We start from the raw sequence: 53528 nt of genomic DNA, 5'->3' as shown, positions 1-53528 counted from the left end.
GGAGACGCGGTAGAAGCGCTCGGTGATGCGCGGCAAGTGGGCGGCGGGGATGCCGTAGCCGGAATCGCGCACGCTCAGGGTGGCGCCGCCGCCGGCGTCGACGGCGAAGCGCACCGCGATCTCGCCGCCGGCCGGGGTGTAGCGCACCGCGTTGGCGACCAGGTTGGAGAACGCGCTGTGCAATTCCTTGTTGGAGCCCCACAGGTCGACGCCGGCCTCGTCGCCCACGGTGATGCGGTGCTTGCCCTGGCTGAGCGCCTCCGCCTCGCGGCGCAGGGTGGACAGCATCGGCGCCATCGCCACGTGTTCTTCCGGCAGGGTCTCGCGCGCTTCCAGCCGCGACAGGGTCAGCAGGTCCTCGACCAGCTGGGTCATGCGCTGCGACTGCCGCTGCATCTCGGCCAGCATCGGCGCCCAGTCGGGGTTGTCGGCCGGATCGAGCATCTCCAGGTAGCCGTGGACCACGGTCAGCGGCGTGCGCAGTTCGTGCGAGACGTTGGCGACGAAGTCGCGGCGCATGTGCTCCAGGCGCATGGTGCGGGTCACGTCGCGCGCGACCAGCAGCCACAGTTCGTCGGAATACGGGATCAGCCGCAGGTTGAGGCGCAGGTCGGGGTTGACCGGCGAGGCGACGTCGGTCATCGGTTCGGCGTTGCGCCCGGCGGCCAGCCACGAGGCCATCGGCAGCGGCTGCAGGGTGGTGACGATGGAAGCGTCCTGGTGCTGCGGAAAGTGCAGGCCCAGCAACGGGGTCGCGGCTTCGTTGAACCACAGCACGCGCTGGTTGTTGCGTTCGACCACCACCACCGCGTCCGGCAATGCGGCGGCGGCGGCGCGATAGGCGCGCAGCATCGACAGCAGGCGGCGCTTGCGCGCGCGCATTTCCGACTGGCTGCGGAACAGCAGGCGGTCGAGTTCGTTCCACACGCCGACGCCCTGCGGCGGCTGCAGGCGCTGGCGCGCGGTCAGGCGCAGCAGGACGTGGCGCAGTTTCCAGTAATGCCAGGCGACCACGCCCAGCGCGGCCACCGTCAACGCCGGCCACGGCTGGCCGATCAGCAGGCCGATGCCGAGCCCGGCCACCAGCACCAGCGCGAGCTGGCCGAGCGTGCGGAACCAGGCGTTGCGGGCGTCAGGCGACATGCGGCAAGTCTAGGCCCTGCATGCGACCGCCGGATCGCGCGCGGGTGCCGCGCATCATGCCGCTGCCGAGAAGCGATAGCCGGCGCCGCGCACGGTCTGCACCATCGGGTCCAGCCGGTGCGGTTCCAGGGTCTTGCGCAGGCGGCGGATGTGCACGTCGACCGTGCGTTCCTCCACGTACACGCTGCCGCCCCAGACGTGGTCGAGCAGCTGCGAGCGGGTGTAGACGCGCTCCGGATGGGTCATGAAGAAATGCAGCAGGCGGTACTCGGTGGGGCCGATCTGCACCGGCGTGGCGGCGCCATCGACCTCGGCGAACACCCGGTGCGCGGCGCCGTCGATGCGCAGCCCGCCGACCTGCACGCTGCCGTCCTCGTCGTCCTCGCGCGAACGGCGCATCACCGCGCGCATCCGCGCCAGCAGCTCGCGCGCGGAGAACGGCTTGACCACGTAGTCGTCGACGCCGGCCTCGAGCCCGCCGACGCGGTCGTTCTCCTCGCCGCGGGCGGTGAGCATGATGATCGGGACGTCGCGGGTCAGCGCCTCGCGGCGCCAGCGCCGCGCCAGTTCCAGCCCGCTGGTGCCGGGCAGCATCCAGTCCAGCAGGATCAGGTCGGGCACGCGCTCGGCGATCTGCGCCTGCGCCTCGCGCGCGTCGCCGGCCGGCACCGGGTCGAAATCGCCCTTGCGCAGGGCGTAGGCGACCATGTCGCGGATCGCGGGTTCGTCGTCGACGATGAGGATGCGCTTCTGCATGGCATGGGGGCTTGTGCGCCGCACGAGCGGCTATCCTGCCATTACACGACGGTTTTATGACGCCTTCGTGACGCTGTCACCCGGCGGGTTCACCATCCGTCCGCACGCTCGCCGGCGCGCACGCCCAAGCGCCAGCGTCCGGTCGCATCCTCGTCGCGCACGCCCTGCCGGCGCAGTTCCAGCACGGTCGGGGTGATCGCGGCGATCCGCGCCTCGATCCGGCTGCGCGCGTAGTAATCCAGGTTCCCGCGCTTCTTCAGGTTGTTGAGCTGGACCAGCGCCTGTTCCGGGCGGCCGCCGAGGTAGGCGGCTTCGGCCCAGGCTTCGCCGGCGCGGACATCGTCGCCGGCGATTTCGTTGGCGCGGGCATAGGTCTGCTGGAACAGGGCGTCGTTGGCGGTGGTCGCCAGCAACGGCCGCAGCACCGCCACCGCGCGCGCGCCGCTGGCCTTGCTGTTGCGCTCGGCCAGCACCTGCGCATAGCTGAGCGCCAACGCGCGATGGGTCGGCATCCGCGCCAGCAGGGTTTCGAAGCGCTTGTCGGCTTCGGCGATGCGGCCGGCCTTGGCCTCGGCCTCGCCGAGGCTGATCTGCAGCCACAGGCTGTCCGGGTGCGCGGCCTGCACCGGGGCGAGTTCCTGCAGCGCGGCGGCCTCGTCGCCGGCGCGCAGGTGGGCATAGGCCAGGCCGTAGCGCTGGGCATCGTCCAGCGGTTTCTTCGCCGCCATCTGCTGGTATTCGCGCACCGCCTGCGCCGGGGTGTTGGCGCTGAGCACGCGCAGGCGCTCGCGCGCCCAGCCGTAATCGCCGGTCGCGCCGCGGCCGCGCGGGCCCTGGGTCTGGATCCGCAACCCGGCCGGCAGCAGCGGATTGCTGGCGATGCTGCTGCCGGCGGTCGGCGCGGCGTTTTTCTCCAGCTTGGCGGCGCGTTCGCGCGCCTCGCTGATGCGGGTCAGGGTGATCGGGTGGGTCTGCAGGTAACCGGGCGTGCGGCTGCGCTCGTCGCCCTGGTTGATCCGCACCACCGACTGCAGGGTCTCGAAGAAATCCGCCATCGCTTCCGGGTCGAAGCCGGCATTGGCCAGGGTGCGGATGCCGATCCGGTCGGCCTCGGCTTCGTTGTCGCGGGTGTAGTCGATCTGCCGCTGCTGCAGCAGGCCGAGGCCACCGAGCACCGCGGCCTGGGTGGCGTCGCCGCCGGAGGTGCCGCCGGCCTGCTGGGCGGCGACGATCGCGCCCAGCGTGGCCAGCAGGATCGGCAGGCTGTCGCGCTGCGCCCGCTCCGCGCCGCGCAGCACGTGCTGCTGGGTGACGTGGGAGATTTCATGGGCCAGCACGCCGGCCACTTCGTCCTCGCGGTCCGCGGCCAGCACCAGCCCGGCATTCATGCCGACATAGCCGCCCAGGGTGGCGAAGGCGTTGATCTGGCGGTCGCGCAGCATGAAGAAGGTGAAGCTCTGCTGCGGCTTGTCGCTGGCCGCGGCCAGGCGCAGGCCGACGTCGCGCAGCCAGCCGTCCAGCAGGGGGTCGTCGAGGATGTAGCCCTCGTGGCGCAGCTGGGCCAGGGTCATCGCGCCGTATTCGGCCTGCTTGGCCGGCGACAGCACGCTGCCGGCGGAGGAGCCGATGTCGGGCAACCGCGATTCCTGCGCCGGAGCCGCCGCCGCGCAGCACAGGGCGAAGGCGAGGGCGGCGGGTCGCAGGCGACGGAAGCGGGATGGGATCATGCGGGCAGGATGCTGTGTTGTCGCGGGATTGGTGTGAATGGCGGTTGAGCGGGTGGAAAATCGCCATCGCCGACCGCATATTCGACCCGCACCATCCTCGCATGTTCCCGGAGACCACCTTGAGCGACGCCAGCACCCCCGAAATCACCCTCTACAGCACCGCGATCTGCCCGTATTGCGTGATGGCCAAGAACTTCCTGAAGAGCAAGGGCCTGGGTTGGACCGAGGTGCGCATCGACACCGACCCCGCCGCGCGCGAGGCGATGGTGGCGAAGACCCGCCGCACCAGCGTGCCGCAGATCTTCATCGGGCAGACCCATGTCGGCGGCTACGACGACCTGATGGCGCTGCACCGCGCCGGCAAGCTGGAGCCGTTGCTGGCGGGGGAAGGCGTATGAGCGGCGAGCATCCCGACACGAGCGGCGACCGCGTTGCCGAGTTCACCGCGTTCCGCCAGCGCATGAACGAACGCATCCTGGCCGAGCCGAACCAGGTGATCCGTCGCTTCTTCGCGCTGGACACCCAGACCTACGCGGCCGGTGCGCTGGACGTGAAGACCAAGGAACTGTGCGGGCTCACGGCCTCGATGGTGCTGCGCTGCGACGACTGCATCAGCTACCACGTGGCGCAGTGCAAGGAGGCCGGCGTCAACCGTGAGGAGATGTTCGAGGCGTTCTCGGTCGGCCTCGTCGTCGGTGGTTCGATCGTCATCCCGCACCTGCGGCGCGCGGTGGATTTCCTCGACAAGCTGGAGCAGGGCGAAGCCGCAACGCCCGCTGTACACGACCATGGTTGAATGCCCGCCGGCATACGCCGGCGCACGGCATCTGTCATAATCGCAGGCTGCCTATCACCCTGAAACCGCGTGTCTGCGCGGTTTCCGCCTGTCTGGAAACACAAGAATGACGACGACAATCACAGTCATCCGCGGCGACGGCATCGGCCCGGAAATCATGGACGCCACCCTGCACGTGCTCGATGCCATGCAGCTGGGCCTTTCCTACGAGTTCGCCGACGCCGGCATGGTCGCACTGGAGAAGCACGGCGAGCTGCTGCCGCAGGCGACCATGGATTCGATCCGCAAGAACCGCATCGCGCTGAAGTCGCCGCTGACCACGCCGGTCGGCGAGGGCTTCTCCTCGATCAACGTCGAGCTGCGCAAGCGCTTCGACCTGTACGCCAACGTGCGCCCGGCGAAGTCGTTCCCGAACACCAAGTCGCGCTTCCCCAGCGGCGTCGACCTGATCACCGTGCGCGAGAACACCGAAGGCGCGTACTCCGGCGAAGGCCAGCAGGTCAGCGCTGACGGCGAGACCGCGACCCTGGTGCAGAAGATCACCCACCGCGGCTCCGAGCGCATCGTCCGCTACGCCTTCGACCTGGCCCGCAAGACCGGCCGCAAGAAGGTCACCGTGGTGCACAAGGCCAACATCCTGAAGTCGACCTCGGGCCTGTTCCTGAAGACCGCGCGCGAAGTGGCCGCGCAGTACCCGGACATCCAGTGCAACGAGATGATCGTCGACAACACCTGCATGCAGCTGGTGATGAAGCCGGAACAGTTCGACATCATCGTCACCACCAACCTGTTCGGCGACATCATCTCCGACCTCTGCGCCGGCCTGGTCGGCGGCCTGGGCCTGGCCCCGGGCGCCAACATCGGCACCGAGGCGGCGATCTTCGAGGCGGTGCACGGCTCCGCGCCGGACATCGCCGGCAAGGGCATCGCCAATCCGTGCGCGCTGCTGCTGGGCGCGGCGCAGATGCTCGACCATCTGGCGCAGCCGCAGCAGGCCGAGCGCCTGCGCGCGGCGATCGTCGGCACCCTCGAGGCCAAGGATGCGCTGACCCCGGACCTGGGCGGCGAGGGCAACACCATGTCGTTCGCGCAGGCGATCGCTTCGCGCCTGTAAGGCCGGCTTCGCGGCACCAAGAAAAAGGGCGCCATCGGCGCCCTTTTTCGTTGCATCGGATAGGAATTATTAGTTGCGCGATTGCAACTTGCTCAGCAGGCGCAGGATCTCGAGGTACAGCCACACCAGGGTGACCAGCAAGCCGAACGCGGCGTACCACTCCATGTACTTCGGCGCGCCCTGCTCGACGCCGTGCTCGATGAAGTCGAAATCCAGCACCAGGTTCAGCGCGGCGATCACCACCACGAAGCCGGAGAAGGCGATGCCGAGCAGGCTGCTGTCGTGGATGAAGCCCATGCCCTTGAAGCCGAACAGTTGCAGGCCGATCTGCACCAGGTACAGCAGGGCGATGCCGCCGGTGGCGGCGACCACGCCGAGCTTGAAGTTCTCGGTGGCCTTGATCAGGCCGCTGCGGTAGGCCAGCAGCAACGCCGCCAGGGTGCCGAAGGTCAGGCCCACGGCCTGGATCACGATGCCCGGGAAGCGCAGTTCGAACATCGCCGACACCGCGCCCAGGAACAGGCCTTCCAGCACGGCGTACAACGGCGCGGTGAACGGCGACCACTGTTTCTTGAATACCGTGACCAGGGCGACGATGAAGCCGCCGATCGCGCCGCCCCAGACATAGGGCATCACCGCGCCCGGGTTGCCGGCGGCCAGCGCGGCGGAGAACTGCGACCAGGTGAACAGCGCGCCAGCCAGGGTCAGCACCAGCAGCATCGCAGTCTTGTTGACGGTGCCGTTCAGGGTCATCGCCCCGGCATCGCCCTGCACTAGGGTGCCGGAGCCGAGGTCGAGGAAGGTGCTTTCCTTCAGTGCGGGATTGCCGCTGCGCATCATGGCGAGAGTCCTGTGGAATGCGGCGGTTGCCGCTTGCGGGGGAGCATACCGTGAGATGGCGACGCCCGCGCCGGCTTCAAGGCCGGTCTCCGGCATGCCGCCGGCGCTTCCGAAGCTGGTGCGAAAGAGGGGACTCGAACCCCTACGCCTTGCGGCACTGGAACCTAAATCCAGGGCGTCTACCAATTCCGCCACTTTCGCGCGCCGGCATTGTAGCCGCCTGCTGGCGCGGACTCGCGTTGACATGCGGGCCGCGCGGCCGGACAATGCGCGGCCTTTCGTGACGCTGGCGCGTCGCGGAGGCCTGCAAACGCAGAATGCGGTATCGGTTCCGTCGGCGGGGTATAGCGCAGTCTGGTAGCGCGCCTGCTTTGGGAGCAGGATGTCGGGGGTTCGAATCCCTCTACCCCGACCACTCCGATGCGGGTTCGCGCAAGCGGACATGCGGTTGCGAAGCGGCGATGCGACAATTCCGGCTCGGGCGTCCGTAGCTCAACCGGATAGAGCACCGGCCTTCTAAGCCGGCGGTTGCAGGTTCGATTCCTGCCGGGCGCGCCAATTGCGGTGGCAAGACAACTTTGGTGGGTGTAGCTCAGTTGGTTAGAGCACCGGATTGTGATTCCGGGGGTCGTGGGTTCAAATCCCATCATCCACCCCAAATTTGTGCAGGTGCGCGACGGCCTCATCGTTGCATGCATGCGGGCGGTTGCTATAAAATGTTTCTTCTCGGGCCGTTAGCTCAGTTGGTAGAGCAGTTGACTCTTAATCAATAGGTCCAAGGTTCGAATCCTTGACGGCCCACCAAGTCCCGAGACGCCCGGCTCCTACGCCGGGCGTTTTCTTTTGGGCGTTCGGCGCGGGTTCGAGCCTGGGTTCGCCTGCCCGCAGCTGCGCCGCCCGGGATCCCGGTTCGCCCATGGCGGCCCGCCGGGTTCCGGGATGCCCGGCCCCGCGCCGGGCGCCGGCTTTTCGGGCCCGGTTCGACGGGTCGTGACAGCAGGCCCGGCATCGGCGAAACTATCGCGTTCCGCGCGGGGCTTCCCGTGCACCTTCAACCCAATCGCGCACCGGGTTCGCGCCGAACCCGCCCAGGAGTCATCGCATCATGCAAGTCCAGGTCGAATCCACCGGTAACCTCGAACGCCGCGTCACCCTCAGCCTGCCGGCCGGGGACGTCGACAGCCAGGTTGGCGGCCGCCTGCGCGAAATCGCGCGCACCGTCCGCATCAAGGGCTTCCGCCCGGGCAAGGTGCCGACCTCGGTGGTCGAGCAGCGTTTCGGCGGCCAGGTGCGCGCCGAGATCCTCGACGGCCTGCTGCGCCAGGGCATGGACCAGGCCGTGCGCGAGAACGAGCTGCGCGTGGCCGGCGCCCCGCAGATCAGCCAGGCCGACGAGGCCGGCGAGGGCGAGCTGAAGTACGTCGCCTCGGTCGAGCTGATCCCGGAGTTCGGCGACCTCGACATGACCAAGCTGGAAGTCGTGCGCCACACCTCGGAAGTCTCCGACGCCGACATCGAGCGCATGCTCGGCAACCTGCAGCAGCAGCGCGCCAGCTGGAGCAAGGTCACCCGCGCCGCCAAGGCCGGCGACCTGGCCAACCTCGAGACCTACAGCGTCATCGACGGCCAGCGCATGCCGCCCGAGGGCGCGGAAAAGACCAGCACCGTGCTCGGCTCGGGCGCGATGTATCCGGAAGTCGAGCAGGCCATCGCCGGCATGCAGCCGGGCGAGGAAAAGACCATCGACGTGACCCTGCCGGGCGACTGGCACATGCCGCAGTTCGCCGGCAAGACCGTGACCTCGACCTTCAAGCTGGTCGACGTGGCCGAACAGGTGCTGCCGGAAGTCGATGCCGCGTTCATCCGCAGCTTCGGCGTGAAGAGCGGCGATGCCGAACAGTTCAAGGCCGAGATCCGCAGCAACCTGGAGCGCGAGCTCAAGGGCGCGCTGATGAACCGCCTGCGCCGCGAAGTCGGCGAGAAGCTGGTCGCCGCCTACCAGGACGTGGAACTGCCGCCGCGCCTGGTCGAGAACGAGGCGCGCGCGCTGCTGGCCAACGCCACCGAGCAGGCCCGCCGCCAGGGCCAGCAGGTGCAGGCCGGTGCCGAGGCCTACATGGACGCCGCGCGCAAGCGCGTGCTGGTCGCCCTGCTGGTGGGCGAAGTCGCCCGCCGCAACCAGCTGCGCCTGGAGCAGGCGCGACTGAACGAAACCATGCAGCTGATCGCCTCCACCTACGAGCAGCCGCAGCAGGTCATTGATCTCTACCGCAACGACCCCCAACTCATGCAGGGCCTGCAGTCGCGGGTGATGGAAGAGCAGGTGATCGACTGGATCGCCGAGCGCGCCCAGCACACGGACCAGGCGATCGGCTTCCAGGAAGCGATCGGCCAGTAAGCCGTACCCTACAACCTAGCGAGAAACCATGGATCACCTGACCAAAGCCCTGAACCTCGTGCCGATGGTGGTCGAACAGACCAGCCGCGGCGAGCGCGCGTACGACATCTATTCGCGCTTGTTGAAGGAGCGGGTGATCTTCCTGGTCGGCGGCGTGGACGACCACGTCGCCAACGTGATCGTGGCGCAGCTGCTGTTCCTCGAGGCCGAGAACCCCGAGAAGGACATCAGCCTGTACATCAACTCGCCCGGCGGCGTGGTCACCGCCGGCATGGCGATCTACGACACCATGCAGTACATCAAGCCGGACGTGAGCACGATCTGCGTCGGCCAGGCCTGCAGCATGGGTGCGCTGTTGCTCGCCGCCGGCGCCAAGGGCAAGCGTTACGCGCTGCCGAACGCGCGCGTGATGATCCACCAGCCGTCCGGCGGCTCGCAGGGCCAGGCCACCGACATCGAGATCCAGGCGCGCGAGATCCTCACCCTGCGCCAGCGCCTCAACGAGGTGCTGGCCAACCACACCGGTCAGTCGCTGGACGTGATCGCCCGCGATACCGAGCGCGACAACTTCAAGAGCGCCGAAGCCGCCCGCGACTACGGGCTGGTGGACGAAGTGCTGGTGCGCCGTCCTGACGAGTCGATCCAGGCCGGCTGAATGCGCTCCATGCGGGCCGGATCCACGGCCCGCAGCCCGCGTCCTGAAGCGGTTTCACGTGATTTCCGGCCCCGCTTGGCCCGGCGGGGGCGTATGGTATTCTCGGGCCGAAGCCGTGAAGCGCGGCGAGTGAGCAACGAATGAGCGAAGACCGTCAGGGACGTACCACCGGCGACAGCACCAAGATCCTGTACTGCTCCTTCTGCGGGAAGAGCCAGCACGAGGTACGCAAGCTGATCGCGGGTCCCAGCGTGTTCATCTGCGACGAATGCGTCGAGCTGTGCAACGACATCATCCGCGAGGAGCTGGAGGAAAAGGCGCAGTCCACGCGCAGCTCGCTGCCGAAGCCGCGCGAGATCCTCGACGTGCTCGACCAGTACGTGATCGGCCAGCAGCGCGCGAAGAAGACCCTCGCGGTCGCCGTGTACAACCACTACAAGCGGATCGAGAGCCGGCAGAAGTCGGACGACGTCGAGCTCGCCAAGTCCAATATCCTGCTGGTCGGCCCGACCGGCTCGGGCAAGACCCTGCTGGCGGAAACGCTGGCGCGCATGCTCAACGTGCCGTTCACCATGGCCGATGCGACCACGCTGACCGAAGCCGGCTACGTCGGCGAGGACGTGGAGAACATCATCCAGAAGCTGCTGCAGAAGTGCGACTACGACGTCGACAAGGCGCAGCAGGGCATCGTCTACATCGACGAGATCGACAAGATCTCGCGCAAGAGCGAGAACCCGTCGATCACCCGCGACGTCTCCGGCGAAGGCGTGCAGCAGGCGCTGCTGAAGCTGATCGAGGGCTCCGTCGCCAGCGTGCCGCCGCAGGGCGGGCGCAAGCATCCGCAGCAGGAATTCCTGCAGGTCGACACCCGCAACATCCTGTTCATCGTCGGCGGCGCGTTCGCCGGGCTGGACAAGGTGATCCAGCAGCGCAGCACGGAATCCGGCGGGATCGGCTTCGGCGCCAAGGTGAAGAGCGCCGAGCGCAAGGCCGACATCGGCCAGGTGCTGGCCAACGTCGAGCCCGAGGACCTGATCAAGTACGGCCTGATCCCGGAATTCGTCGGCCGCCTGCCGGTGGTCGCGACCCTGGAGGAGCTGGACGAGGCCGCGCTGGTCAAGATCCTGACCGAGCCGAAGAACGCGATCACCAAGCAGTTCAGGAAGCTGTTCGACATGGAGGGCGTGGAGCTGGAGATCCGCCCGGACGCGCTGGCCGCCATCGCCAAGAAGGCGCTCAAGCGCAAGACCGGCGCGCGCGGCCTGCGCACCATCGTCGAATCGGTGCTGCTGGACACCATGTACGACCTGCCGTCGCTGGAGAACGTCAGCAAGGTGGTGGTCGACGAATCGGTGATCGAGCACAAGTCGGAGCCTTATCTGGTCTACAAGAGCGCCGGTTTCGACAATGCCGCGGAACCGCCGCTGCCGAAGGTCGCCTCGGCCGACTGAGCCCGTCCGAACATCCCGAGAGGCCGCCGCAAGGCGGCCTTTCCGTTGGAGGAATGCCGTATTTCACGGCCAGCTTGCGACGCCGCTTGCATCCTGCGCGGGACAACCCCATAACCGTGGCTGTGGGCGCCTATCCTGCGCGCCCAGGCATTTGGAGCCCGCATGACCGCCACCACCGAACATTCCCACGCAGGGCAGGAGCGCCACGTCCTGCCGATCCTGCCGCTGCGCGACGTGGTGGTGTTCCCGCACATGGTGATCCCGCTGTTCGTCGGCCGCGACAAGTCGATCCGCGCGCTGGACATCGCGATGGAAGGCGACAAGCGCATCCTGCTGGTCGCGCAGAAATCCGCCGAGACCGACGACCCGGGCGCCGCCGACCTGCACCCGATCGGCACCCTGGCGCAGGTGCTGCAGCTGCTGAAGCTGCCGGACGGCACGATCAAGGTCCTGGTCGAGGGCCTGGCCCGCGCCCACGTCGATGAAGTGAGCGAAGCGGATGGCAGCCTGTCCGGTGCCGGCGTGGTGGTCGAATCCGCGGACACCCGCGAGGCGCGCGAACTCGACGCGATCGCGCGTTCGCTGATGGGCCTGTTCGAGCAGTACATCAAGACCAACCGCAAGCTGCCGCCGGAACTGCTGCAGACGCTTTCGGGCATCGACGATCCCTCGCGCCTGGCCGACACCATCGCCGCGCACATCGGCGTGCGCCTGTCCGACAAGCAGAAGCTGCTGGAGACGCTGGACACCGCCGAGCGGCTGGAGCTGCTGGTCGGCCTGGTCGACGGCGAGATCGACGTGCAGCAGATGGAGAAGCGCATCCGCGGCCGGGTCAAGTCGCAGATGGAGAAGTCGCAGCGCGAGTACTACCTCAACGAGCAGATGAAGGCGATCCAGAAGGAGCTCGGCGAGCTGGACGACGCGCCGAACGACCTCGACGAGATCGCCCGCAGGATCGCCGCCGCCGGCATGCCGAAGGTGGTGGAGGCCAAGGCCAGGAACGAGTTCAACAAGCTCAAGCAGATGTCGCCGATGTCGGCCGAGGCCGGCGTGGTGCGCAACTACCTGGATTGGCTGCTCGGCGTGCCGTGGAAGAAGCGCAGCAAGGTGCGCAAGGACCTGAAGGTCGCGCAGGACACGCTGGACGCCGACCACTACGGCCTGGAGAAGGTGAAGGAACGCATCCTCGAATACCTCGCGGTGCAGTCGCGGGTGTCGAAGATGAAGGGCCCGATCCTGTGCCTGGTCGGCCCGCCCGGCGTCGGCAAGACCTCGCTGGGGCAGAGCATCGCCAAGGCGACCAACCGCAAGTTCGTGCGCATGGCGCTCGGCGGCGTGCGCGACGAAGCGGAGATCCGCGGGCATCGCCGTACCTACGTCGGTTCGATGCCGGGCCGGATCGTGCAGAACCTCAACAAGGTCGGCAGCAAGAACCCGCTATTCGTGCTCGACGAGATCGACAAGATGTCGATGGACTTCCGCGGCGATCCGTCCTCGGCGCTGCTGGAAGTGCTCGATCCCGAGCAGAACCACACCTTCAACGACCATTACCTGGAGGTCGATCTCGATCTCAGCGAAGTGATGTTCGTGGCGACATCGAATTCGCTGAACATCCCCGGCCCGCTGCTGGACCGCATGGAAGTGATCCGCATCCCCGGCTACACCGAGGAGGAGAAGCTCAACATCGCGATGCGCTACCTGGTGCCGAAGCAGCTCAAGGCGAACGGCTTGCGCGAGGGCGAGCTGAAGATCGCCGACAGCGCGATCACCGACATCATCCGCTACTACACCCGCGAATCCGGCGTGCGCAACCTGGAGCGCGAGATCGCCAAGATCGCGCGCAAGGTGGTCAAGGAGATCGCGCTGAAGGGCCCGCAGCCGAAGGGCGCGAAGGAGAAGACGGTCACCGTCACCGCCAAGAACCTCGACAAGTACCTGGGCGTGCAGCGCTTCGATTTCGGCCGCGCCGAAGCGGAGAACGAGATCGGCCTGGTCACCGGCCTGGCCTGGACGGAGGTCGGCGGCGACCTGCTGCAGATCGAATCCACGCTGGTGCCGGGCAAGGGCGCGCTGATCCTCACCGGCCAGCTGGGCGACGTGATGAAGGAATCGGCGTCGGCGGCGCTGAGCGTGGTGCGCGCGCGCACCGAGCGCCTCGGCATCGACCTCGACTTCCTGCAGAAATACGACGTGCACGTGCACGTGCCGGATGGCGCCACGCCGAAGGATGGGCCGAGCGCCGGTATCGCGATGGCGACCACGCTGGTGTCGATGCTGACCAAGATCCCGGTGCGCCACGACGTGGCGATGACCGGCGAGATCACCCTGCGCGGGCGGGTCAGCGCGATCGGCGGCCTGAAGGAGAAACTGTTGGCGGCGCTGCGCGGCGGGATCAAGACCGTGATCATCCCCGACGAGAACAAGAAGGATCTCGCCGACATCCCGGCCAACGTCACCAAGGGCATGAATATCGTGCCGGTGAAGTGGATCGACGAGGTGCTCGACCTCGCGCTGGAACGTCCGTTGCCCGGGCGCGCAGTGAAGGCCGAAGCGGAGCAGCCGCCGTTGCCGAAAAGCGAGGATGCCGCGCGAGCCGATGTCAAGCATTGATCCGCGGTTTGCGCGCCTTTCGTCGGCGAAGCGCTGGAACCCGCGCCAGCATTAGCTTTCCGTGTTGCATGCGAAAAAAACGGCTGGTATAAGGTTTGCAACCGCGGCGCGCACCGATTGTGCGTTGCGGCAGCCAACCGGAATGCGGCAGGGGAGCGTCGCGATTCCGGTCACCCAATATTCGCGCCACATTCCGTACAGGGAGTCATCAAGCAAATGAACAAAGCCGATTTCGTAGATGCCATCGCCGACGCCGCCGAACTTTCCAAGGCCGACGCCGGCCGTGCCGTCGATGCGATGGTCGCCGCCATCACCAAGGCCCTGAAGAAGGGCGATACCGTGACCCTGGTGGGCTTCGGCACTTTCTCGGTTCGCAAGCGTGGCGCCCGCACCGGCCGCAACCCGCGCACCGGCGAGACGATCAAGATCAAGGCGTCCAAGAACCCGGCGTTCAAGGCCGGCAAGGCGCTCAAGGATGCGGTCAACTGATCCGCATCGCATCGCATCGCGGATCCAGCGAAAAGCCCGGCCATGCGCCGGGCTTTTCGTTTCCGCACTATCGAAGGCGCGCCGCCGCTGCGATAATGCGCGCGCCGGGCACTTAGCTCAGCGGTAGAGCGGCTCCTTTACACGGAGCGGGTCGGGGGTTCGATCCCCTCAGTGCCCACCAGGAAAGCGCACCTGCTTCCTGCCGTCGCCCCGGCGATGGCATGGCGGGTGACCGCCATGGAAGGCGGAACCGAAAAAAGCTTGCGGGAATTTTCCAGCCCCGCTATCATTGTCAGCTCAGCGGAGTGGTAGTTCAGTCGGTTAGAATGCTGGCCTGTCACGCCGGAGGTCGCGGGTTCGAGTCCCGTCCACTCCGCCATTTTCATTCGATTCTGCAGTTCGGGAGCCCCGCAGCGATGCGGGGCTTCTTTTTTTTTCGCGTTTCCGGGATTCGGCAGCGCGCCGTGGGCGAAGCCGCGGATATGGGCCGCGTGGCGCGCTAAACTAGCCTGCTACGCCATATCGCCCATGCCCATGCTGCAGAAACTCCGCGACAAGACCTCCGGCTGGATCGCCACCGCCATCCTCGGCTTGCTGATCATCCCGTTCGCTTTCTTCGGCATGGAGTCGTACCTGTCGCAACGGGTCGACACCTATGCGGCGCGGATCGCGCAGCCGCCGTCGTGGTGGGCGTCGGCGCCCGAAGTATGGCCGTTGACCTACCTGTGGAACACCAAGGAGATCGCCAGCAGCGAGTTCCGCCAGCGCTTCGAGATCGCGCGCATGCGCGCCCGCGAGGAGCAGGGCGACAAGTTCGACGCGAAGGCCTTCGAGTCGGTGGAGAACAAGCGCAAGATCCTCGACGACATGATCGACGAGCAGGTCATGCGCATGGCCGCGGAGCGCGACGGCATCGTCATCAGCGATGGCGAAGTGCGCAGCCAGATCCAGCAGATCCCGGATTTCCAGGTCGACGGCAAGTTCGACGCCGACCGCTACCAGCTGCTGCTGGCCTCGCAGAGCCCGCCGCAGACGCCGCGCGAGTTCGAGCAGAAGGTGCGCGACAACCTGCATTACGGGCTGGTTCCCAGCCGCCTGTCGCAATCCGCGTTCGCCACCGACCGCGAGGTCGACCGCATCCTGCGCCTGCTGTCCGAACAGCGCGACGTCAGCTTCGTGACCATGCCGCCGGTGCCGGCCGACGGCGCGCCGGTGAGCGCGGCGGACATCGGCAGCTGGTACAAGGCGCATGCCTCGACCTATCGCAGGCCGGAGACGGTGCGCCTGGAGTATGTCGAGGTGGACGGCAGCGCGCTGCCGGCTCCGGTGATCGACGAGGCGCTGCTGCGCAAGCGCTACCAGGAGCAGAGCGCGAAGTACTCGACCGCCGAACAGCGTTCGGTCTCGCACATCCTGGTGCAGGTGGCGGCCGGCGCCAGCGCCGCCGACAAGCAGGCCGCGGAAGCGCGCGCCAACAAGCTGGCCGCGGAGGCGCGCGCGCCGGGCGCGGACTTCGCCGCGCTGGCGAAGGCGAATTCCGACGATGCCGGTTCCAGGGACAAGGGCGGCGACCTCGGCCTGATGACCAAGGGCGGCCTGCCGGGCCCGTTCGAGGACGCCGCGTTCGCGATGCAGGCCGGCGAAGTGCGCGGGCCGGTGAAGAGCGATTTCGGTTGGCACATCATCAAGGTCAACGAGATCCGCGCCGGCAACCAGCAGCCGTTCGAGGCGGTGCGCGCGCAACTCGAAACCGAGCTGCAGCAGACCGAACGCGATCGCGCGTACAACGAACTCAGCGGCAAGCTGGTGGATGCGGTGTACAAGAACCCGACGTCGCTCGAGCCTGCCGCGCGGGCGCTGGGCCTGGCGGTGCAGACCACGCCGGCGTTCAGCCGCGCCGGCGGGCCCGGCATCGCCTCCGACCAGAAGGTGTTGCGGGCGGCGTTCTCCGATTCGCTGATCCAGGACGGGACCGCCAGCGACCCGATCGAGCAGGGGCCGAACCGCAGCGTGATCATCCGCGTGGTCGACCACGAACCCGAAGCGCCGTTGCCGCTGGCGACCGTGTCGGATGCGGTGGTCGCGGCGATCCGCGCCGATCGCCAGCGCAAGGCCGCGGATGCCGCCGCCAGCGCCCTGGTGAAGGCGGCGAAGGCGAAAGGCCTGGCCGCCGCCGCGGCCGACGCCAAGCTGGTGATGGCGGAGGCCAACGGCATCCTGCGCCGCAGCCCGACGCCGTCGCCGCAGGCGGTGGAGGCGTTCTTCAACGCGCCGCGCCCGCAGGACAACCTGGCGACGGTCGACAAGGTCGAGCTCGGCGGGCAGTACATCGTGTTCGCGATCCGCGCGGCGCGCGACGGCGACCTGACCAAGGCCACCGCCGAGGAGCGCAAGCAATTGCGCGACCAGTTGTCGCAGGTGGCGGGCGGCGACGCGCAGCAGGCTTACGTGAAGTCGGCGCGCGCCAAGTACCAGATCAAGGTCGCCGAAGACCGCCTGTAATCGCGGCTCAGGCGGCACCTGCGAAAACGCCCGGCATTGCCGGGCGTTTTCGCATGGAACGGTGCGGCGGGATTCACTCGATCCCGCTCATCCCCATGATGTTGTAGCCGGCATCGACATAGGTGATCTCGCCGGTGATGCCGTTGGCCAGGTCGGAGCACAGGAAGGCGGCGGTGTTGCCGACGTCCTCGATCGTCACCACGCGGCGCAGCGGGGCGACCGCCTCGAACTGGCTGAGCATCTTGCGGAAATTGGCCACGCCGCTGGCGGCCAGGGTGCGGATCGGGCCGGCCGAGATCGCGTTGACGCGGGTGCCTTCCGGGCCCAGCGCCATCGCCATGTAGCGCACCGTGGCCTCCAGCGAGGCCTTGGCCACGCCCATCGTGTTGTAGTTGGCCAGCGCGCGCTCGGCGCCGAGGTAGCTCAGGGTCAGTATCGAGCCGTTGCGGCCCTTCATCAGCGGGCGCGCGGCCTTGCCCAGCGCGGCCAGCGAGTAGGCGCTGATGTCGTGGGCGACGTGGAAGCGCTCGCGGTTCACGCCGTCGAGGAAATCGCCCTCGATCGCCTCGCGCGGGGCGAACGCGATGCAATGTACGAGGATGTCGAAGCCGTCGCTCCAGTGCTTGCCCAGCTCGTCGAAGCAGGCGTCGATCTGGCCGTCGTCGGCCACGTCCAGCGGCAGCACGATCTTGCTGCCGTATCCGGCGGCGGCGTCCTCGACGCGCGACTTCAGCTTCTCGTTCTGGTAGGTCAGCGCCAGTTCCGCGCCTTCGCGATGCATGGCATCGGCGATGCCGGTGGCGATCGAACGCTGGCTGGCGATGCCGGTGACCAGCGCGCGCTTGCCTTGCAGGAAACCCATGGTGTTCTCCGTGCCAAAAAGTGGGGGTAGAGCAAAGGCTCCAGTCTAACCGTTGGGGCGGCGCGGGTCAGTCGGGCGCGGGACCAGGCAGGCCAGCGCGTGCAGCTTGTCGGGGTAATGGCGGGTGATCGAGGACAGGCCTTTCGTCCCGCCCCTGCGCTTGGCCGCACGCACCGCGCCTTCGCCGGCGTTGTAGGCCATCGCGGTCCAGCGCCAGTCGCCGCCGAACATCCGGTGCAGGCGCTGCAGGTAACGCACCGCGGCGCGGGTGGAGGCGTCGGCGTCCAGCCGCTCATCGCGCCCGGAACGCACGGCGAGCCCGTTGCGGCGGGCGGTGGCGGCGGTGAACTGCCATAGCCCGACCTGGCCGCCGGGGCTGCGCGCGTTGCTGCGGTAACGGCTTTCGACGAACGGGATCAGGGCGAATTCGCTGGGCAGGCCGGCGCCGTGCAGGGCCGCGATGACCCGGGCGAATTCCGCCCGCAACTGCCTCTCGCGCGGGTTGCGCAGGCGTTTGGGGACATCGCCGTAATGGGCGCGCCAGCGGCGCGGCGCCTTGCCGCATTCGGGGTCGGCGAGGTTGTCCCAGAACCCGGTGGAAATCGCCTGCAGCGATGCCTCGAGCCTGGCCGCGGATCCGGCCGCTGCCGGCATCGCCGCGAGCAGGACGATCAGGCAGGTCGCGGCCAGCGTCTTCATGCGCGGAACCCGTCCTTCCAGCGACGCAGTTCGGCGAAGGCCTCGACCTCGTCCAGGCGGCGCCCGGCATGGGTTTCGATGGCGGCGCGGAGGGCGGCCTCGTCGCTGCGCAGGAACGGATTGCAGGCGCGCTCCGAAGCCAGCGTCGAGGGCAGCGTCGGCCGTCCGCCTTCGCGCAGGGCGCGCGCCTGCGCCGCGCGTTCGCGCAAGGCCGGATGGCCCGGTTCCACCGCTAGCGCGAACGCCGCATTGGCGACGGTGTATTCGTGCCCGCAGCAGACCCGTGTCTCGCCCGGCAGCGCGGCCAGCGCGCGCAGCGAGGCGCGCATCTGCGCCGGGGTGCCCTCGAACAGCCGCCCGCAGCCGAGGCTGAACAAGGTATCGCCGCAGAACAGCAGGCCCTCGCCGTGGAAGGCGATGTGGCTGAGCGTATGGCCCGGGATTTCCAGCACGTCGAAGCGCCATGGCCCGGCTTCGATGCGGTCGCCATCGCCCACCCGTTCGCTGGCGAACCGGATGCGCTCGTCGTGCGGGCCGATCACCGCCAGCCCCGGCCAGCGTCGCAGCAGCTCCGGCACGCCGCCGACATGGTCGCCGTGGTGGTGGGTCAGCAGGATCGCGTGCGGTGGCGGCGCATCGGCGAGCGCGGCCAGCACCGGCGCGGCTTCGCCGGGATCGACGATCAGCGCGCGGCCATCGGCATCGCGCAGCAGCCAGATGTAGTTGTCGTCGAACGCGGGCAGCGGCTGCAAATCCATGCGTTGTCCAGTCGTGACGGGTCGCGGCCTTTCCCGCAGAATCCCGATGGTATGCCCGCGACCCCGCCGACGTCCGCATTCCGCCGCCCGCCGGAGCCCGCCGCCGCGGCCGCCTGGTTCGCCGGCGTGGCCGGGCAGGCGATCCTGGCCAGCGAGGCCGACAGCCTGCGCCAGGCCGCGCTCGATCGTCCCGGGCAGGCCGGCCTGTGGCTGTGCCCCAGCGGGATGGGCGAGGGCGAGGTCGAACTGCCGTTGCTGCGCCTGCGGGCCGCGGCGCGCGGCTTCGAGGGCGATGTGCGTTGCGGATTGCCGCTGCCGCTGCCCAGCGACTGCTGCGGCGTGGTGGTGGTGCAGCACCTGGCCGACATCAGCGCGGACCCGGCGGCACTGCTCGAGGAATGCGCGCGGGTGCTGGTGCCGGGCGGACGCCTGTGGCTGCTGGCCCTGAACCCGCTGTCGCCGTATCGCCTGCGCTGGCGCGGGCAAGGGCCGCGGGTGGCCGAACCGGTGACCTGGCGGCGCCGCCTGCGCGCGGTCGGGCTGGCGCCGGATGCGGTGTCCCGCGGACTGGGGCCGACCTGGTCGGTCGCCGCCGAGCCCGCCGTGCAGGATGGCGCGGGCTTGCGTGCGGCTTTCCTGCTGCGTGCGGAAAAGCGTCGCACGCCGCTGACCCCGATGCGGGCGCCGGCGAAAGCGCGCTGGCAGCCGGGGATGCCCACCGCATGAGCCAGCCGCGCAAGCAGGTCGACATCCATACCGATGGCGCATGCCTGGGCAACCCGGGGCCCGGGGGCTGGGGCGCGCTGCTGCGCTGGCGCGGCATCGAACGCGAACTGTCCGGCGGCGAAGCGGACACCACCAACAACCGGATGGAGCTGCTGGCGGCGATTTCCGCGCTGGAGGCGCTGAAGGAAGGCTGCGACGCGACCCTGCACACGGATTCGCAATACGTCCGCAAGGGCATCACCGAATGGATGCCGAACTGGGTGCGCCGCGGCTGGAAGACCGCGGGCGGCGACCCGGTCAAGAACCGCGATCTGTGGGAGCGCCTGCATGCCGCGGCGATACTGCACAAGGTGGATTGGCGCTGGGTCAAGGGCCATTCCGGCGATCCGGACAACGAACGCGTGGATCAATTGGCGCGCGCGGCGGCAGTGAAGATCAAGGAGCAGGCAGGCTGATGCAGGCGGATGCGGCAAGGCGGGATGCGACCAGGCAAGTGGTGCTCGATACCGAGACCACCGGCCTGGAATGGAAGAAGGGCAACCGGGTGGTCGAGATCGGCTGCGTGGAACTGGTCGAGCGCCGCCCGACCGGGCGCACCTTCCATTGCTACCTCAACCCCGACCGCGAGATGGAGCCCGGCGCGCAGGAAGTCACCGGCCTGACCCTGGAATTCCTCGCCGACAAGCCGCGCTTCCCCGAGGTGGCCGACGAATTCCTGGCCTTCGTCGAAGGCGCCGAACTGGTGATCCACAACGCGGCCTTCGACATCGGCTTCCTCGATGCCGAACTGGCGCGGCTGGACGGCTACGCCGGCATGGCCGCGCGCTGCACGGTCGAGGATTCGCTGCTGCTGGCGCGGCAGCGCTTCCCCGGCCAGCGCAATTCGCTGGATGCGCTGTGCAAGCGGCTCGGGATCGACAATTCGCAGCGGCAGCTGCACGGCGCGCTGCTCGATGCGCAGATCCTGACCGACGTCTACCTTGCGCTGACCTCCGGGCAGGGCGAGATCGGCTTCGCCAGCGAGGCGGCCGTCTCGGTGGTGGAGCAGCAGGCCGCGCGGCTCGGATCGGCGGCGGATGCCTCGCTGCGGCCGCGCGTGCGGGTCGAGTCCGGCGAGGCCGAAGCCCATGCGGCGCGCCTGCTCGGACTGCAGAAGAAGGCCGGGCGCTGCCTGTGGCTGGAGCTCGAACCCGCCGGTTAGGGCGCTAGTGCCGGCGCACCAGGACCACGGTCACGTTGTCCGAACCGCCGCCGTCCAGCGCCGCCGCGACCAGCCCGTCCACGCATTCCTGCGCGCTGCATTCCTGGTGCGCCAGCACCTTGGCGATGCTGCGGTCGTCCACTTCCTCGGTCAGACCGTCGCTGCACAGCAGCAGCTGCATGCCCGGGCGCAGTTCGCCGGTCAGGGTTTCCACGTTGAGCTGCTGCGGGTCGGTTACCCCGAGCGCCTGCGTCACCACGTTGCGATGCGGGTGGCTGCGCGCCTGGTCGGCGGTGATCGCGCCCTGCGCGATCAGTTCCTGCACATAGCTGTGGTCCTGCGAGATCTGGGTCAGCGCGCCGTCGCGCCACAGGTAGACGCGGCTGTCGCCGACCCAGGCCACCTCGAAGCGCGGGCCGTTGACCCTGGCGGCGACCACCGTGGTGCCCATCGGCAGGCTGTCGCCGCGGCGCTTGGAGCAGCGGATGATTTCCTCGTCGGCGATCCGGATCGCCTCCGCCAGCGGCGCGCCGCCGCGGATCTCGCGGACGATGGCTTCGCGCGCCAGCGCGCTGGCGACCTCGCCGTACTCGTGCCCGCCCATGCCGTCGGCGACCAGCCACAGCCCCAGTTCGCTGTCGCCGTAATACGTGTCTTCGTTCAGTTCCCGGCGCAGGCCGACATGGCTGAGGTGTCCGAATTCGATCATGCGGGCGATATTCGTCCGGGGCTTGAGGGGGCTAACGGAATCGCGCGGGGGAACCGGACGCGTCAGCGGAATCTAGCGGGTTTGTTCGTGCAGGTGGTGCGAAGGCGGGGCGCGCATGCCGGGGATGGGCCCGGACAAGCATGGCCCTCGCCCTGCAGGCGGCCGTTCGCCGATCCGCGTCGCCAGTCCGCCGCGGATACGAAAAACGCCCGCGAGGGGCGTCTTTCGTAACTGGCGGAGAGGGGGGGATTCGAACCCCCGGTACGCTATAAACGTACGCCTGATTTCGAGTCAGGTACATTCAACCACTCTGCCACCTCTCCGGAAACATTGGTGCGCAGCGAGCCGGGAATGATACGGGGCGAGCCGCCCGCGGGCAAGGCGCTACACTGGCCGCCCGTCCGAACCCGCGCCCGCCCATGTCCGAAATCCTCGTCCCCGTGTCCTTCGGCGAACTGCTGGACAAGATCGCGATCCTGCAGATCAAGTCCGAGCGCATGTCCGACGCGGCCAAGCTGGCCAACGTCCGCAACGAGCTGGCCGCGCTGGAAACCACCTGGGCCGCGCATCCGGCCGCCGCGCAGGACATCGCCGCGCTGCGCGCCGAGCTCAAGGCGGTCAACGAACGCCTGTGGGTGATCGAGGACGACATCCGCCTGAAGGAAAAGGCGCAGGCCTTCGACGCCGAGTTCGTGCGCCTGGCGCGCGCCGTGTACTTCGAGAACGACACCCGCGCCAGGGTGAAGAAGGACATCAACCTGGCATTGGGCTCGGCCTATGTCGAGGAGAAGTCGTACCAGGACTACGGCAGCGGGCAGGGCGCCTGACCCGGTCGGGAACGGTCAGCCGATGGCGCCGCGGTAGCGCTCGAATGCGGCGATGGCGTCGTCCACCGTCACCAGGTCCATCACCCCCTCGGCCTCGATCTTGGTTCCCCACTTGAGTTCCGAAGCCGGCCGGCCGCGGTACTTGCGCGCGGCATCGTCGTAGCGGTCGACGCAGTAGCGCCGATCCGAATACGGGCCGCTGCGGTTGGGGTTGCTGGCGGCGTGCAGGCCCAGCACCTTCGTCCCCATCGCGTTGGCGATGTGCATCGGCCCGGAATCCGGGGTGACCAGCAGGTCGGCGCGGGCCAGCAGGGCGGGCAGCTGCTTGAGGGTGTCCTTGCCGATCAGGTCGAGCGCGCTTTCCCGGCGTTGCATCGCGGCCAGGATCGCGTCGCCCGTGCGCCGCTCGAGTTCGCTGCGCCCGCCGCACAAGACGATGCGCCAGTCCTGCGCCGCCGCATGGTCGGCCAGGGCCGCGCAGCGGTCGGCGCGCCAGTTGCGCAACGCATGGCTGGAACAGGGCGAGATCACCAGGCTGCGCCGGCCATCGTCCGCCCACTGCGCCCGCGCCCATTCATGGGCCTCGTGCGGAACGGGCATTTCCCAGGTCACGCCATCGCGCTGCAGGCCCAGCGGCTCGGCGAAGCTGGCGATCGCGTCCAGCACATGGATCCCCGGGCGATCGGCGATGCGTTCGTTGATGAACAGGCCGTGGCCGTCCTTGCTGCGCGACCTGTCGTAGCCGATCCGCCGCCGCGCCGGGATGAACGCGGACAGCAGGTTGGCGCGGGCCGAGACCTGCAGTTGCAGCAGCACGTCGAAACGCCCGCCGCATTGCCGGCGCACGTCGCGCATGCCCTTGATTCCGGACTTCTTGTCGTATTCGATGAAGCGCACGCCGGGCAGGCCGTCCAGCAGCCGATGTTCGCCCTTGCCGATCACCCAGGCGATCTCCGCCTCCGGCCATGCCTTGCGCAGCGTGTGCAGCAGGGGCAGCACATGGGTGACGTCGCCCAGCGCGGACAGGCGCAGCAGGCAGATCGAACGCGGTGCGCTGGCTTCGCTCACGTGCTTGCTAAACTCGCATGGATGACGGGATTCGACGCCAACGAACACCTGACGCCATTCCGCGACGCGCGCGGCTACGGCGCGATTCTGTTCGACCGCACGCAGTTGCGGCAACCCGACCCGGCCTGGTTCTCGCCCGCGCACTGGGGCGAGGCCGCGCAGGCGGTGGCCGAAGGCGGCCGCGGCGGCGCCTGGTTCATCGAGACCGGCGAGGGCGATGCCGTGCTGCGCCAGTACCTGCGCGGCGGCTGGGCGGCCAGCCTGAGCCGCGACGGCCACCTGTGGCGCGGCATCAACTGCGTGCGCAGCTTCGCCGAGTTCCGCCTGCTGCGCGCGTTGCGCGAGAAGAAGCTGCCGGTGCCTATGCCGTTCGCCGCCTATTACCGGCGCGAAGGCCTGCATTACCGCGCGGCGATCCTGATGCAGCGCCTGCCGGGCGTGCGCAGCCTGGCCGAACTTGCCGCGGCCGGCGAAGCGCCGTGGGAGGCGGCGGGCCAGCTGGTCGCGAAGTTCCATCGCGCCGGCCTCGACCATGCCGACCTCAACGCGCACAACATCCTGTTCGATGCGCAGGGCCGCGGCTGGATGATCGATTTCGACCAGTCGCACCTGCGCATCCCCGCCACGCATTGGCGCAACGCCAACCTCGAGCGCCTGCAGCGTTCGCTGCGCAAGCGTCGCGGCAGCCGCAGCCTCGAGCAGGTCGATGCCGGGTTCGCGCGGCTGCGTGTGGCCTACGACGCCGCGTGGCAACGTGGCTACTGACATGGATACGGAAAGCCGCTGGCGACTGCGCCTGCTCGGGGTCGGCAATGCCTCGGCGGTGGAATTGGGCTCGGCGATGGCCACCATCGAGCGCGATGGCGCGCCATGGCTGACCATCGACTGCGGCGGCGAGGGCCTGACCGCTTACCAGGCCGCCCATGGCGGCATCCCGCGCGCGCTGTTCATGACACACGCGCACATGGACCATGTGGCCGGCTTCGAGCGCCTGTTCGTCGCCAGCTATTTCGATCCGGCCCATCGCGGCGAAGTGCGGTTGTACGTGCCGGTCGCCTTGCTGCCGCTGCTGCACCAGCGCGTGGCCAGCTATCCGAACGCGCTGGCCGAGGGCGGGGTGAATTTCTGGGACGCATTCCGGGTGATCCCGGTCGGCGACCACTTCTGGCACGACGGGGTGCGGCTGGAGGTGTTCCCGGTGCGCCACCACTGGCCCGATACCGCGTTCGCGCTGCGCCTGCCGGGCAGCCTGGTGTGGACCGGCGATACCCGGCCGATCCCGGAAATGCTGGCCAAGTACGCCGCCCGCGACGAACTGATCGCGCACGACTGCGCGCTGGAAGGCAACCCGTCGCACAGCGGCATCGACGACCTGGAGCGCGAATATCCGCGCGAGCTGCTGGCGCGTTGCCTGCTCTACCACTACGCCAGCGCGGAAGACGGCGAACTGCTGCGCGCGCGCGGCCACCGCGTCGGCGCGCCCGGCGAGATCGTCGCCCTGCGCGCGCCTGCAGGCACGGAGCCGGGATGAACCAGCCGTTGCCGCGCGACACGCTGGCGCGGCCATTGCGGGACCTGCGGTTGTCGCTGATCGAGGCCTGCAATTTCCGCTGCCCGTATTGCATGCCGGCCGACCGGATCGCCGACGACCATGGGCTGGATGCCGCCTCGCGGCTGTCGTTCGACCAGATCGAGACCTTGGTGCGCGGCTTCGCCCGGCTCGGCGTGCGCAAGCTGCGCTTGACCGGCGGCGAACCGCTGCTGCGCAAGCGTTTGCCGGAACTGGTGGCGCGGCTGGCGGCGATCGAGGGCATCGACGACCTGGCGCTGACCAGCAATGGCTCGCTGCTCGCCGCGCAGGCGCGGGCCCTGCGCGCTGTCGGGCTGCGCCGGATCACGGTCAGCCTGGACACGCTGGACGCCGATGCGTTCCGCGCCCTGTCCGGCGGCCGCGGCGAATTGCGCGACGTGCTGGCCGGGATCGAGGCCGCGCAGGCCGCCGGCTTCGCCCCGATCAAGCTCAACTGCGTGGTCCAGCGCGGAGTGAACGATGCCGGCATCGAAGCCCTGGCCGGATTCGCCCGCGAGCATGGCCACGTGTTGCGCTTCATCGAATACATGGACGTCGGCACCTGCAACGGCTGGTCGCGCGAACGGGTCGTGCCCTCGGCGGAACTGCGCGACCGCATCGCCGCGCGCTGGCCGCTGCGCCCGCTGGACCCGAACTACCGTGGCGAGGTGGCGGAGCGTTATGCCTACGCGGACGGGCAGGGCGAGGTCGGTTTCGTCAGTTCGGTCAGCGCGCCGTTCTGCGGCGACTGCCATCGCGCCCGCGTGTCCGCCGACGGCCAGCTGTATACCTGCCTGTTCGCGGGGCAGGGCCACGACCTGCGCGGCGTGCTGGCGCAAGGCGAGGACGCGCTGGCCGCGCATGTCGCCGGCCTGTGGTCGAGGCGTGCGGACCGCTACAGCGAAATCCGCAGCGAGGCCGGCGCATCGCGCAAGCACGTCGAGATGTACCTGGTCGGCGGCTGATACAGGCGATAATCGCGGCATGGCACGCAAGGCGAAAACGCTAACCCACCTCGACCCGGCCGGCCGGCCGGCGATGGTCGATGTCTCCGCGAAGCAGGCAACCGTGCGCCAGGCGCAGGCCGAATGCAGGGTGAGGTTCCCCGCCGACGTCGCCGCGCAACTCCATGCCAATGGCCTGAAAAGCGCCAAGGGCGGCATCGTCGATACCGCCATCGTCGCCGGCACCATGGCGGTCAAGCGCACCCACGAACTGATCCCGTTCTGCCATCCGCTGCCGATCGACGGCTGCCGCTTCGCCATCGACTGGCACGACGCGCGCACCCTGCGCATCGACTGCACGGTCAAGACCGTGCACCGCACCGGCGTCGAAATGGAAGCCTTGGCGGGGGCTACGGTGGCGGCGTTGACCGTGTACGACATGTGCAAGGCGCTGAGCCACGCCATCGTGCTCGGCCCGGCCAGGCTGCTGGGCAAGCGCGGCGGCAAGCGCGACGTGGGATCGCTGGCATGAGCCGGCGGGTGGAGGTGCTGTACTTCGCGGCCTTGCGCGATGCGTCGGGAGTCGCCAGCGAACGGCTGGACACGCAGGCCGCGGACCTGGCCGCGCTCTACGCCGAGCTGCAGGCGCGCCATCGGCTCCCGTTCCCGCAACGCCAGCTGCGGGTGGCGGTGGCCGGCGAGTTCGCGCACTGGGGCGATGCCGTGCGCGACGGCAGCACGGTCGCGTTCATTCCGCCGGTGTCCGGTGGCTGAGCTGCCGCGTTTCCGCCTGGCCGATGCGCCGTTCGATGCGGCTGGCCTGCAGGCGCGCCTGCAGGACGCCCGCGCCGGCGCCTGCGCCGGCTTCGAGGGCCGGGTGCGCGACCATCACGATGGCCGCGCGGTGGCCGGCCTGCGCTACGAGGCCTACGCCGAGCTCGCCGAACGGGAGGGCGAGGCGATCGTCGGCGACGCGTTGAAGCGCTTCGACATCATCGACGCCGCTTGCGTGCATCGCGTCGGCGACCTCGCCGTCGGCGAACTGGCGGTATGGGTCGGCGTATCCGCCGCGCACCGCGATGCCGCCTTCGCCGCCTGCCGCTGGATCATCGACGAGGTCAAGGCGCGGGTGCCGATCTGGAAGCACGAGCGCTACGCCGAGGGCGATGCCGGCTGGCTGCATCCCGGGCGGTGAGCGGTTTCCTTGTCCCGCGGCGGGCCAGCCGCTAAACTGCGCGGCCCGGAATGCCGCCGCGACGCGGCAGGCCGGGTTCCAGCGGAGAGGTGTCCGAGCGGTTGAAGGAGCACGCCTGGAAAGTGTGTAAGCGTCTAAACCGCGCTTCGGGGGTTCGAATCCCCCTCTCTCCGCCATTTTCGCTTCAGCACATCGTCGCGCACCAGACTGTCTCCATGGTGGCCCCGTCGGCCCCTCGCGACGCTAGGTCGAAAACCCCGCCAGGGCCGGAAGGCAGCAACGGTATCGACTGACGCGGGTGCCGAGGTCAGCCGGCGGGGCCATCGCCCGTTTTGGCGATGCCCAAAACGGCCCACGATTCCGCTGCGCGAAATCGCGGGTCCCGCGAGGTGCTTCCGATCCCCGCTCGCTGCGCGAGCGCCCCCTTACCAAGGGGGGTATCCATGGGCTGCGCCCATGAATCCCAAAGTTCGCTACGCAAACTTCGGGCCCCGGCTCATCCTTCCAGCACCCCCGGCGCTGCGCGCCACCCCCTTGGCTCGAGGGGGTTGAAGAGCGGTTGTCCATCGCCTGCATTCATCGAAGCGGAACGCCGGCGCATGCCACAATGTGGGCATGTCCTACCTCGTCCTCGCCCGCAAGTGGCGGCCCAAGCGTTTCGCCGAACTGGTCGGGCAGGAGCACGTCGTCCGCGCGCTGACCAATGCGCTGGATACCGGCCGCGTCCACCATGCGTTCCTGTTCACCGGCACCCGCGGCGTCGGCAAGACCACCATCGCGCGGATCTTCGCCAAGTCGCTGAACTGCGAGCGCGGCATCAGCGCCGACCCCTGCGGCGAGTGCGAGACCTGCCTGGCGATCGATGCCGGCCGCTACATCGACCTGCTGGAGATCGACGCCGCGTCGAACACCGGCGTCGACAACGTGCGCGAGCTGATCGAGAACGCGCAGTACATGCCGTCGCGCGGCAAGTACAAGGTCTACCTGATCGACGAAGTGCACATGCTGTCGAAGCAGGCGTTCAACGCGCTGCTGAAGACGCTGGAAGAGCCGCCCGGGCACGTCAAGTTCCTGTTCGCCACCACCGACCCGGAGAAACTGCTGGTCACGGTGCTGAGCCGCTGCCTGCAGTTCAACCTGAAGCGGCTGGACGAGGCGCAGATCCGCGGCCAGATCGCGAAGATCCTGGGCGCGGAAGGGATCGAGGCCGACGACGATGCGGTGCGCCAGCTGGCGCATGCCGCCGACGGCAGCCTGCGCGACGGGCTGTCGCTGCTCGACCAGGCGATCGCCTACACCGGCGGCAGGCTCGATGGCGCGGCGGTGGCGGCGATGCTGGGCACGGTCGACCGCAATCGCGTGCAGGCGCTGCTGTCGGCGCTGGCCGATGGCGATGGCGCGCGCTTGCTGGACGAAGCCGCGCAACTCGCGGAGTTCTCGCCGGACTGGGGCAGCGTGCTGGATGCGTTGTCCGAAGCGCTGCACCGGATCCAGGTCAAGCAACTGGTGCCGACGGTCGAAACCGGCAGCGACGCGATCGATGTCGATGCGCTGGCCGCGCAGCTGCGGCCGGAACTGGTGCAACTCTGGTACCAGATGGCGCTCAATGGCCGCCGCGACCTCGGCTATGCGCCGAGTCCGCGCAGCGGTTTCGAGATGAGCCTGCTGCGCATGCTCGCGTTCCGCCCGGGCGAAGCCGGCGCGCAGGCGTCGCTACCACGCGCTGTGGTGCCGTCGGCGAATGCCGCTGCATCCGCCACGCGTGCGCAGGCGCCAAGCGCGGCTGCCGAACAGGCGCGCGCCGTATTGGCCGAATCTGCGCCACGCCCGCAATCGTCTGCCGCAGTCGCACCGCCGGCAGCGGCCGTCCCGCCCGCACCGATGCGCGTGGCCGAGCCGCCAGCGGTCATGCCCGCGGCGCCATCGATGCAGGCCGCCAGCGCGATGCTGGTGACCGACAGCGAGCACTGGCTGGAACTCGTCGCGCGCAGCAGCCTGCGCGGACCAGCGCGGTTGCTGGCCGAACATGCGGCGTTCGTGGCGCATGCCGACGGCGTGTTGCGGCTGACCCTGGCCCCGGGCGATGAACACCTGAAATCGCCGAGCCTGGTGCTGCAATTGGGCGATGCCCTGTCTTCATTGCTGGGCGGTACGGTGCAATTGCGCTTCGAAACCGGCGAGCCGCGCGGCGACACCGCGCGGGTGCGCAATACGCGCGAACGCGAGGAAAGGCAGGCCGGCGCGGAACAGGGCTTCGCCGCCGACCCGGACATCCAGCGGCTGGTGCAGGTGCATGGCGCGCAGATCGTGGCGGATTCGATCCGCCCGCTCGGCGAGGCTTGATTCCGCCTCCCGTCGCCGCAATTCCATTTTCCATCGAACACAGAAGAGATGCCGGACATGCGTGGAAACATCGCCCAGCTGATGCAGCAGGCACAGAAGATGCAGGAAGACATGCAGCGCGCGCAGGAGGAAGTGGCCGCGCTGGAAGTCGTCGGCAACGCCGGCGCCGGCATGGTCAGCGTGACCCTGGGCGGGCGCATGGACTGCCGCAAGGTGCGCATCGACCCGTCGGTGCTGGCCGATCCGGAAATGGCCGAGGACCTGATCGCCGCCGCGTTCAACGACGCGGTCAACAGGATCAATGCCGTGTCGCAGGCGAAGATGTCGTCGGCCACCGCCGGCATGCAGTTGCCGCCGGGCATGAAGCTGCCGTTCTGATCGATTGAAGTGACGACTTCGCTGCTCGAACAACTGATCGACGCGTTGCGCGTGCTGCCCGGCGTCGGCCAGAAATCGGCGCAGCGCATGGCCTACCACCTGCTGGAGCGCCAGCGCGACGGCGGCAAGCGCCTTTCGGACGCGTTGGCGCAGGCGATGGAGCGGGTCGGCCATTGCAGCCGCTGCCGCGACTTCAGCGAAACCGAGCTGTGCCCGACCTGCAGCAGCAGCGCGCGCGATGCGCACCTGCTGTGCGTGGTGGAATCGCCGGCGGACCGGCTGGCCATCGAGCAGGCGACCGGCTTCCGCGGCCTGTATTTCGTGCTGCAGGGGCGGTTGAGCCCGCTCGACGGCATCGGCCCGCGCGAACTCGGCCTCGACCGGCTCGGCGAACGCCTGGGCGAGGGCGAGGTGCAGGAATTGATCGTCGCCACCAACCCGACGGTGGAGGGCGAGGCCACCGCGCATTACCTGGCGCAGCTGGCGCGTGCGCACAAGGTCCATCCCAGCCGGCTGGCGCATGGCGTGCCGCTGGGCGGCGAGCTGGAATACGTGGACCGCGGCACGCTGTCGCACGCGTTCGGCAGCCGCAGCGAAATCACTTCCTGATCATGGAGCCAGCGCGATGAGCGACACCATCTTCCACAAGATCATCCGCCGCGAGATCCCGGCCGAGCTGGTGTACGAGGACGAACACCTGGTCGCGTTCCGCGACATCGCCCCGCAGGCGCCGGTGCACGTGCTGTTCGTGCCGAAGAGCGACTTCGCCACGCTCAACGACGTGCCGGAGGAGCAGGCCGTCGTCATCGGCCGGCTTGCCACCGCCGCCGCGCGCTATGCCAAGGCGCAGGGTTTCGCCGAGGACGGCTACCGCATCGTCATGAACTGCAACGGCGACGGCGGGCAGACCGTGTTCCAGGTCCACCTGCACCTGCTGGCCGGCGCGCCGCTGGGGCGGTTCGGCACCCCCGCGTAGGGCTTACCACCAACCCCAGTGCCGCGGCACCGGCTGCACCATCACGTCGACCCGCTCGCGCTGCGGCCACAGGTAAACCACGTCGGCGGCGACGCGCGGGAATTTGTACACGTACTGCTCGACCTTGCGGTCTTCGTAGCCCTCGATGCGGCCGGTGAAGGTCACTTCCCGGTTGGGCTGGAACAGCGCCGGATCGTAGAAGCCGGTGCGGCAGGCGATGAAGCGGCCCCAGGTGTCGTCGCTGGCCCAGTACGGACGGCCATCGACGCTGAGCTTGGTCGAGATCACCTCGAAGCAGGTGCGGTCCGGGCGCGGTTCGGTGCGGATGATGCGGCCGCCCCAGCGCACCATGGCGCCGGCATGGTCGCCGACGGCGGCTTCGTGCGGGGTAAGTGCCTGGAAGTCGCCTTGCAACGGTTTCGGCTGGGTGGCGCAGCCGGCGAGCAGGGCGAGGGCGATGCCTGCAACGCAGCCCTTCGAGAGCGTGTGATGGATGTTCATGGCGGCTCCGTGATGCAGGAATTGGAAACGTGCGGGGACTGCAAGCTTCGCATGCGGCGGTCGAGGCGGCGTCATGGCCGATGCGCGGCCAGGTCGCGCAACAGCCGGCGCAACGCGGCGGGTTCGACCGCAGCGTAGCGCGCATCGGAGAAACGGCGGCTGAGCGCGCGCAGGTGTTCGCCGGCCCGGGGCACGTCGGCGGCGACGCGCTCGGCCCAGGCCTGGGCGGGCTCGTGCATCTCGCGCCCGCGGCCCTGGCGCGAATAGCGGCGGCCGAGCCTGTGCCAGGCGCGCAGCAACGGATCCTTCTCGCGTTCGCCGCGCGCGATCAGCCAGGCCATCCAGGCCAGGGCGAGGGTGGCGATGGTCGTGAACAGCAGGATCAGTTCGCGGCTGCCGATCCGGTCGACGCCGAACGGATTGAACAGCCGCTGCTGGCGCTGCGCGTCGTAACCCAGCACGAAATCGTTCCAGCCGCGCCGCAGCCAGTCGCTGGCATTGAACACCGGCACCAGTCCGTCGAAGGCGCCGATGCGCCCGGGTTGGCGGTCGGCCAGGGTGTCGAACACGCGCTCGGGTGCGACGGCGGCGGTGGGATCCACCCGCACCCAGCCACGCCGCGGCAGCCAGACCTCGGCCCAGGCATGCGCCCTCGAGTTCAGCACCAGCCAGTAGTCGCCGATCGGGTTGCGGTAGCCGCCGGCATATCCGGTGACCACCCGCGCGGGGATGCCGGCGGCGCGCATGAGCACGACGAAGGACGAGCTGAAATGCTCGCAGTAGCCCTGCTTGCGCTCGAACAGGAAATCGTCGATTTCATTGCGTCCCGCCAACGGCACGTTCAGGGTATAGCCGAACTCGCGCCGGATCATCGCGAGCGCGCGATTGGCGATGGCGGCATCCGCGTTGCCCTGCACGTCGTTGCCGGCTTCGCGCCGCCATTGCCGGCCCATCGCGAGGGTGCGCGGATTGAAGCCGGCCGGCAACTGCAGTGCGAGCCGGCGCAACGCTTCGGGCAATTCCGGTTCGGCGGCGGCGGGTGCGGCCGAACGCATCCGCCAGCGGGTGACGCCATTGAGGGGCTGGCTGGAGCGCACGCTGTAGTCGAGCGAGACGAACGCGCCGTCCGGCACCTGCATGGGCAGGTCGAGCGCGATCAATTGCCGTTGCTCGGTCGGTTCCGGTTCGATCTGGTAGTCCCATCCCGCGCCCGCCGGCTGCAGCGGTGCCGCCGGGATGTTCAGCAGCTGCTTCGGCTGGGACCAGGTGCGGCCATCGAAATTCCACAGCACCGGACCACGCCAGTACATCTGGTCGCGTGGCGGCGCTGCGCCGAAGAACTGCACGCGCGCCGCCGGGCTGTCGTCGTTCATCAGGTCCAGCCAGCCGCCCGGGGTCATCGTGTCCGACAGGCCAGGTTTCGCGACCACGCGATTGGGCAGCCCCCACAGCGGCGTGGGCAGGCGCGGGAACAGCCAGAACGCCGCCAATGCCAGCGGCAGTCCGAGCGCCAGCAGTCGCAGCACGCCGGTGGAGGCCTGCCACCAGTGGCTGCCGGCGCGCGGACGGACATCGGCCTCGTCATTGGCCAGCTGCTGCAATGCCAGCAATGACGCCAGCACGGCGGTCAGCGCCAGCACCAGGCTGACCGGCCCCTGGTCGAGCAGGAACGCGGCGAAGGGGCCGAACAGGGCGAATCCGGCCAGGCTGCGGCCATCGCGCAGGCTGACCGTTTCCGATGGCTTCAGCGCGAGCATCGCCGCCAGCACCATGCAGGCGGTGTCGCGCCCCACGCCCGGGGCGACCACCGCGATGGCGACGATCATGCCGATGCCGATCAGCAGCCGCAGCAGGAACGGCATGGCGCGCCGCCACGACGCGATCGCGATCAGCACCGCGGCGATGCCGAAGCCGAAGCCCAGCGATGGCGGCAACTGCAGCAGCAAGGGCAGCAGGCAGGCCGCAGTCGCCGACAACACCAGGGCGTGGCCGCGCGCCTGCATCGGCGGCGACTTGACGCGGGTCGGCAGCGAACCGCGCTCAGTCATGCACGGCCTCGCCCGGCATCAGCGCCAGTGCGCGCAGGCAGCGATGGCGGTGCATCGCGCCAAGCCCCATCGCGATCGCGGCATGGCCGGGGATGCGCAGGGCATAGCGGCGGCCTTCGCGTTCGGCATCGTCGACCCAGCGCGCCAGCCGGCGGATGCGTTGTTCGTAGGGCAGGCCGCTGGTCAGCTGCCAGTCCAGCAGCAGCTGGTCGCTGCGATGCTGCTCGTATTCGCGCACCAGCAGGCTGTCGCGCCGTGCCGAGGCCTTCCACGCCACCGTGCGCGGGGCATCGCCGGCGCGGTAGCCGCGCAGGTGGTGGACATCGTCGCCGGCGCGGGTGACCTGCGCGCGCCCGGCGTCGCCGGCGGGGGTGGGCAAGGGCGGCGCCTGCGATTCCGCCGCCGGGTAGACCAGCACGGTTTGCTGCGGCCAGACATAGGCCCAGGCGCGCGCCAATCCGAGCGGCTGGACCGTGCTCAGCACCAGTCGCGGCAGCGGCAGCAGGCCGCGGCGTGCGGTCGGCAAGGGCAGTTCCACGGTGCCGCCGTTGTGGTCGAAGGCCGCGTGCACATGCGCCTCGCCATGGCCGATACGCAAGCCGCGGCGCAGGCGCTGGTCGAGTGCGCCCAGGGCGATGCGCAGGCGCAACGGCTCGCCCGCAGGCACCGGGTCGGCGGCGACCGCATCGACCACCACGCCAGACAGCTGCATGTGTGCCGCGATCAGGCTGGCCTGGGCGGCGCCGGCCAGCAGCAGCGCCAGCAACAGCGCCGGGTTGTTGTTGAAGTTGAGCGCGCCCAGGCCCATGGTGCCGAGCAGCAGGCCGAAGAACAGCCCGGTCATGGTCGGCAGCACGTAGATCCGGTTGCGCTGCAGGCGCACCGGCAGCTGCTCCGCCTGGCGCGGCCGCATCCACGACTGCATGCGTCGGCGCAGCGCAGCGATCATGCGTCAGTCGACGGGCACCGCGTGCAGGATCGCCTTCGCCAGGGTCGCCGCCGAGGCGTCCGCTTCGCCGACCAGGCGATGCTCGGCCACCGCGGCGAACAGCGCCTGCACGTCTTCCGGGATCGCATGGCCGCGGCCGAGCAGCAGGGCGTGCGCGCGCGCCGCGCGCAGCAGCGCCAGGCCCGCGCGCGGCGACAGTCCCACGCGCACGCCGGGATGCTTGCGGCTGCGCCCGACCAGGGCCTGCACGTAGGCGACCAGCGCATCGCTCGCATGCACCTCCTGCACGGCGCGGCGCAGCGCGATCACCCGCTCGGCATCCAGCAATGGCGTCGCCTGCGCGATCAGGTCGCGACGGTCGCTGCCGGCCAGCAGCGCGCGCTCGGCGTGTTCGTCGGGATACCCCAGCGCCAGACGCAGCAGGAACCGGTCCAGCTGCGAATCCGGCAGCGGGTAGGTGCCGGCCAGGTCCACCGGGTTCTGGGTGGCGATCACCAGGAACGGGTCGGGCAGGACGCGGGTGGAGCCGTCGATGCTGACCTGGTGCTCGGCCATCGCCTCCAGCAGCGCGCTCTGCGTGCGCGGCGGCGCGCGGTTGATCTCGTCGGCCAGCAGCACGTGGGTGAACACCGGGCCGGGATGGAACTCGAAGCGGCGCGTCTGCGCCTCGTACACCGACACCCCGAGGATGTCGGCCGGCAGCAGGTCGGACGTGAACTGCACGCGCTGGAAACCGAGCCCGAGGGTGGCCGCCATCGCATGCGCCAGGGTGGTCTTGCCGAGCCCGGGCAGGTCCTCGATCAGCAGGTGGCCGTCGGCGAGCAGGGCGACGAAGGCAAGCCGCACCTGCTGCGGCTTGCCCAGCACCAGCGTGTTGACCTGCGCCTGCGCATCGCGCAGGGCGGCGCGCAGCGCATCGGGTAGCATCGTGTCGGTTGCCGTGGGTGCGGACATGACCGTCCTCGGTTGGAATCGAGCCAGTGTAGCGAGGTCGCGAACGGATGCGGGGCATGCAGGCGGACGCCGCCAAGCGCTGGTTCATCGGCCTGTGGCTGGCCTTGCTCGCGGTCAAGCTGGTGCTGGCGGCGCGCCTGCCGCTGTTCGTCGATGAAGCGTTCTATTGGCAGGAAGGGCGGCACCTGGCCTGGGCCTATTCCGACCTGCCGGGACTGACCGCCTGGCTGGCGCGAGTGGGCGATGCCCTGGGCGACGGCACGCTCTCGTTGCGATTGCCGTTCCTCGCCATCGCCGCCGCGATCCCGTGGCTGGTCGCGCGCATGACCGCGCGCGAATTCGATGCGAAGACGGGCTGGCAGGCCGGCACGCTGGCCTTGCTGCTGCCGCTGGCCGGCACGCTGGGCCTGCTCGCCTTGCCCGACGTGCCCTTGCTGTTGGCTTCGGCGCTGTGCGTCGATGCCGGATTGCGCCTGCTGCGTCGCGTGGATGGTTTCGCGACGATGGAACTCGCCATCGGACTCGTCATCGGTGGCCTGACCCACTATCGCTTCGTCGCGGTGATCGCGGTCGGTTTCATCGCCTTGCTGATGCTGCGCGATGGCCGCACGGCGTTGCGCGACCCTCGCGTGTGGATCGCGGTGTTCGCCGGCGCCCTGGCATGGCTGCCGCTCGTGCTGTGGAACCTGCACAATGGCGATGCCGGGCTGCGCTTCCAGTTGGTCGACCGCCATCCATGGAGCTTCAGCGGCGAAGGCCTCCGCCTCGGGCGCATGCAGTTGTTGCTGGCCACGCCGGTGCTGCTGGCCGCGATGGCGCTTGCCGCATGGCAGGGACTGCGCGATGCGCGGCCGGCGGCGCGCTACCTCGCATCGTGCGGGTCGATGATCGTGCTGGGTTTCCTGGTGCTCGGTTTCTTCGCCGATCGCGAGCGGGTGAGCTTCCACTGGCCGCTGCCCGGCTACCTGGCCCTGTTGCCGCTGGTCCCGGCGGCGCTTGCGCGCTGGTCGCGCGGCTGGCGCATCGCCGCATGGGCGACGGCGGCCTGCGGCCTGGCCGCGGTGCTCGGGTACTACACCATCGCATCGCTGCCATCGTTGCGCGCGCAGACGGCGTCGCGGAATTTCCATCCCACCAATTTCGCCGGCTGGGATGCGCTGGACGCCGCGGTGCGCCGAAGACTGGCGACGATGGCGCCGGGCACGCAGCTGCTCGCCGGCAATTTCAAGATCGGCGCCGAACTCGGCTTCGCCCGCGACGATGCGGAGATCGCCGTGCTCGAGCATCCGCTCAACGACAAGCATGGGCGTGCGCCGCAGCTGGCGTTGTGGGGGCTGTCGCACTCGACGCGCGCGTCGCTCGGAGGCGGCCCGCTACTGCTGGTCGCGAGCGGCAGCGATGTCGATTTCCGCGACTTGCTCGCGCATTACCACGCGTTGTGCGGGCAGGTCGGACCGCTGCCGGCGCCGCAGGTGCTGAATATCGACCACGGCCGCCAGCGCTTCCTGCTGTTCGCATTCGACGGCCCGATGCGGGACGGCGCCTGCACCACCCCGGCGCTGGCCTTCATCGATGCGCCCGCGCCGTCGGCCAAGCTTGCGCGCGCATTCGATGTCGCCGGCTGGGCCTTCAAGGACGGCGTCGGCCTGCGCGCGGTCGAGGTCTTGCTCGACGGCCGCGTGGCGGCGCAGGCGCGCTACGGCGAAGCGAATGCCGGCGTTGCCGATTTCTGGAAGAACAGCACCGATCCGAACCATCCGCAGGTGTATTTCCGGGCGCGGATCGAAGGCGCGCCGGCCGGCACGCACTGGCTCGGCCTGCGCCTGCACGGCGCGGACGGCAGCGTCGAGGACTGGCCGGAACAGCGGATCGAGGTGCGCTGAGCCGATCGCTCAGGGCAGGGCGAACCCCGCCTGCCGCAACAGGCCGCAGGTCGCGATCAGCGGCAACCCGATCAGGGCGGTCGGGTCGCGGTTGTCGATGCGCTCGAACAGCACGATGCCCAGGCCTTCGGACTTGAAGCTGCCGGCGCAATCGAACGGTTGCTCGGCATCGACGTAGCGTTCGATCCCGGCATCGTCCAGCGTGCGGACATGCACTTCGGTCAGGTCGATGCCGGCGAAGCTGCGGCCATCGGCATGCGCGAGGCACAGCGCGGTGTGGAAGCGCACGACGCGGCCCGACATCGCGCGCAGCTGCGCGATCGCGGCCTCGCGTCCGCCGGGCTTGCCGAGCGCGACGCCATCGACGTCGGCCACCTGGTCGGAGCCCAGCGCCCAGACATCGCCGGCTTGCTGCGCTGCCACGGCGCGCGCTTTCGCTTCGGCCAACCGGATCGAAAGGGCAAGCGGCGATTCGCCGGGCAGGGCGGTTTCATCGGTCTCAGGCCGCGCCACCTCGAACGGCAGGCGCAACCTTTCCAGCAATTCGCGCCGGTAGCGCGAGGTGGAGGCCAGGACCAGCCGCGGCATGCTCAATGCCCGGCGCGGGCTTGGCTCACCCGTTGCAGCTGCTGCTCGAGGCTGTCGCGCGCGCTGGCCAGCGAACGCCGCACCGCATCCAGCTGCGACAGCTCGGCGCTGGCGGCGTTTTCCTGCAACCACAGGCGCTGGCGCAGGATTTCCTGCATCGCGCCGCGGACCGGGTTCTCGTGGTCGCCTGCCACGGCTTCGAGCTCGTCGCGGGCGACGCGCAGGCGCGCTTCCAGCGCATCGGCGGCGTCCAGCACGTCGCGGATCGCCCGCGGGCGTTGCTGGCTGCGCTGGCGGACGCGCCAACCCCACCACAGCGCAACGGCGGCGATGGCGAACAGGAGCACGGGCAGGAGGAGTTTCATCCGGCCAGTCTGCGCGCGCGCGGGCCGTGCGGCAATCCGGGGCAGGTTCGGTGCATGGCATTGATTTGACAGGGCCGATGGCGGTCTTTAACATTCTCCGGCTTATGTCCGACCTGCCAAACAGCCGGGTGCCCGAGTCCGTGGATGCCTGGCGGATGGTCGCGGCGCGGCGCGAATTCGAGGGCCGGATTCCGCTTGCGGCGATGACCCGGTTGCGCGACAGCCTGCTGGAACCCGAAGGCGACGCCCGCTACGTGCTGGCGTTCGGCACCGATGCGTTGAAGCTGCCGTACGCGGAGCTGCGGATCGAAGCCGAGCTGCCGCTGGAATGCCAGAGCAGCCTGCGCCGGTTCATGCTGCCGGTGCGGCTGGTGCAGAGGCTGGGACTGATCCGCGACGAGGCCGATGAAGCGGCCCTGCCGGAAGAATACGAGGCCTTGCTGGTCGAGGCCGACGGCATGCTGAAGCCGGCGGAGCTGGTGGAGGACGAGCTGATTTTGGCGATGCCGGTGGTACCGGTCTCGCCCGAAGCCGAGGTGGTCGTGCGCGAATTCGTGCCGCCCGCCGAGGAAACCGCCCAGGCCAACCCGTTCGCGGCGTTGGCCGGCCTGAAGAAAAAATAAGTGCGATAATGTCGCGCTGAGTCGCGTAACGAAGCTCTACAAGCATTCATTCGGAGTTGTCCCATGGCTGTCCAGAAGTCCCGCGTTTCCCCGTCCCGCCGCGGCATGCGCCGCGCGCACGATGCCCTTTCCGCCAAGCAGCTCGCCACCGATCCGACCAGCGGCGAGACCCACCTGCGCCACCACGTGACCGCCGACGGTTACTACCGCGGCAAGCAGGTCATCGCGCCGAAGACCAAGGTCGTCGACGAAGAGTGATCCGCGGCCGCAAGGTCGTAGCTGCAGGATGACGCCCGGCCGCGCCAGATGGTGCGGCCGTTGGCGTTTCTGCATCCCGGATTCGCCCGTCTGTTCGTCAACCCCCGCATGCCCCGGCCCGTCCACGCTATCGTGACGGGTCCGCCAGGAGTCCACGCATGAGTCAGCCCGAAGGCCGCATCTATTCCCGCATCGCCGGCACCGGCAGCTACCTGCCGGAGAAGGTGCTGACCAATGCCGACCTGACCGAGTTCGTCGAGACCAGCGACGAGTGGATCGTCGCCCGCACCGGCATCCGCGAACGGCATGTCGCCGCCGAGGGCGAGACCACGTCGGACCTCGCCTACCAGGCCGCGATCCGCGCGATGGAAGCGGCCGGCGTGACCGCCGCCGAGATCGACCTGATCGTGCTCGGCACCACTACCCCGGACCTGATCTTCCCGTCCTCGGCCTGCCTGCTGCAGCACAAGCTGGGCGCCAACGGCTGCCCCGCGTTCGACGTCAACGCGGCCTGCTCCGGCTTCATCTACGCATTGACCATCGCCGACAAGTTCATCCAGTCCGGCGCGGCCAGGACTGCGCTGGTGGTGGGTTCGGAAACCCTGACCCGGATGCTGGACTGGAGCGACCGCGGCACTTGCGTGCTGTTCGGCGACGGTGCCGGCGCGGTGGTGCTGAAGGCCGACGGCGAAACCGGCATCCTCAGCACCCACATGCACGCCGACGGCGGCAAGAAGGAACTGCTGTGGAACCCGGTGGGCGTGTCCGCCGGCTTCAGGCCGGAAGAGAAGAACGCCGGCGTGCGCGTGCTGATGACCGGCAACGAGGTGTTCAAGCATGCGGTGAAGGCGCTGGACTCGGTCGTCGACGAGGCGCTGGAGGCCAACGGCCTGGACAAGCACGCGCTGGACTGGCTGGTGCCGCACCAGGCCAACCTGCGCATCATCGAAGCCACCGCCAAGCGGCTGGACATGCCGATGGAGCGCGTCGTGGTCACCGTCGACCGCCATGGCAACACCTCCTCGGGTTCGGTGCCGCTGGCGCTGGACGAAGCGGTGCGTTCCGGCAAGATCCAGCGTGGCCAGCTGGTGCTGCTGGAAGCCTTCGGCGGCGGCTTCACCTGGGGCTCGGCGCTGCTGCGCTACTGATCCCGCTTGCCTGCGCGGAGCTGGGCAGCCCCCGATCAACCGGCGATCCACAGCGCCGGCGCGCCCGGCGCAGGTGCAGCGCTGCGCGCAGGCGATATTGGCGCAGCGAACTTCGGGGCCTCCGGGCGCAGCCCGGGAAACGCCGCATACGCCCCGGTACAGACGCGCTAGAGCAATTACTCGTATCATGCCCGCCCCTGATTGCAGGCCGGTTGCCGGTACGATTCCCGCGTGAGCGAAGCCCCCACCCAACTCGCCCTGGTCTTCCCCGGCCAGGGCTCGCAGTCGATCGGCATGCTGGCCGAGCTGTCGGAACTGCATCCGTCCGTGAAAGCCGCGTTCGAGGAAGCCTCGGACGGCGCCGGGGTCGACCTGTGGGCGCTGTCGCAGGCCGGCCCGGAGGAAATGCTCAATCGCACCGAATACACCCAGCCGGCGTTGCTGGCCGCGGGCGTGGCGGTGTGGCGCGCCTGGAACGCCAATGGCGGGCCGGAGCCCTCGGTGCTCGCAGGCCATAGCCTCGGCGAATACACCGCCCTGGTCGCGGCCGGCGCGTTGTCGCTGAAGGACGGCGCGCACCTGGTGCGGATCCGTGGCCAGCTGATGCAGGACGCGGCGCCCGCCGGCATCGGTGCGATGGCGGCGGTGCTCGGTGCCGAGGACGCGCTGGTGCTCGAAGTCTGCGAGGCCGTCTCCGGCGCGGAAGTCGTGGTGCCGGCCAATTTCAATTCGCCGGGGCAGATCGTGATCGGTGGCCATGCCGCGGCGGTCGACGCCGCGCTGGCGATGCTGGCCGAACGCGGCGTGCGCAAGGCGGTCAAGCTGGCGGTGAGCGTGCCGTCGCATACGCCGCTGATGCGCGAAGCCGCGAACCGCCTGGCCGAGACCATGGCCGGCTTGCACTGGCAAGTCCCGTCGCTGCCGGTGGTGCAGAACGTGGATGCGCAGGTGCACGCCAGCGTCGATGCGATCCGCGACGCGCTGGTGCGCCAGCTCTACCTGCCGGTGCAGTGGACCGGCTGCGTGCAGGCGCTGGCCGCGCGCGGCGTCGGCCGCCTCGGCGAGTGCGGGCCGGGCAAGGTGCTGGCCGGGCTGGCCAAGCGCATCGACAAATCGCTCGACGCGCGCGCGTTGGGCACGCCCGGCGACTTCGCCGGCGCCATCGAGGAATGGAAGGCATGAGCGGATTGCCGTTGCAAGGTGAGGTAGCGCTGGTCACCGGCGCGTCGCGCGGGATCGGCGCGGCGATCGCCGACGAGCTGGCGGCGCAGGGCGCGACCGTGATCGGCACCGCGACGTCCGATGCGGGCGCGCTGGCGATCGGCGAGCGCCTGGCCGCGGCCGGCGGCCACGGCCGGCGCCTCGACGTCAACCAGCCCGGCGGCATCGAAGCGCTGATCGATGCGGTGTCCTCGGAATTCGGCGGCATCTCGATCCTGGTCAACAACGCCGGCATCACCCGCGACAACCTGCTGATGCGGATGAAGGACGAGGACTGGCAGGCGATCCTCGACACCAACCTGACCAGCGTGTACCGCTCGTCGAAGGCGGTGATGCGCGGGATGATGAAGGCGCGCAAGGGCCGCATCGTCAACATCGCCTCGGTGATCGGCGTGACCGGCAACGCCGGCCAGGCCAACTACGCGGCGGCCAAGGCCGGGATCATCGCCTTCAGCAAGTCGCTGGCGAAGGAAATCGGTTCGCGCGGGATCACCGTCAACGTGGTCGCGCCCGGCTTCATCGCCACCGACATGACCGCCGACCTGCCGGAACAGGCGCGCGAGGCGATGCTGGGCCAGATCGCGCTGGGCCGCCTCGGCGAGCCGGCCGACATCGCCCGCGCGGTCGCCTTCCTCGCCGGCCCGAACGCCGGTTACATCACCGGCGAGACGCTGCACGTCAACGGCGGCATGTACATGCCCTGATCCCCAACCGCCGGGCGACGCTTGCGCCGGCCGGCTTTCACGTAAACTAACCACTGACCCCACGACCGGGGATGGAGCAGCCAGACATGAGCAGCATCGAAGAGCGCGTCAAGAAGATCGTCATCGAGCAACTGGGCGTCAAGGAAGAAGACGTCACCACCAGCGCGTCGTTCGTGGACGACCTCGGCGCGGATTCGCTGGACACCGTGGAACTGGTGATGGCGCTCGAGGAAGAGTTCGAGTGCGAGATCCCCGACGAGGAAGCCGAGAAGATCAGCACCGTGCAGGCCGCGATCGACTACATCAAGGCCCACGTCAAGGCGTAATCCGCCTTCGCCAGTCTTGACGCCGGGGCCGCTGATGCGGCCCCGCGCGTTTGCATCTTCGTAACACCGCATCGGATAAAGGAATCGCCATGTCGAAGCGTCGCGTCGTCGTCACCGGAATGGGCATCGTCTCGCCGCTGGGCAACGACCTGGCCAGCAACTGGGACGGCATCGTCAACGGCCGCTCCGGCATCGGCATGGTCACCGGCTTCGACGCCAGCACCTATCCGACCCGCATCGCCGGCGAGATCCGCGACTTCGACATCACCCGCTGGGTGAACCCGAAGGATGCGAAGAAGATGGACCACTTCATCCACTACGGCGTCGCCGCCTCGCTGATGGCGATCGAGGACGCCGGCCTGGAAGTGACCGAAGCCAACGCCGAGCGCATCGGCGCGCTGATCGGGTCCGGCATCGGCGGCATCTGGGGCATCGAGGAAACCTCGGTCAAGCTGCACGAGGGCGGGGTGCGCAAGATCAGCCCGTTCTACATCCCCAGCACCATCATCAACATGCTGCCGGGGCAGATCTCGCTGCTGACCGGCATCAAGGGCCCGAATTTCTCCGCGGTCTCCGCCTGCGCCACCGCCAACCATTCGGTCGGCATGGCGATGCGCATGATCCAGTACGGCGACGCCGACGTGATGATCGCCGGCGGCGCCGAACGCGGCAGCTCGCCGACCTCGATGGGCGGCTTCTGCGCGATGAAGGCGATGAGCACGCGCAACGACGATCCCGCCCGCGCCTCGCGGCCCTGGGACAGCGAACGCGACGGCTTCGTGCTGGGCGACGGCGCCGGCATCCTGATCCTCGAGGAATACGAGCACGCCAAGGCGCGCGGCGCGCGCATCTACTGCGAACTGGCCGGCTTCGGCGCGTCCTCGGACGCCTTCCACATGACCGCGCCCAGCGAAAATGGTGAAGGGCCCGCGCGCTGCATGGCGATGGCGTTCAAGGATGCGGGCGTGAACGCGACCGACGTCGGCTACCTCAACGCGCACGGCACCTCCACGCCGCTCGGCGACCTCGCCGAAACCCTGGCGATCAAGCGCGCGCTGGGCGACCACGCCTTCAAGACCATGGTCAGCTCCACCAAGTCGATGACCGGCCACCTGCTGGGCGCGGCCGGCGGCGTGGAGGCGATCTACACGATCAAGGCACTGGAAACCGGGATCATCCCGCCCACGATCAATCTTGAAAATCCGGGCGAAGGTTGCGACCTGGACTACGTGCCGAATACCGCGCGCGAGGCGAAGGTGGATGTCGTGGTGTCGAACGGCTTCGGCTTCGGCGGCACCAACGGCACCCTGGTGTTCCGTCGCATCTGACAACGCTCGCCGCGCGCCCGCCATGCATGTCCGCGCGCTGACGCAGGCGTTCGACCTGCTGGACCTGCATCGCCTCGACCCGGCGCGCTACCCGGTGCTGCTGGAATCCAGCGCGAGCGGCGCGCACGGACGCTGGGACATGCTGCTGGCGCACGATGGCGAATCCTTCGCCCTGCATCGCGATGGCCTGCTGCGCGACGAACAAGGCGCAGGCCTCGAAGGGCGTTTCCTCGACCAGCTGGATGCGCAGTGGCAAGCGCAGCGCATCGCCCGCGACGGCGATGCCGCGTTGCCGTTCCGCGGCGGCTGGGCGCTGCTGCTGGACTACGAATTGGCCGCGCAGGTCGAACCCGTGCTGCGTTTGCCGCAAGCGGAAGGCGGGCTGCCGGTCGCCATCGCGCTGCGCTGCCGCGCGGCGGTGCTGCGCGACCGCGATACCGGCGAATGCGTCGCCGTGGCCGAAGCGGAAGCAGCGGATTGGCTGGAGCGCATCGTCGAGGATGTCGAACGGTCGCGCGACTTGCCCGGTTTGCCGGCATGGCAGCCTCCTGCCGTCATCGAGGAAGACGTGCCGCAACGCTACCTCGACGGCGTCGTGCGCGTGCTCGACTACCTGGCCGCCGGCGACGTGTTCCAGGTCAACCTGTCGCGCGGCTGGCGCGCGTCGTTCGCTGCGCCGCTCGATCCTGCTGCGCTGTTCCAGCGCCTGCGCGGCAACAATCCCGCGCCGTTTGCCGGCGTGTTCCGCACCGCCGCCGGCAGCGTGGTCAGTGCCTCGCCGGAACGGCTGGTGTCGGTGCAGGGCAACGTGGTCGAGACCCGTCCCATCGCCGGCACCCGCCCGCGCTTCGACGGCGACGACGATGCGCAGCGCATCCAGGAGTTGGTGGGCCATCCGAAGGAGCGCGCCGAGCACGTGATGCTGATCGACCTCGAACGCAACGACCTCGGCCGCGTGTGCACGCCGGGCAGCGTGGTGGTCGATGAACTGATGACGGTGGAAAGCTACGCGCATGTGCATCACATCGTCAGCAACGTGCGCGGCATGCTGAAGGCCGATGCCACGCCGGGACAGGTGATCGCGGCGGTGTTTCCCGGCGGCACCATCACCGGTTGCCCGAAGGTGCGTTGCATGCAGATCGTCGCCGAGCTGGAAGGCGTCGGCCGCGGTGCGTATACCGGCGCGATGGGCTGGCTCAACCGCGACGGCGACATGGACCTGAACATCCTGATCCGCAGCGCGGAAGTCGAAGGCGACGCGCTGCGCTTCCGCACCGGTGCCGGCATCGTGATCGATTCCGATCCGCAGCGCGAGCTCGACGAGACCCGGGCCAAGGCGCGCGGCATGCTGCGTGCGTTGGGAGTGGCGGGGTGAGCGCGCGCATCTTCAGCGGCGAACGCGAAGCCGCCGGCATCGACCCGGCCAATCGCGGCCTGGCCTATGGCGATGGCCTGTTCGAGACCATGCGCGTGCACCGCGCTGGCGTGCCATTGTGGTCGCGGCACCTCGCGCGCTTGCGCGAGGGCGCGCGGCGGCTGCGCATTGCCTTGCCGTCGGCCGATTTCATCGAGGCGCGCATCGCCGACGCCATCGCCGGTTGCGATGCCGGCGTGCTCAAGCTGTTGCTGACGCGCGGCGAGGGCGGGCGTGGGTATGCGCCGCCGGCCGCCGCCGAACCGGTGTGGCTGCTGTCACGGCATGCGTTGCCGGCATCGCCCGCGGCCGGCCTGCGCCTGCACTGGTGCGAAATGCGGCTGGCGTCGCAACCGGCGCTGGCCGGCATCAAGCACTGCAACCGGCTGGAACAGGTGCTGGCGCGCGCCGAGGCCGAGGCCGCCGGTTGCGACGAGGGCCTGCTGCGCGGCATCGCGGGCGATGCGATCGGCGCGACCTCGGCCAACCTGCTGGTGCTGCACGGCGGCCGTTGGCTGACGCCGCCCGTCGATGCCTGCGGCGTGGCCGGCGTGCTGCGTGGCTGGCTGCTGGAACGAGGGCTGGCCGAAGTCGCGGACCTTGCGCCGGACGCGGTCGAATCGGCGGATGCCGTGGCGCTCTGCAACGCGGTGCGCGGTATCCTGCCGGTCGCGTCGCTGGGCGCGCGCGCCTGGGCGCCGCACCCGGCGTTCAACGAATTGCGGAGTGGGTTGGCGATGGCGTATCCGATGTTCGCAGAAGACCGGGGCGCGGCATGAGCCGTCGCCGGCCGGGTCGCGGCAAGGCGGGCGGTTTCTTCCGCCGCGCCTTCCTGTTGCTGCTGGTCGCCGCGCTGGCCGCGGGCGGCTGGTACTGGCAGCGTTACCGCAGTTTCGCCGATGCGCCGCTGGCCGGGATCGAGGCGGGCGACAGCCTGGTGGTCGAACGCGGCGATTCGCTGGCCAGCGTGCTGCGCAAGCTGCAGGCCGAGGGCATCGCCACCGGCGACCGCCTGCAATGGCAGGTGCTGGCGCGCGCGCTGGGCGCGGCCGGCAAGCTGCAGGTCGGCGAATACGCGCTGCAGGCGGACGCATCGCCGCGTTCGCTGCTGCTGGCGATGCGCGACGGCAAGGTCGTGCGGCGCATGTTCACCATCGTCGAAGGCTGGAACATCCGCGAATTGCGCGCGGCCCTGGCCAAGGTCGATGCGCTGGGGCAGGACGCGGCCAAGCTCGACGACGCCGCGCTGATGAAGGCGCTGGGCCATGCCGGCCAGCATCCGGAGGGCCGTTTCCTGCCGGAAACCTATGCCTGGGTGCGCGGCGATTCCGACCTCGACATCCTCAAGCGCGCGCACGCCGCGATGGCCAAGGCGCTGGACGCGGCCTGGGCCGCGCGCGCGGGCGACGTGCCGCTGAAGGACAAGGACGAGGCGCTGGTGCTGGCCTCGATCGTGGAGAAGGAAACCGGCATCGCCGAGGAGCGCCCGGCCATCGCCGGCGTATTCGCGCGCCGGCTGAAGATCGGCATGCGCCTGCAGACCGACCCGACCGTGATCTACGGCATGGGCGCGGCCTACGCCGGCAACATCCGCCGCAGCGACCTGGCCACCGACACGCCGTACAACACCTATACCCGCGCCGGCCTGCCGCCGACGCCGATCGCGATGCCGGGTGCGGCGGCGTTGAAGGCCGCGACCCGGCCGGCGGCGGGCGATGCGCTGTTCTTCGTCGCGGTCGGCGATGGCAGCGGGCGGCATGTGTTCACCGCGTCGCTGGCCGAACACAATGCCGCGGTGCGCGAATACCTGCAGCGCTACCGCACGCAGCAGCAGTCGGCGCCGAAGTGATGGAAGCACTGCAGCGGCAGCCGCGCCTGCTGAGCATCGAAGGCGGCGAAGGCGCGGGCAAGAGCACCGTGCTGCGCGCGTTGCGCGAGGCGCTGGCGGCGGACGGCCTGGAAGTCGTTTCCACCCGCGAGCCGGGCGGCACGCCGCTGGCCGAGCGCATCCGCGAACTGCTGCTGGATCCGTCGCACGAGCCCGCGGCGCCGGAAACCGAACTGCTGCTGATGTTCGCGGCGCGCGCGCAGCACGTGCGCGAGGTGGTATTGCCCGCATTGCGACGCGGCGCATGGGTGATCAGCGATCGTTTCACCGATTCCAGCTATGCCTACCAGGGCGCGGCGCGCGGGCTGGATGCCGGCTTCATCGCCGAACTGGAACGGAGGGTGGTCGGCATCGAGCCGGGCCTGACCCTGCTGCTCGACCTGGGCGTGGCCCACGGGCGCGAACGCACCCGCGGCCGCGACCTGCTCGGCGGCTCGTCGCCGGACCGGATCGAACGCGAGCGCGACGAGTTCTTCGAGCGCGTGCGCGAAGGCTTCCTGTCGCGCGCGGCGCGGCATCCGCAGCGCATCCGCGTGATCGATGCGACGCCAGGCGCTGGCCAGGTCGCCGCGGCGGCGCTCGCCGCATTGGCGGATTACCGCAAGGCCCTGCCATGAGCCTGCGATTGCCCGCGCTCGCGCCGTGGCAGCAGCGCGCCTACGAACACGCCGCGGCGGCGTTGGCGGGCGGGCATTTCGGCCACGCCACCCTGATCGTCGGCCCCGCGCGCTTGGGCAAGCGCGCGCTCGCGGAACGGCTGGCGCGGCGGGTGCTGTGCCTGTCGCCGCAGGCCGATGGCGAAGCCTGCGGCGCATGCAAGAGCTGCGTGCTGTTCGCGTCGCGTTCGCAATACGAGCCGTTGGAAACCCGGCCCGACGGTACGCCGTCGCACCCGTGGGGCCACAGCGCGCATCCGGACCTGAAATTCGTCGGCTACGAGATCAACCAGAAAACCGGCAAGCCGCGCAGCGAGCTGGTGATCGAGCAGGTGCGCGCATTGTCCGAGGCGATGACCCTGACGCCGCAGCTCGGCGGCGCGCAGGTGGTGATCGTCGATCCCGCCGATGCGATCAACTACAGCGCGTTCAACGCCCTGCTGAAGACGCTGGAGGAGCCGCAGCCGGGGCGCTACCTGTGGCTGCTGTCCGCGACTCCGGCGCGTCTGCCGGCGACCATCCGCAGCCGCTGCCAGCGGTTGGAGTTGCGCCTGCCGCCGCGGGACGAGGCCCTGCACTGGCTGGCCGCGCGCGGGCACCGCGGCGAACTGGCGCGGGAAGCCCTGGATGCGGCGCGCGGGCATCCGGGCCTGGCCGATGCCTGGGCCTCGGGCGATGGACTGGCCTTGCGCCGCGCGGTCGCCCAGGACGTGCAGGCATTGCAGCGCGGACAGGCGGCCCCGGCGGAGCTGGCGCAGCGCTGGGTGGCCGATGGCCGGGCCGAAGACCGCCTGCGTCACCTGGCCGATCATGCCTTGCAGGAGATGGCGCTGCAGGTGGCCGCGGGCTTGACCGATCCGGCGCGAACCCGCACGCTGGCCGCGCGTTTCGATGCCGCCAACCGCACGCGCGACCTGCTGCGCAGTACCGTGCGCGCGGACCTTGCGGTGACGGAGGCACTCTCGGGATGGTGCGCATGACGCGCCCGCAAGGACAGGGGACAGACGCATGAGCGGAGCAACCGGAGCGGGCGGCGCGCGGCAGGGCATCCTGTCGCTGGCGGTCAAGGACAAGGCCGCGCTGTACAACGCCTACATGCCCTACATCAAGCAGGGCGGGATCTTCGTGCCGACGCCGCGCCGCTATTTCATCGGCGATGAAGTGTTCCTGCTGCTGACCCTGCCGGACTCTTCCGAGCGCCTGCCGGTGGCGGGCAAGGTCTGCTGGGTGACGCCGACCGGCGCCCAGGGCAACCGTCCGGCCGGCATCGGCGTGCAGTTCGCCGACACCGCCGAGGGCGAGGCGGTGAAGGGCAAGATCGAGACCATCCTGGCCGGCACCCTCAACGCCGAGCAGCCGACGCAGACCATGTGATCCGCTGCAGCATCCCGCTCAATGAAGAAGCCCGGCATCGCCGGGCTTCTTCGCATCAGGCGTTCGCTGCGGCGTCCGCGCGCAGCAGCGGGCTGTCCCAGCCGGCGCGCGGCTTGAAGCGGTCGCCGTATTTCGCCTGCAGCGTTTCAAGGCGGGCACGCAGCGCATCGGCGCCGGTGTCGCGGATGTACTGGATCGGGCCGCCGCGGAACGGGGCGAAACCGGTGCCGAAGATCACCCCGGCGTCCAGCAGTTCGGCATCGGCGACCACACCATCGTGCAGGCAGGCCACCGCTTCGTTGAGCATCGGCAGGATCAGGCGATCCTCGAGGTCCTCGGGCGCCTTGTAGTCCTTCGGCAGTTCCGGCTTCTGCGGCTTGCTGCCCTTTTCGGTCTCGACCCATTTGTACAGGCCCTGGCCGTCCTTCTTGCCGCGCTTGCCGGCTTCCACCGTGCCCAGCGCCGCCGGCACGTCGATGCCGAGGAACGGCGCCAGTTCCTTCGCGACGCCCGCGCCCACGTCAAGCCCCACGGTGTCGACCAGTTCGATCGGGCCCATCGGCATCCCGAACTTCACCGCGGCCTTGTCGATGGCGGGCCCGGGGATGCCTTCCGACAGCGCGGTCACCGCTTCCAGCATGTACGGGAACAACACGCGGTTGACCAGGAAGCCGGGCGTGCCGGCGACCGGCACCGGCAGCTTGTCCAGCTGCTTGCAGAACGCGGCCAGGCGCTGCTGCGTCTCCGGCGCCATCCGGTCGTGGTGGATGATCTCGACCAGCGGCATCAGCGCCACCGGGTTGAAGTAGTGCAGGCCGGCGAACTGTGCCGGGCGCGCGATGTGCTCGCGCAGTTCGTCGAGCGGGATCGACGAGGTGTTCGTCGTCAGCAACGCGGTGGATTTCAGGCGCGGCTCGATCGCGGTGTACAGCTCGCGCTTGGCATCCGGATTCTCGATGATCGCCTCGATGACCAGGTCGGCATCGGCGACGCCATTGCCTTCCAGGTCGCCTTTCAATCGTGCAGCCACGGCCGGGCGCTTGGCCTCGTCCTTGACGCGCTTGGCGAACAGGTCCTGCGCGCGGTTCAGCGCGCCATCGATGAAACGCTGCTCGCGATCCTGCAGGGTCACGTCGAAGCCCTTGTACACGCTCCACGCCGCGATATCACCGCCCATCACGCCGGCGCCGACCACATGCACGCGCTGGATGCCGGACTCCTTGCCGCCCACGCCCTTCAGCCGTTCCTGCAGGAAGAACACGCGGATCAGGTTCTTCGCGGTCGGCGTGGAAGCAAGTTTCACCACCGCACGCTTCTCGGCGGCGATGCGGCCCTGGATGCCGGCGCCGCCGCTGCGTTCCCATGCGGCAATCAGCGCGTACGGCGCCGGGTAGTGCGCCTTCGGCGCCTTGCGCGCGACCTGCTTGACCAGCATCGGCGCGAGCAGCTTGCGGGCGAGGAAGGTGTTCGTCGCCCAACCCATGAAGCGCTGCTTGAACGGGCGCTGCACGCCGCGCTGGAGCAGTTCGATGGCGGCTTCGACCAGCTTCGCCGGTTCCACCACCTTGTCGACGAGGCCGATCCCGCGCGCGGCCGAAGCCGACAGCGTGCGCCCGGTCAGCATCATGTCGAACGCGGCCGGCGCGCCGACCAGGCGCGGCAAGCGCGCGCTGCCGCCCCAACCGGGGAAGATGCCCAGCTTGATCTCGGGCAGGCCGATGCGGGCGTCGGTCGCGGCCACGCGATAGCGGCAGGCCAGCGAGATCTCGGTGCCGCCGCCCATGCAGAAGCCATGGATCGCGGCCACGGTGGGGCAGGGCAGTTCGGCGATGCGCTGGAACACCTGCTGGCCGAGCTGGATGAAATCGCCGACCTGGCCGCGGCGGTCGAGTTCCTGCAGCGACTTGAGGTCGGCGCCGGCGGCGAACGCGGCCTTGGCCGAGCGCACCACCAGGCCCTTCGGCGGTTCCAGCGCGATGCGCTCGAGGATCGCGCCCAGCTCCAGCAGCACGTCCTGGCTGAAGGTATTGACTGCGGCATCGGCGCGGTCGAAGGACAGGACCAGCACGCCGTCCGCGCGCGGTTCGACCTGCCAGTGGCGGAAGCGGAGTCCATCGAAACTGGCCATCGGCATCACGTCCGTCGTGCTATGGGAAGGGGCTTATCCTAGCCCGGGCGGATTTGAATACCGTTCTAATCGTCCCCAGTCAGGTTGCAGGCCGCGGAACTTCCGCGTGCCGGCATTGTCACAACGCCCGGATGGCCGGGCCCAATCGTGGGGAACCGGCACGCAATGGCCGAGGATGACGTGTCGCAAGCGCTGGACCAGGATCTCGTCGCCCGCGTGCAGCGCGGCGACAGCGCCGCCTTCGACCTGCTGGTGCGCAAGTACCAGCACCGGGTCGGCGCGCTCATTTCCCGCTACATCCACGACTGGGCGGAAGTGCAGGACGTGGCGCAGGACACCTTCATCCGCGCCTACCGCGCGATCGGCGGCTTCCGCGGCGATGCGCAGTTCTCCACCTGGCTGCACCGGATCGCGGTGAACACGGCGAAGAACCACTTGGTCTCGCACAACCGCAAGCCGCCGACCGACGACATCGGGATCGAGGATGCCGAGCAGTTCGAGTCCGGGCTGCGCCTGCGCGACAACGACACCCCCGAACGCGAACTGATGCGCCAGCAGCTGGAACAAACGGTGCTGCGCGCGGTCGAAGAACTGCCGCCGGAACTGCGCGACGCGATCACCTTCCGCGAAGTGGAAGGAATGAGCTACGAGGAGATCGCCGAGCGCATGGAATGCCCGATCGGCACGGTGCGCTCGCGCATCTTCCGCGCCCGCGAGGCGATCGATGCCCGCATGAAACCGCTGCTCGACCACGACGACGTCAACATCAAGCGCTCGCACGCATGAAAGCGACCGACATGAATACCGAAACCGCCGCCAACGACCTGACCCAACTCAGCAGCCGCGAACAATTGTCCGCGTTGATGGACAGCGCGCTGCCGCCGGACCAGACCCGCTTCCTGCTGCGCCGCCTGCAGCACGACGCCCCGCTGGCCGATTGCTGGGAACGATGGCGACTCACCGGCGAAGTGATGCGCGGGCTGGCGCCGGCGCAGCGCCTGCCGTCGGACTTCGCGGCGCGGGTATCGGCGGCGTTGCGGGACGAAGGCGTTGCGGCACCGGCGATCCGCCCTGCGCGCGCGTCGGCCTGGTTGCGCTGGGGCGGTGGCGCAGCACTGGCGGCCTCGCTGGCCGTGGTCGCATTGATGGCGCGCCAGGGCGCGACCCCCGACGCGTCCCGGCCAATGCAACAGGTCGCCGTCGCGGCCACGCAACCACAGGCCCCGGCACCGAAGCCGGTCGGGCAGCCCCCGCTGATCGACGCCGGCAGCCAGGTCGCCACCGCGGCCACGGCGATCGCCGCCATCGCGCGCCCGCAACGCGACGGCCAGCGCCGTTCCGTGCGTCCGGCGACCGGCGTGCCGGCTGCCGTGAGCCGCGACCAACCGGCAACGGCGCAGGTCGCCGCGCTCGAATCCGTCGTGCAGGTCCCGCAACCCGATATCGTCACCCGCCCATGGCCGCGTTCGGTGCTGCCGCAATACGCCAGCGGCGGCCTGGCCGTCGGCTTCGGCGAGCATGTGCGCGGCAACATCCCGTACAACCCGTTCCAGGCGCCGGCCGGGATCGGCAACCTGCCGCCGTTGGCTGGCCAGGAGGCCCAGCCGGAGGCCGCGGACGACCGCCCGCAGCGAGAAGCGCAGTCCCAGCCCTGACTGCGGCGCGGTAAACCCCAAACCCGATCCAACCCATCCAGCGAACGAGGATTCGTCCACGATGCCTGTCTCCCCGCGCACGTCCGCATTCCGTCCCGTCCTGCTTGCAACCGCGTTGGCGCTGGCCGTCGGCGGAGGCGTCGGCTGGTATTCGTCCGCCCAGGCGCAGTCGCAGCCCGCCGCCGCGCCCGCGCCCGAACTGGTGGTGGGCTTGCCTGACTTCACCCGCCTGGTCGACCAGGTCGGGCCCGCGGTCGTCAGCGTCCAGGCCGAGGTCGGCGGCAAGCCGCGCACCGCGCCCGCGCAGCGCGGCCAGCCGCCGCAAATGCCGGACGAGGAACAGATCCCCGAATTCTTCCGCCGCTTCTTCGGCCCGGACGGCATGCCGATGCCGGGTGCGCCCGGCGGCCAGGACGCGCGCCCGCGCGGCGTGTCGCAGGGCACCGGCTTCGTCATCTCGAGCGATGGCTACGTGCTGACCAACCACCACGTGGTCGACGGCGCGGACACCGTGCGCATCCGCCTGGCCGACCGCCGCGAATTCACCGCCAAGGTGGTCGGCAGCGACGAGCAGTCCGACGTCGCCTTGCTCAAGATCGCCGCGAGCGGGCTGCCGGTGTTGCGCATCGGCGATTCCAAGGCGCTCAAGTCGGGCCAGTGGGTGGTCGCGATCGGTTCGCCGTTCGGGCTGGATCACTCGGTGACCGCCGGCATCGTCAGCGCGGTCGGCCGCGCGAATCCCTATGCCAACCAGCGCTACGTGCCCTTCATCCAGACCGA

Annotated in this window: 56 protein-coding genes, 9 tRNA genes and 1 other RNA gene (2 of these 66 running past the window's edge); 48 read left to right on the top strand and 18 right to left on the bottom strand. The window is 69.4% G+C overall.

Annotated elements, in window-relative coordinates; all coding sequences use genetic code 11:
* The 3 genes from phoR to FHQ07_RS03380 all read right to left on the bottom strand — a co-directional run.
* A protein-coding gene (phoR, locus tag FHQ07_RS03390) for a phosphate regulon sensor histidine kinase PhoR (protein WP_139715347.1) crosses the window boundary here: on the bottom strand, positions 1–1143 show its 5' portion. The gene continues 189 nt to the left of window position 1, outside the view; 1143 of the gene's 1332 nt are visible here — the first part of the coding sequence; its start codon is at positions 1141–1143; the stop codon falls past the left edge of the window.
* 54 nt (positions 1144–1197) lie between these two features.
* Positions 1198–1899, bottom strand: coding sequence for a phosphate regulon transcriptional regulator PhoB (phoB, locus tag FHQ07_RS03385; protein ID WP_139715346.1), 702 nt, complete (start codon positions 1897–1899; stop codon positions 1198–1200).
* Between the two features lie 89 nt (positions 1900–1988).
* Positions 1989–3626, bottom strand: a complete 1638-nt coding sequence (locus FHQ07_RS03380) for a M48 family metalloprotease (protein ID WP_139715345.1) — start codon at positions 3624–3626, stop codon at positions 1989–1991.
* A gap of 101 nt (positions 3627–3727) precedes the next feature.
* On the opposite strand from FHQ07_RS03380, the gene grxC reads away from it, so the two are divergent.
* From grxC to FHQ07_RS03365, 3 genes are all read left to right on the top strand, one after another.
* Complete coding sequence (gene grxC / locus FHQ07_RS03375; RefSeq protein ID WP_139715344.1) at positions 3728–4024, top strand: glutaredoxin 3; 297 nt, start codon at positions 3728–3730, stop codon at positions 4022–4024.
* Positions 4021–4422, top strand: a complete 402-nt coding sequence (locus FHQ07_RS03370) for a carboxymuconolactone decarboxylase family protein (protein ID WP_139715343.1) — start codon at positions 4021–4023, stop codon at positions 4420–4422. Before grxC ends, FHQ07_RS03370 begins: the two co-directional genes overlap by 4 nt.
* 106 nt (positions 4423–4528) lie before the next feature.
* Positions 4529–5536, top strand: a complete 1008-nt coding sequence (locus tag FHQ07_RS03365) for an isocitrate dehydrogenase (RefSeq protein WP_139715342.1) — start codon at positions 4529–4531, stop codon at positions 5534–5536.
* 69 nt (positions 5537–5605) lie between these two features.
* Here FHQ07_RS03365 and FHQ07_RS03360 read toward each other — a convergent pair whose 3' ends face one another.
* Positions 5606–6376 carry a Bax inhibitor-1/YccA family protein gene (locus tag FHQ07_RS03360; protein ID WP_168191454.1) on the bottom strand — a complete coding sequence of 257 codons (771 nt, stop codon included), beginning with the start codon at positions 6374–6376 and terminating at the stop codon, positions 5606–5608.
* A gap of 116 nt (positions 6377–6492) precedes the next feature.
* Positions 6493–6577 (bottom strand) — tRNA-Leu (locus tag FHQ07_RS03355).
* A 137-nt stretch (positions 6578–6714) separates the two neighbouring features.
* Here FHQ07_RS03355 and FHQ07_RS03350 point away from each other — a divergent pair.
* The 12 genes from FHQ07_RS03350 (at position 6715) to FHQ07_RS03295 (ending at position 16481) form a co-directional block, all read left to right on the top strand.
* Positions 6715–6791: transfer RNA gene (locus tag FHQ07_RS03350), tRNA-Pro, on the top strand.
* 66 nt (positions 6792–6857) lie between these two features.
* Positions 6858–6934, top strand: a tRNA-Arg gene (locus tag FHQ07_RS03345).
* A 23-nt stretch (positions 6935–6957) separates the two neighbouring features.
* Positions 6958–7034 (top strand) — tRNA-His (locus tag FHQ07_RS03340).
* Between the two features lie 70 nt (positions 7035–7104).
* Positions 7105–7180 (top strand) — tRNA-Lys (locus tag FHQ07_RS03335).
* 301 nt (positions 7181–7481) lie between these two features.
* Positions 7482–8774: a trigger factor gene (gene tig, locus FHQ07_RS03330; RefSeq protein ID WP_139715340.1), complete on the top strand. Its 1293-nt coding sequence runs from the start codon at positions 7482–7484 to the stop codon at positions 8772–8774.
* A gap of 28 nt (positions 8775–8802) precedes the next feature.
* Positions 8803–9429, top strand: coding sequence for an ATP-dependent Clp endopeptidase proteolytic subunit ClpP (clpP, locus tag FHQ07_RS03325; RefSeq protein ID WP_139715339.1), 627 nt, complete (start codon positions 8803–8805; stop codon positions 9427–9429).
* 140 nt (positions 9430–9569) lie between these two features.
* The gene (gene clpX / locus FHQ07_RS03320) at positions 9570–10880 is read left to right on the top strand and encodes an ATP-dependent Clp protease ATP-binding subunit ClpX (RefSeq protein ID WP_139715338.1); all 1311 of its coding nucleotides are present in this window, start codon (positions 9570–9572) and stop codon (positions 10878–10880) included.
* 162 nt (positions 10881–11042) lie between these two features.
* Positions 11043–13490, top strand: coding sequence for an endopeptidase La (gene lon, locus FHQ07_RS03315; RefSeq protein WP_139715337.1), 2448 nt, complete (start codon positions 11043–11045; stop codon positions 13488–13490).
* 216 nt (positions 13491–13706) lie between these two features.
* Positions 13707–13979, top strand: coding sequence for an HU family DNA-binding protein (locus tag FHQ07_RS03310; RefSeq protein ID WP_139715336.1), 273 nt, complete (start codon positions 13707–13709; stop codon positions 13977–13979).
* A 106-nt stretch (positions 13980–14085) separates the two neighbouring features.
* Positions 14086–14160: transfer RNA gene (locus FHQ07_RS03305), tRNA-Val, on the top strand.
* A gap of 121 nt (positions 14161–14281) precedes the next feature.
* Positions 14282–14358, top strand: a tRNA-Asp gene (locus tag FHQ07_RS03300).
* A gap of 155 nt (positions 14359–14513) precedes the next feature.
* Positions 14514–16481, top strand: coding sequence for a SurA N-terminal domain-containing protein (locus FHQ07_RS03295; protein WP_139715335.1), 1968 nt, complete (start codon positions 14514–14516; stop codon positions 16479–16481).
* Between the two features lie 73 nt (positions 16482–16554).
* Here FHQ07_RS03295 and FHQ07_RS03290 read toward each other — a convergent pair whose 3' ends face one another.
* Genes FHQ07_RS03290 through gloB form a run of 3 tightly spaced genes read right to left on the bottom strand, consistent with a single transcriptional unit; the run spans position 16555 to position 18800 of the window.
* On the bottom strand, positions 16555–17343 hold the full coding sequence (locus FHQ07_RS03290) for an enoyl-ACP reductase FabI (protein WP_139715334.1): 789 nt from the start codon (positions 17341–17343) through the stop codon (positions 16555–16557).
* 45 nt (positions 17344–17388) lie between these two features.
* Positions 17389–18042, bottom strand: coding sequence for a lytic transglycosylase domain-containing protein (locus FHQ07_RS03285; protein WP_139715333.1), 654 nt, complete (start codon positions 18040–18042; stop codon positions 17389–17391).
* Positions 18039–18800 (bottom strand): hydroxyacylglutathione hydrolase, encoded by a 762-nt coding sequence (gloB, locus tag FHQ07_RS03280; protein WP_139715332.1) that lies wholly within the window; start codon positions 18798–18800, stop codon positions 18039–18041. The genes FHQ07_RS03285 and gloB overlap by 4 nt, the downstream gene beginning before the upstream one ends.
* A gap of 51 nt (positions 18801–18851) precedes the next feature.
* On the opposite strand from gloB, the gene FHQ07_RS03275 reads away from it, so the two are divergent.
* From FHQ07_RS03275 to dnaQ, 3 genes are read left to right on the top strand one after another with little or no spacing between them, the layout of a single operon-like run.
* The gene (locus FHQ07_RS03275; RefSeq protein WP_139715331.1) at positions 18852–19526 is read left to right on the top strand and encodes a class I SAM-dependent methyltransferase; all 675 of its coding nucleotides are present in this window, start codon (positions 18852–18854) and stop codon (positions 19524–19526) included.
* Complete coding sequence (rnhA, locus tag FHQ07_RS03270; RefSeq protein ID WP_139715330.1) at positions 19523–19981, top strand: ribonuclease HI; 459 nt, start codon at positions 19523–19525, stop codon at positions 19979–19981. Before FHQ07_RS03275 ends, rnhA begins: the two co-directional genes overlap by 4 nt.
* Positions 19981–20727, top strand: coding sequence for a DNA polymerase III subunit epsilon (gene dnaQ / locus FHQ07_RS03265; protein ID WP_139715329.1), 747 nt, complete (start codon positions 19981–19983; stop codon positions 20725–20727). The genes rnhA and dnaQ overlap by 1 nt, the downstream gene beginning before the upstream one ends.
* A 4-nt stretch (positions 20728–20731) precedes the next feature.
* Here the strand turns inward: dnaQ and FHQ07_RS03260 are convergent, their stop codons facing one another.
* Positions 20732–21436, bottom strand: coding sequence for a PP2C family protein-serine/threonine phosphatase (locus FHQ07_RS03260; RefSeq protein WP_139715328.1), 705 nt, complete (start codon positions 21434–21436; stop codon positions 20732–20734).
* Between the two features lie 232 nt (positions 21437–21668).
* Positions 21669–21759: transfer RNA gene (locus FHQ07_RS03255), tRNA-Ser, on the bottom strand.
* Positions 21760–21855: 96 nt separating this feature from the next.
* Here FHQ07_RS03255 and FHQ07_RS03250 point away from each other — a divergent pair.
* Entirely contained in the window at positions 21856–22263 is a 408-nt protein-coding gene (locus tag FHQ07_RS03250) for a DUF6165 family protein (RefSeq protein ID WP_139715327.1), read from the top strand.
* A 15-nt stretch (positions 22264–22278) separates the two neighbouring features.
* Here FHQ07_RS03250 and FHQ07_RS03245 read toward each other — a convergent pair whose 3' ends face one another.
* Positions 22279–23331, bottom strand: coding sequence for a glycosyltransferase family 9 protein (locus FHQ07_RS03245; RefSeq protein WP_139715326.1), 1053 nt, complete (start codon positions 23329–23331; stop codon positions 22279–22281).
* Between the two features lie 21 nt (positions 23332–23352).
* Here FHQ07_RS03245 and FHQ07_RS03240 point away from each other — a divergent pair, with 21 nt between their 5' ends.
* The 12 genes from FHQ07_RS03240 (at position 23353) to FHQ07_RS03185 (ending at position 30737) form a co-directional block, all read left to right on the top strand.
* Positions 23353–24096 (top strand): 3-deoxy-D-manno-octulosonic acid kinase, encoded by a 744-nt coding sequence (locus FHQ07_RS03240; protein WP_139715325.1) that lies wholly within the window; start codon positions 23353–23355, stop codon positions 24094–24096.
* Position 24097: 1 nt separating this feature from the next.
* Positions 24098–24862 carry an MBL fold metallo-hydrolase gene (locus FHQ07_RS03235; protein ID WP_139715324.1) on the top strand — a complete coding sequence of 255 codons (765 nt, stop codon included), beginning with the start codon at positions 24098–24100 and terminating at the stop codon, positions 24860–24862.
* On the top strand, positions 24859–25866 hold the full coding sequence (moaA, locus tag FHQ07_RS03230) for a GTP 3',8-cyclase MoaA (protein WP_139715323.1): 1008 nt from the start codon (positions 24859–24861) through the stop codon (positions 25864–25866). Before FHQ07_RS03235 ends, moaA begins: the two co-directional genes overlap by 4 nt.
* 19 nt (positions 25867–25885) lie before the next feature.
* Positions 25886–26377: a cyclic pyranopterin monophosphate synthase MoaC gene (gene moaC / locus FHQ07_RS03225; RefSeq protein ID WP_139715322.1), complete on the top strand. Its 492-nt coding sequence runs from the start codon at positions 25886–25888 to the stop codon at positions 26375–26377.
* A complete protein-coding gene (locus FHQ07_RS03220) occupies positions 26374–26619 on the top strand; it encodes a MoaD/ThiS family protein (RefSeq protein ID WP_139715321.1) in 246 nt (81 codons plus the stop codon). Before moaC ends, FHQ07_RS03220 begins: the two co-directional genes overlap by 4 nt.
* Positions 26612–27040: a molybdenum cofactor biosynthesis protein MoaE gene (locus FHQ07_RS03215; RefSeq protein WP_139715320.1), complete on the top strand. Its 429-nt coding sequence runs from the start codon at positions 26612–26614 to the stop codon at positions 27038–27040. The genes FHQ07_RS03220 and FHQ07_RS03215 overlap by 8 nt, the downstream gene beginning before the upstream one ends.
* 83 nt (positions 27041–27123) lie before the next feature.
* Positions 27124–27216: transfer RNA gene (locus FHQ07_RS03210), tRNA-Ser, on the top strand.
* A 48-nt stretch (positions 27217–27264) separates the two neighbouring features.
* Positions 27265–27361: signal recognition particle sRNA small type (gene ffs / locus FHQ07_RS03205), an RNA gene on the top strand.
* 294 nt (positions 27362–27655) lie between these two features.
* Complete coding sequence (gene dnaX, locus FHQ07_RS03200; RefSeq protein WP_139715319.1) at positions 27656–29383, top strand: DNA polymerase III subunit gamma/tau; 1728 nt, start codon at positions 27656–27658, stop codon at positions 29381–29383.
* 57 nt (positions 29384–29440) lie between these two features.
* The gene (locus FHQ07_RS03195; RefSeq protein WP_139715318.1) at positions 29441–29761 is read left to right on the top strand and encodes a YbaB/EbfC family nucleoid-associated protein; all 321 of its coding nucleotides are present in this window, start codon (positions 29441–29443) and stop codon (positions 29759–29761) included.
* 9 nt (positions 29762–29770) lie between these two features.
* Complete coding sequence (gene recR / locus FHQ07_RS03190) at positions 29771–30370, top strand: recombination mediator RecR (RefSeq protein WP_139715317.1); 600 nt, start codon at positions 29771–29773, stop codon at positions 30368–30370.
* Positions 30371–30386: 16 nt separating this feature from the next.
* Positions 30387–30737 carry a histidine triad nucleotide-binding protein gene (locus FHQ07_RS03185; protein ID WP_139715316.1) on the top strand — a complete coding sequence of 117 codons (351 nt, stop codon included), beginning with the start codon at positions 30387–30389 and terminating at the stop codon, positions 30735–30737.
* 3 nt (positions 30738–30740) lie between these two features.
* Here the strand turns inward: FHQ07_RS03185 and FHQ07_RS03180 are convergent, their stop codons facing one another.
* The 4 genes from FHQ07_RS03180 to FHQ07_RS03165 form a co-directional block, all read right to left on the bottom strand.
* Positions 30741–31238 carry a Slp family lipoprotein gene (locus FHQ07_RS03180; protein ID WP_139715315.1) on the bottom strand — a complete coding sequence of 166 codons (498 nt, stop codon included), beginning with the start codon at positions 31236–31238 and terminating at the stop codon, positions 30741–30743.
* A gap of 71 nt (positions 31239–31309) precedes the next feature.
* The gene (locus FHQ07_RS03175; protein WP_139717854.1) at positions 31310–33241 is read right to left on the bottom strand and encodes a transglutaminase TgpA family protein; all 1932 of its coding nucleotides are present in this window, start codon (positions 33239–33241) and stop codon (positions 31310–31312) included.
* A 37-nt stretch (positions 33242–33278) separates the two neighbouring features.
* Positions 33279–34235: a DUF58 domain-containing protein gene (locus tag FHQ07_RS03170; RefSeq protein WP_139715314.1), complete on the bottom strand. Its 957-nt coding sequence runs from the start codon at positions 34233–34235 to the stop codon at positions 33279–33281.
* A gap of 3 nt (positions 34236–34238) precedes the next feature.
* The gene (locus tag FHQ07_RS03165) at positions 34239–35189 is read right to left on the bottom strand and encodes an AAA family ATPase (RefSeq protein ID WP_139715313.1); all 951 of its coding nucleotides are present in this window, start codon (positions 35187–35189) and stop codon (positions 34239–34241) included.
* A gap of 56 nt (positions 35190–35245) precedes the next feature.
* Between FHQ07_RS03165 and FHQ07_RS03160 the strand changes: the two genes are divergently transcribed.
* Positions 35246–37072, top strand: coding sequence for an ArnT family glycosyltransferase (locus FHQ07_RS03160; protein WP_206202342.1), 1827 nt, complete (start codon positions 35246–35248; stop codon positions 37070–37072).
* Positions 37073–37081: 9 nt separating this feature from the next.
* Here the strand turns inward: FHQ07_RS03160 and FHQ07_RS03155 are convergent, their stop codons facing one another.
* Complete coding sequence (locus tag FHQ07_RS03155) at positions 37082–37660, bottom strand: Maf family protein (protein ID WP_139715311.1); 579 nt, start codon at positions 37658–37660, stop codon at positions 37082–37084.
* Between the two features lie 2 nt (positions 37661–37662).
* The gene (locus tag FHQ07_RS03150) at positions 37663–38025 is read right to left on the bottom strand and encodes a hypothetical protein (RefSeq protein ID WP_139715310.1); all 363 of its coding nucleotides are present in this window, start codon (positions 38023–38025) and stop codon (positions 37663–37665) included.
* A gap of 104 nt (positions 38026–38129) precedes the next feature.
* Between FHQ07_RS03150 and FHQ07_RS03145 the strand changes: the two genes are divergently transcribed.
* From FHQ07_RS03145 to FHQ07_RS03085, 13 genes are all read left to right on the top strand, one after another.
* Positions 38130–38648 carry a YceD family protein gene (locus tag FHQ07_RS03145; RefSeq protein WP_139715309.1) on the top strand — a complete coding sequence of 173 codons (519 nt, stop codon included), beginning with the start codon at positions 38130–38132 and terminating at the stop codon, positions 38646–38648.
* A 63-nt stretch (positions 38649–38711) separates the two neighbouring features.
* Positions 38712–38906 carry a 50S ribosomal protein L32 gene (gene rpmF / locus FHQ07_RS03140; protein WP_139715308.1) on the top strand — a complete coding sequence of 65 codons (195 nt, stop codon included), beginning with the start codon at positions 38712–38714 and terminating at the stop codon, positions 38904–38906.
* Between the two features lie 158 nt (positions 38907–39064).
* Positions 39065–40054 (top strand): beta-ketoacyl-ACP synthase III, encoded by a 990-nt coding sequence (locus FHQ07_RS03135; protein WP_139715307.1) that lies wholly within the window; start codon positions 39065–39067, stop codon positions 40052–40054.
* Between the two features lie 294 nt (positions 40055–40348).
* Entirely contained in the window at positions 40349–41236 is an 888-nt protein-coding gene (fabD, locus tag FHQ07_RS03130) for an ACP S-malonyltransferase (protein ID WP_240703580.1), read from the top strand.
* Entirely contained in the window at positions 41233–41979 is a 747-nt protein-coding gene (gene fabG, locus FHQ07_RS03125) for a 3-oxoacyl-ACP reductase FabG (RefSeq protein WP_139715305.1), read from the top strand. The genes fabD and fabG overlap by 4 nt, the downstream gene beginning before the upstream one ends.
* A gap of 86 nt (positions 41980–42065) precedes the next feature.
* The gene (acpP, locus tag FHQ07_RS03120) at positions 42066–42305 is read left to right on the top strand and encodes an acyl carrier protein (RefSeq protein ID WP_139715304.1); all 240 of its coding nucleotides are present in this window, start codon (positions 42066–42068) and stop codon (positions 42303–42305) included.
* Between the two features lie 89 nt (positions 42306–42394).
* On the top strand, positions 42395–43633 hold the full coding sequence (fabF, locus tag FHQ07_RS03115) for a beta-ketoacyl-ACP synthase II (RefSeq protein ID WP_139715303.1): 1239 nt from the start codon (positions 42395–42397) through the stop codon (positions 43631–43633).
* A 22-nt stretch (positions 43634–43655) separates the two neighbouring features.
* Positions 43656–45008 (top strand): aminodeoxychorismate synthase component I, encoded by a 1353-nt coding sequence (locus FHQ07_RS03110; RefSeq protein ID WP_139715302.1) that lies wholly within the window; start codon positions 43656–43658, stop codon positions 45006–45008.
* Complete coding sequence (gene pabC / locus FHQ07_RS03105) at positions 45005–45826, top strand: aminodeoxychorismate lyase (protein WP_139715301.1); 822 nt, start codon at positions 45005–45007, stop codon at positions 45824–45826. The genes FHQ07_RS03110 and pabC overlap by 4 nt, the downstream gene beginning before the upstream one ends.
* Positions 45823–46896 carry an endolytic transglycosylase MltG gene (mltG, locus tag FHQ07_RS03100; protein WP_139715300.1) on the top strand — a complete coding sequence of 358 codons (1074 nt, stop codon included), beginning with the start codon at positions 45823–45825 and terminating at the stop codon, positions 46894–46896. Before pabC ends, mltG begins: the two co-directional genes overlap by 4 nt.
* Positions 46893–47552 carry a dTMP kinase gene (gene tmk / locus FHQ07_RS03095; protein ID WP_139715299.1) on the top strand — a complete coding sequence of 220 codons (660 nt, stop codon included), beginning with the start codon at positions 46893–46895 and terminating at the stop codon, positions 47550–47552. Before mltG ends, tmk begins: the two co-directional genes overlap by 4 nt.
* Complete coding sequence (locus FHQ07_RS03090) at positions 47549–48571, top strand: DNA polymerase III subunit delta' (RefSeq protein WP_139715298.1); 1023 nt, start codon at positions 47549–47551, stop codon at positions 48569–48571. Before tmk ends, FHQ07_RS03090 begins: the two co-directional genes overlap by 4 nt.
* Before the next feature lie 28 nt (positions 48572–48599).
* A complete protein-coding gene (locus tag FHQ07_RS03085) occupies positions 48600–48965 on the top strand; it encodes a PilZ domain-containing protein (protein ID WP_139715297.1) in 366 nt (121 codons plus the stop codon).
* A gap of 55 nt (positions 48966–49020) precedes the next feature.
* Here the strand turns inward: FHQ07_RS03085 and FHQ07_RS03080 are convergent, their stop codons facing one another.
* Positions 49021–51099, bottom strand: a complete 2079-nt coding sequence (locus tag FHQ07_RS03080; protein WP_425476940.1) for a 3-hydroxyacyl-CoA dehydrogenase NAD-binding domain-containing protein — start codon at positions 51097–51099, stop codon at positions 49021–49023.
* Positions 51100–51258: 159 nt separating this feature from the next.
* Here FHQ07_RS03080 and rpoE point away from each other — a divergent pair, with 159 nt between their 5' ends.
* From rpoE to FHQ07_RS03065, 3 genes are all read left to right on the top strand, one after another.
* Positions 51259–51879 carry an RNA polymerase sigma factor RpoE gene (gene rpoE, locus FHQ07_RS03075; protein ID WP_139715295.1) on the top strand — a complete coding sequence of 207 codons (621 nt, stop codon included), beginning with the start codon at positions 51259–51261 and terminating at the stop codon, positions 51877–51879.
* The gene (locus FHQ07_RS03070) at positions 51876–52748 is read left to right on the top strand and encodes a sigma-E factor negative regulatory protein (RefSeq protein WP_240703540.1); all 873 of its coding nucleotides are present in this window, start codon (positions 51876–51878) and stop codon (positions 52746–52748) included. Before rpoE ends, FHQ07_RS03070 begins: the two co-directional genes overlap by 4 nt.
* Before the next feature lie 61 nt (positions 52749–52809).
* Positions 52810–53528, top strand: partial view of a DegQ family serine endoprotease gene (locus FHQ07_RS03065; RefSeq protein ID WP_139715294.1) — the start only. Its footprint extends 823 nt past the window's final position; only the first 719 of its 1542 coding nucleotides appear in the window; its start codon is at positions 52810–52812; its stop codon lies beyond the right edge, outside the window.

Source organism: Thermomonas aquatica, assembly GCF_006337105.1.
Taxonomy (GTDB): Bacteria; Pseudomonadota; Gammaproteobacteria; order Xanthomonadales; family Xanthomonadaceae; genus Thermomonas; species Thermomonas aquatica.
Note: the sequence above shows the minus strand (reverse complement) of the source record. Positions and strands in the feature narration are given on the sequence as shown.

What these genes read in the sequence shown, in the direction of transcription:
- phoB (WP_139715346.1), bottom strand. Translation starts at nt 1,899, where the DNA reads ATGCAGAAGCGCATCCTCATCGTCGACGACGAACCCGCGATCCGCGAC.
- FHQ07_RS03380 (WP_139715345.1), bottom strand. Translation starts at nt 3,626, where the DNA reads ATGATCCCATCCCGCTTCCGTCGCCTGCGACCCGCCGCCCTCGCCTTC.
- grxC (WP_139715344.1), top strand. Translation starts at nt 3,728, where the DNA reads ATGTTCCCGGAGACCACCTTGAGCGACGCCAGCACCCCCGAAATCACC.
- FHQ07_RS03370 (WP_139715343.1), top strand. Translation starts at nt 4,021, where the DNA reads ATGAGCGGCGAGCATCCCGACACGAGCGGCGACCGCGTTGCCGAGTTC.
- FHQ07_RS03365 (WP_139715342.1), top strand. Translation starts at nt 4,529, where the DNA reads ATGACGACGACAATCACAGTCATCCGCGGCGACGGCATCGGCCCGGAA.
- FHQ07_RS03360 (WP_168191454.1), bottom strand. Translation starts at nt 6,376, where the DNA reads ATGATGCGCAGCGGCAATCCCGCACTGAAGGAAAGCACCTTCCTCGAC.
- tig (WP_139715340.1), top strand. Translation starts at nt 7,482, where the DNA reads ATGCAAGTCCAGGTCGAATCCACCGGTAACCTCGAACGCCGCGTCACC.
- clpP (WP_139715339.1), top strand. Translation starts at nt 8,803, where the DNA reads ATGGATCACCTGACCAAAGCCCTGAACCTCGTGCCGATGGTGGTCGAA.
- clpX (WP_139715338.1), top strand. Translation starts at nt 9,570, where the DNA reads ATGAGCGAAGACCGTCAGGGACGTACCACCGGCGACAGCACCAAGATC.
- lon (WP_139715337.1), top strand. Translation starts at nt 11,043, where the DNA reads ATGACCGCCACCACCGAACATTCCCACGCAGGGCAGGAGCGCCACGTC.
- FHQ07_RS03310 (WP_139715336.1), top strand. Translation starts at nt 13,707, where the DNA reads ATGAACAAAGCCGATTTCGTAGATGCCATCGCCGACGCCGCCGAACTT.
- FHQ07_RS03295 (WP_139715335.1), top strand. Translation starts at nt 14,514, where the DNA reads ATGCTGCAGAAACTCCGCGACAAGACCTCCGGCTGGATCGCCACCGCC.
- FHQ07_RS03290 (WP_139715334.1), bottom strand. Translation starts at nt 17,343, where the DNA reads ATGGGTTTCCTGCAAGGCAAGCGCGCGCTGGTCACCGGCATCGCCAGC.
- FHQ07_RS03285 (WP_139715333.1), bottom strand. Translation starts at nt 18,042, where the DNA reads ATGAAGACGCTGGCCGCGACCTGCCTGATCGTCCTGCTCGCGGCGATG.
- gloB (WP_139715332.1), bottom strand. Translation starts at nt 18,800, where the DNA reads ATGGATTTGCAGCCGCTGCCCGCGTTCGACGACAACTACATCTGGCTG.
- FHQ07_RS03275 (WP_139715331.1), top strand. Translation starts at nt 18,852, where the DNA reads ATGCCCGCGACCCCGCCGACGTCCGCATTCCGCCGCCCGCCGGAGCCC.
- rnhA (WP_139715330.1), top strand. Translation starts at nt 19,523, where the DNA reads ATGAGCCAGCCGCGCAAGCAGGTCGACATCCATACCGATGGCGCATGC.
- dnaQ (WP_139715329.1), top strand. Translation starts at nt 19,981, where the DNA reads ATGCAGGCGGATGCGGCAAGGCGGGATGCGACCAGGCAAGTGGTGCTC.
- FHQ07_RS03260 (WP_139715328.1), bottom strand. Translation starts at nt 21,436, where the DNA reads ATGATCGAATTCGGACACCTCAGCCATGTCGGCCTGCGCCGGGAACTG.
- FHQ07_RS03250 (WP_139715327.1), top strand. Translation starts at nt 21,856, where the DNA reads ATGTCCGAAATCCTCGTCCCCGTGTCCTTCGGCGAACTGCTGGACAAG.
- FHQ07_RS03240 (WP_139715325.1), top strand. Translation starts at nt 23,353, where the DNA reads ATGACGGGATTCGACGCCAACGAACACCTGACGCCATTCCGCGACGCG.
- FHQ07_RS03235 (WP_139715324.1), top strand. Translation starts at nt 24,098, where the DNA reads ATGGATACGGAAAGCCGCTGGCGACTGCGCCTGCTCGGGGTCGGCAAT.
- moaA (WP_139715323.1), top strand. Translation starts at nt 24,859, where the DNA reads ATGAACCAGCCGTTGCCGCGCGACACGCTGGCGCGGCCATTGCGGGAC.
- moaC (WP_139715322.1), top strand. Translation starts at nt 25,886, where the DNA reads ATGGCACGCAAGGCGAAAACGCTAACCCACCTCGACCCGGCCGGCCGG.
- FHQ07_RS03220 (WP_139715321.1), top strand. Translation starts at nt 26,374, where the DNA reads ATGAGCCGGCGGGTGGAGGTGCTGTACTTCGCGGCCTTGCGCGATGCG.
- dnaX (WP_139715319.1), top strand. Translation starts at nt 27,656, where the DNA reads ATGTCCTACCTCGTCCTCGCCCGCAAGTGGCGGCCCAAGCGTTTCGCC.
- FHQ07_RS03195 (WP_139715318.1), top strand. Translation starts at nt 29,441, where the DNA reads ATGCGTGGAAACATCGCCCAGCTGATGCAGCAGGCACAGAAGATGCAG.
- FHQ07_RS03185 (WP_139715316.1), top strand. Translation starts at nt 30,387, where the DNA reads ATGAGCGACACCATCTTCCACAAGATCATCCGCCGCGAGATCCCGGCC.
- FHQ07_RS03180 (WP_139715315.1), bottom strand. Translation starts at nt 31,238, where the DNA reads ATGAACATCCATCACACGCTCTCGAAGGGCTGCGTTGCAGGCATCGCC.
- FHQ07_RS03175 (WP_139717854.1), bottom strand. Translation starts at nt 33,241, where the DNA reads ATGCAGGCGCGCGGCCACGCCCTGGTGTTGTCGGCGACTGCGGCCTGC.
- FHQ07_RS03170 (WP_139715314.1), bottom strand. Translation starts at nt 34,235, where the DNA reads ATGATCGCTGCGCTGCGCCGACGCATGCAGTCGTGGATGCGGCCGCGC.
- FHQ07_RS03165 (WP_139715313.1), bottom strand. Translation starts at nt 35,189, where the DNA reads ATGTCCGCACCCACGGCAACCGACACGATGCTACCCGATGCGCTGCGC.
- FHQ07_RS03160 (WP_206202342.1), top strand. Translation starts at nt 35,246, where the DNA reads ATGCAGGCGGACGCCGCCAAGCGCTGGTTCATCGGCCTGTGGCTGGCC.
- FHQ07_RS03155 (WP_139715311.1), bottom strand. Translation starts at nt 37,660, where the DNA reads ATGCCGCGGCTGGTCCTGGCCTCCACCTCGCGCTACCGGCGCGAATTG.
- FHQ07_RS03150 (WP_139715310.1), bottom strand. Translation starts at nt 38,025, where the DNA reads ATGAAACTCCTCCTGCCCGTGCTCCTGTTCGCCATCGCCGCCGTTGCG.
- FHQ07_RS03145 (WP_139715309.1), top strand. Translation starts at nt 38,130, where the DNA reads ATGTCCGACCTGCCAAACAGCCGGGTGCCCGAGTCCGTGGATGCCTGG.
- rpmF (WP_139715308.1), top strand. Translation starts at nt 38,712, where the DNA reads ATGGCTGTCCAGAAGTCCCGCGTTTCCCCGTCCCGCCGCGGCATGCGC.
- FHQ07_RS03135 (WP_139715307.1), top strand. Translation starts at nt 39,065, where the DNA reads ATGAGTCAGCCCGAAGGCCGCATCTATTCCCGCATCGCCGGCACCGGC.
- fabD (WP_240703580.1), top strand. Translation starts at nt 40,349, where the DNA reads ATGCTGGCCGAGCTGTCGGAACTGCATCCGTCCGTGAAAGCCGCGTTC.
- fabG (WP_139715305.1), top strand. Translation starts at nt 41,233, where the DNA reads ATGAGCGGATTGCCGTTGCAAGGTGAGGTAGCGCTGGTCACCGGCGCG.
- acpP (WP_139715304.1), top strand. Translation starts at nt 42,066, where the DNA reads ATGAGCAGCATCGAAGAGCGCGTCAAGAAGATCGTCATCGAGCAACTG.
- fabF (WP_139715303.1), top strand. Translation starts at nt 42,395, where the DNA reads ATGTCGAAGCGTCGCGTCGTCGTCACCGGAATGGGCATCGTCTCGCCG.
- FHQ07_RS03110 (WP_139715302.1), top strand. Translation starts at nt 43,656, where the DNA reads ATGCATGTCCGCGCGCTGACGCAGGCGTTCGACCTGCTGGACCTGCAT.
- mltG (WP_139715300.1), top strand. Translation starts at nt 45,823, where the DNA reads ATGAGCCGTCGCCGGCCGGGTCGCGGCAAGGCGGGCGGTTTCTTCCGC.
- FHQ07_RS03090 (WP_139715298.1), top strand. Translation starts at nt 47,549, where the DNA reads ATGAGCCTGCGATTGCCCGCGCTCGCGCCGTGGCAGCAGCGCGCCTAC.
- FHQ07_RS03085 (WP_139715297.1), top strand. Translation starts at nt 48,600, where the DNA reads ATGAGCGGAGCAACCGGAGCGGGCGGCGCGCGGCAGGGCATCCTGTCG.
- FHQ07_RS03080 (WP_425476940.1), bottom strand. Translation starts at nt 51,099, where the DNA reads ATGCCGATGGCCAGTTTCGATGGACTCCGCTTCCGCCACTGGCAGGTC.
- rpoE (WP_139715295.1), top strand. Translation starts at nt 51,259, where the DNA reads ATGGCCGAGGATGACGTGTCGCAAGCGCTGGACCAGGATCTCGTCGCC.
- FHQ07_RS03070 (WP_240703540.1), top strand. Translation starts at nt 51,876, where the DNA reads ATGAAAGCGACCGACATGAATACCGAAACCGCCGCCAACGACCTGACC.